The sequence below is a fragment of the Ruegeria sp. YTSC106 genome, assembly GCF_059609765.1.
In genome coordinates, this window is sequence record NZ_JBXWMI010000015.1 from 56,055 (window position 1) to 113,501 (window position 57,447).

Consider the following 57,447-nt stretch of genomic DNA (forward strand, 5'->3'; position numbering starts at 1 on the left):
GTGGCATTCGCCCTGTTCAGGCCGGACTTCTTCATGGACCGCATCGCGCCTCCATTCCAAACGGTTGATCCGGCCGCGTTCGAAGAGACAATCGGTCAAACTCCGCCCGGAACGGAGGTACGGTTGGTGGTTTCCGGACCTGATTTCGACACGCTCGAGATGGTGGATACCACCGTCGTCGTCACCGTCGGAGAAGAGGAAGGCGGAGCCGCACGGGTCGAGGCTATGGGCCTGCTGTTGATCCCCGAGGACGGGTTGGTCAAGCTTGAAGAGCCGCTGTTCGGCACACCTGTGGCCGACGATCTGGGAATCTTCGATTACTATGGGGATGAGGCCGTGCGCCTGACTTCGGTCAGTCTGCCGTCGAGCCAGCCGCCGAAGCAATTGGTTTATATCCCGGCGATGATCCTTCTCGGCCTTATCGCTTTCCTGCAACGCGGTCGTGCCGCAAGACAAGGAGTGCCCGCATGACACGTTCTGTTCTGTGTGCCGTTGATATCAGCAACGGCGAGATTGATGCGCCGGTCCTGAAAAAAGCAGCTGCGCTGGCCGATATGGAAGGGGCGCAACTTGACGTCGTGACCGTGTTGCCTGATTTTGGGGAAAGCTGGGTGTCGGGTTTTTTTGAATCCGGTTTTCACGACAAGGCATTGGAGGAAGCGCAAGCCAAGCTGACTGCGCTGTGCGTATCGACCCTGGGTGCTGAGCGAAACAAAAAAATCCGCCATGTCGTAGCGACGGGAACAGCCTATCAGGAGATCCTGAAAACGGCCGAAAGCGCCGGTTCCGACCTGATCGTGATCGGTGCTCACAAACCGGACTTCAAGGATTACCTGCTTGGTCCGAACGCCGCGCGCGTGGTGCGGCATTCCAACGTTTCCGTTTACGTGGTGCGCTGACCGCGAAATCATATCCAGTACGCAACTGTGTTGAAACGCCGACGGCAGCCCGCTGCCGTCGGATAGTTCAGGAAGCATCTGTGCAGCAGCTGTTTCAGTAGCCTGTCATTTCCAGATAACCAACGCCTTCGTGGCTGCCTGTGACTGTAACCGGGCCTTCCCAGTATTCGAAACGCGTACCCATCCACGCGTCTGGCGTCAGGGCAGTTACCGCGACGTCTATGCCTCGACTTGAAAGCAGGACGCGCCACTGCGTCGGGACTTCGCGCCCGGCGACCTGATCGGTCGCAAGCGGCTCAAGCCTGACGGATCCGTTGGGGATCGCCTCGGTACTGCCGTCTGAATTGATCCATGTGGCCGAAGTAAAATCGCCACGACTGCCGCGCAGGCGAAAGGCCATCAGTTTGTCTCCGTCCTCAAAGCTGAGAGAAAACCAATCCCAGCCGGTTTGATCCTCGGCCAGGGGTTGCGAAGACCATTCCCGGTCCAGCCAGCCCTGACCAGTGACGCCCATATCACCGTCCGGCAGATGCAGAACGCCCTCAACTGAGTAGAAGGGCTGCGAATAATAATAGCTGGCCTGCCCGTTGGCTGATTTGACCGAATGGCCAGCGTTGCCGTGAAACACCAACGGGCCTTGTGCCGTCAGCGCAAGATCATACCCGAACTCTGTGCCGTTTGCTGTCAGGGTCAGGGTGTCAAGATCAGGTCCGGCCATGCGCCATTCGTCGATCCAGGCCTCGAACGGTTGCGCCGTAACCCCTGCCTGCCCGATCCCCCCACGCGACAGGCGTTCAGCAAAGTAATGGGCTTTGGGCGTGGTGGCCGCTGCATGGCCCATCCAGATTTGCGGGCTTTGCCAGCCATAAGCTTCAAACGGTTTCAGGGCGGACCGAAAAAGGGTCCATTGAATGCCATAGTCGCGCCCGTCTTCGCCTTTGAGGTTGGCCGTTAGATACCACCACTCGATCCTATAGGCGGGATGAGGTCCATGGTCTTTGGGAAAGTCGAATTCGAACCCCGCCTGTGGTATCTCGAATCCTTCGGCCAATCCTCCAAGACCAGCATAGCCCTGTGCCCAAAGCGGCGATGGGCACAGAAGCGCAAGAACGACCAAAAGGGCTTTAACGTTCATTGGCGAACACTCTCAGCAGATCGGCAGGGGGCAGACGCAACATACGCAGCGCGGGCAGGGTGGCGGCAATCAGGGCGGCCAGCAGGGTCAGCAGGAACAGCCAGAGCCAATCCCACGGGAAGACGAACATCGGTAGCCGCCAGCCAAAGGCCTGTACATTGATCACTGCCAAAAGAACCCAGGCAAGGATCAGACCCAGCGGCAGTGCCAGACAAGCGGTCAGAGCGGCAAGCAACACGCTGCGTAGCAGCTCCAGCTGTGCCAATTGGGTCCGGTTCAGCCCCAGTGCCCAAACCGGGGCGATTTGCGGCAAACGTTGTGTCCACAAGGTCAGCAAGCTTGTAAGTATGGCAAAACCTGCAACGCCCAAGGTCAGGATATTCAACGCGGAAGTGACGACAAAGGTTTTCTCGAAGATTGCCAGCGATTGAGCCTTCATGGCGGCCTGCTGAACCACGCCCTGACGCGGCAGGGCGAAACGGTACCGCAAGGTTTGCGCCATTTCACTCGCCTGCTCGGGGTTCAAACGGATGCCAAACCGTCGGGTCTCTGCCCCCGGCGCGATGCGGTCAAGCTGGGCCATCGAAACAATGGCTTGCCCGGTCGGGTTTCCATAATCCGAATACACCCCGGCTATGGTCAACGCGTGATCCGGGGATAGCGTCAGCGTATCTCCGGGCCAGAGGTTCGCGCGCCGTGCCAGTTGTTCGTTGATCAGAACCGCGTCTCCGGCCATGACGTCTTCCCAAACGGTCGCGGTTGCCGAAATCAAGGGCCAGTGCTGCCGATAGGTCGGATCATCTACGACCCCGTACAAGAACAATGGTCCTGTCTCGAGCGACAGTTCCACGTTGCGAATTGGCAGGATGGCGTCGACCTGTGGTCGCAGCCACTCGGTGATCTCGCGCCCTTGTTTTTCGTCACGGACGGTCAGGTAGAGCTCCGAAGTCAGGCGTTGGTCGAGCCAGCCGACAAAGGTCAGCCGGAAACTTGAAACCATTGTGCCCACACCGATATTTGCTGCAAGCGCAAGCAACAGGGCCATCAGAGCAAGAGACAGCCCGGGCAATTGTGCACGCATGTCGGCCCAGACCCACTGCGCCACGGCACCGCGTGCCCTGTGGGAAAAGACAGAAAGCGCGAAGGTCAGAAGCGATGGTAACAAAAGGGCAGCACCGGTCAGCAACCCGGCCAACAGAATGAAGCCGGCCACCAATCCACCGATGCCGAGATAGGCGATAGTACCTCCGGCGATCAGTGCCACGCCAAGTAAACCTGCCAGATGGCGTGCGCCCGCGTTGTCCTGCCAGGCTTGGACACCAGGCCCTGCCAGCAGAGGCATACGAGATAATCGCCACAGCGCATGGCCACTGGCGATCAGGGTGCCGAAGAATGCCATGGCGATCCCGGCAAATACCCAATGCGGATGCATCGTCAATTCTCCGGTCACAGGGGCACCGTACAGGCCGCGCAGGGTCGCGGCGACATCGGGCAACAACGCTCCGGCCAGAAAGAAACCAAGCAGCAACCCCATAAATCCACCGATAAGGGCCAGAACCGTCAGCTCAGTCAGGATCAAAAAGACCAGCCGCCGCATGGAAACACCCAGCGCGCGCAATGTGCGGATCATGCCGCGGCGTTGGGTAAAGGCCAGCCCGACAGTACCGTTCACGATGAACAGGCCGACGGCAAAGGATAACAGACCAAAGGCAGACAGGTTCAGGTGAAAACTGTCCGTCAATCGTGCGGTATCGACTTGCGAGGAGGGGCCGGAGCGCTCCAGTTCAGGTGCGATCTCGGTCAGGGGGGGGCGATCACGCGGTTGATTGGGCAGGACAATGAGGCGCGAAATCAAACCGGGTTGGTTCAGCAAGGTTTCCGCTACGCCGATATCTGTCAGAATAACATCAGGGGGCAGCGCCGTGGTGAATGAAACTGGAGGAAGGTTGCTTTGGTCGCGGAACAGAGGCGCGAGTTCTTCCGCGATCAGGAGGCGCCCCGGAGCGGTCAGCATGTCAGCGGGCTCGGGCGGCGCGACGCTTTGCTCTGCCTCGGTCATAGCTGGCAAGGCGGGGTAGGCGACCATGTCCACGCCCATCAGACGCAAAGTGCGGCCTGCGATCCGATAGGGGCCTTCCAGAACGGCCGCTACCTGCCAGCCTGAGCGACGCAGATCAACGTAACGAGTGACCGGGATCAAACCAGATGGATCGTGCAGTTCGTCGAACTGTCCAAGGGCGAGTTGCGCGTTGGCCCGGGCATAGCTTACACGTGCTTCGGCATTGATGGCCTGAACCGCGGACCAAAGACCCGTGGCCAACGCGATGCCTGTCAAAAGCGTCGCAAGTTGCAACCAGTGCACCCGCCAATGTGACATCAAAGCCTGAATGATGGCAGTTGTCATTGGATGCGACCACCGCATAGCTGGACGTTTCGATCCAAGCGGGCCGCTATCTGTTGGGAATGGGTGACCAACAGAAGTGCTGCGCCGGTATCGGCCACCAGTGCCAACATCAGATCCAGTACTTTTGCGCTGGCGGTTTCATCCAGATTACCCGTGGGCTCATCCGCCAGTAGCAGTTTCGGGCGCGCAGCCATCGCACGACCAATCGCCACCCGTTGCTGTTGCCCGCCGGACAGGTTTTCGGGATATCGGTCCAAAAGATCCGACAGGCCCAGACGTTCGATCAGCTGTGCGGTCCACCCAGCATCTTCGGCACCGGCAAGGCGGGCATGAAACGAGAGGTTTTGCGCAACGGTCAGGGATGGGATCAGGTTGAACTGCTGAAACACCAGCGAGACCTGCCTGCGCCTCAACTCGGCCCGACCGGCATCGTCCAAAGGGGACAGAGGCGTACCGTTCAGAGTGATTTCACCGCTGTCGAAACAGTCGAGTGCAGCGGCAAGGTTTAACAGAGTGCTTTTGCCACTGCCGCTTTCTCCGGTCAGGGCCAGAGTTTGCCCGTGATCTAGGGTCAGCGACACGTCACGCAGAACCGGACGCCCGCCGGGATAGGTTTTCTGAACACGGTCGATGGTCAACAGCATGATCTGGCCTTTTTCTTCCAAGGATGTGCAACGGAATTCCAAACTGTCCAGTGCGGACCCGCACCCGGTTCCATTCGCCGCAGGTTGTCATCACGAGCGCCGGGGTTGTGCCCTGCACCTCAAAGGGTCATTCTGCCCGGACGGTCCACTATCGTAAATCAGGATGAAAAACATGACGTTGCTGCATCAGATCGTTTTGGGCAGTACTTTTCTGGCGCTCTGCTTCGTGGTCGAGATTCTTTTGTTAACCTGGTGTACTGTCACGATCATTAAACGAGATGAGAAATGGTCCGCCAAAGGAGTGTTTTTCGCAACGGCAGCACCGATCGCAGTGTCTTTGGCGTTTATCGTTGCCACGCATACGATTCAGGTCTGGATCTGGGCCATCGTATGGGTGTTGCTTGAGGTTCTGCCGGATTGGAACTCGGCCATCTATTTCTCGTTGGTGACGTTTACCACTCTGGGATACGGCGATATCGTTTTGGGCGAAGGTTTGCGTATCTTCGGATCTTTTGCCTCGGTTGCAGGTCTTTTGGCTTTTGGTCTGTCGACCGCTTATCTGGTGGCGATGATGACGCGCGTCTTTCAGGAGAAATTCTTTTCCTAAAGGATTGGCGCAAACAACCGCGCCAAGGGGGCGCCAAACCGGATATACGGTGGTTGCTGGGTCGAACTGCGCGTCAATTCATAGCTTGCCTCGAAATCCGCACGCAGCATGTGATCAACAGCCAGCGCTGCGCGAGAATCGAAAAACAGGGCCATCGCCTCAAAGTTCAGCCGGAAGGACCGGTTGTCCAGATTTGTCGTGCCGACCGCGGCCAGCGTGTCGTCAACCACCAACACCTTCTGATGCATGAAGCCGTCCGTATAACGGAACACACGCACGCCGCAGTCGCGGATTTCGTCGAAATAGGCAAAAGCAGCCAGCCAGGGTAGCCGATGGTCAATCACATCCGGGACAAGGATACGAACGTCCACCCCGCGCATCGCTGCATGTTGCAGGGCGGTCATGACGTCGATGTCTGGCACAAAATAGGGCGATGCGATCCACAATCTTTCTTTCGCCTCTGCGATTGCCGAAAAGAACATCATCGCGCCGGTTTCGGTTTCGTCTCCGGGTCCGGTGGCCACCAATAGGGCATTCATGTCTTGCTCGGCCACGCTACCTGCCCAGTCGAGGTCATCAATCAGGTCTTCATCACGGGCCCAATGCCAGTCTTCGGTGAAGATGAGCTGCAATTGCCGGACGATGTGGCCGGTCATTTTGATATGCGTGTCGCGCCAATGGCCGAAATGCGGGTCTTCTCCCAGGTATTCAACGCCCACGTTGTGACCGCCGATAAAACCTGTTTCACCGTCGATAACGACGGTTTTGCGGTGATTTCGGTAATTCAGCTGAAACCGGAAATTCGGGCCGCGTTGACGGCGAGGGTCGGCCACGTCAATTCCCGCATCGCGCATCGTGTCCAGGTAGGTGCTTGGCAACCCATAGCTGCCGACAGCATCGATCATGAAACGGACATGCACCCCACGTTTCGCGGCCTCGATCAGCTTGGTCTGAAGCTTGCGGCCCAGCGCGTCGTCTCGGACGATGTAGAACTGGATCAGGATATAGTTCTTGGCCTCGTCTATCGCCTCGAAAATGGCGTCAAACGTTGCCTGACCATCGATCAGGAGCTGTGCTCCATTGCCACTGGATACCGGAAGGTGGGCCAGAAACTCGAATGGTCGTGGATTGATCGGCATCGTGGACGGATCAGGTCGGGAATAGTCGGCAAAGGTCTTGATCCCTTCGACCACCCGTTCGCTTTGCTGGCGCGAGATGCGATAGCCGCGAAACCTGTGGTGCCCCAGAAACAGGTACATCGGCACCGCAAAGACTGGCGCCGATACCAAAAAGACCACCCAGCCAACGGCTCCTTGTGGGGTGCGCGCGGTTTGTGCAGCGCGCACCGAAAACACAAATGCAGTTGCATATAGCGAAAAAACAAAGATGGATACAAGCAATGTCCACATGGGCGGTAAGTCTTTCGGGCCGTTCAGTTTCCTCCAGTGTAGACCCGCGACCAGTCTTTCGCCATATCGACAATGACCCAGCCTTTGTCTGGCCCCTGATCCAGACCGTCAACCAACCGCCCAATCGGGCTTTCCCGATCATAGGCCCATTCCCGCTCGGCATCCGTATGGTGGATCAGAACCCCCAGACGTGGTCCGTCGCCTGAGGTTGTCCAGTCCAGCATTGCGAAATCTCCATCTGAATTTCCGCCGGCCAGAATGGGGCGTTTGCCGATTGTGCGTTCGATGTTGATGGGTTTGCCTTCCTTGTCGTCGATGAAGGCAATCCCGGGGGCCTTGACGACAGTCGGGACGCCATCGACATCTTCGAAGGTCGAATTTCCATAGGTGCCCAGAATCTGTTCCGGCGGGATGCCATAGGCCTGTTCCGCAAAGACCCGCATGAAGTGAATGCCGCCGCCCGAGACAATATAGGTCTTGAACCCTTCGTCCCGCAGATAGCGCAACAGCTCGACCATGGGCTGATAGGTCATCTGGTCATAAGGCAATCCGGTGTCCGGGTGACTGGCTTCGGCCAGCCATTGCGCGACTGCTGCCTGAAACGCCTCGACAGTGGTTCCGGAATGCGATGCGTTGACGACTTCGATCAAAGCATCGTGACCGCCTTGAAGAACGGTCGCAAGATCACCTTCGGCAGCGGCTTTCAAAGCAGGTGTGGACAGGATCGAAGGATCCTGTTCCGCCAGCTCAGAAAGCCTGTCCATGGCGAAAATGAACTGGAAATACACCGGCTGTTCAGCCCAGAGTGTTCCGTCATTGTCGAATACTGCGATCCGGGCTGCCGGGGTTACATAGCTTGCGTTTTCAGGGTCCGTCACCGCCTCGACAAATTCAACGATACGGTCCCGCGTTTCCGAGTCCGCCCATGAGGGCAGCGGATCTGCGGATGCCGTGACGCTTGCAAATCCATTCAGTACGACTGCAACAGCCAATGCTAGGGGCGCTCTTGTCATGGCTTGTTTCCTTCGACGCATGTTTTGGTAAAAATACCGTTGTCAAAACAAGAAACCCGCAGCGCCGTTCAGGTGCTGCGGGTTCAGGTGTCGCGAATTTACTTGGAGCCGACCTGACTGAAGATCTTGTCCTTGGCGTCGCCAATCGTAAAGCTGCCCGGCTTCTGACGCGGAGGGAACTCTTCGAATGTTTCCAGGAACTTGCCCACATATTCTGCCGCAGGCAGCAGCAAATAAACACGGTCTATATACCAATCCCAATAGGTGTTGGAAGTGATATTGGCCCGCTCGTACGGATCGCGGCGAAGGTTGAAGAGCAACGGAATACGCAGTTCGGTCCAGGGCTCAGCCCAGGCTTGCAAAGTCTGCGGATAGCGGTGCTCAAGAAACACTGCTTTCCAGTCATCATACCGCAACGCAGTCAGGTCACCATCGTCAGAGAAGTAGAAAATCTCGTGACGCGGGCCTTCATCTGTTTCACCGGTCAAGTAAGGCAGGAAGTTGTATCCATCCAAATGCACTTTGTAGTCTCGTCCGCCGCCAACTTCGGCTACGGTGATCCCTTCAAGCAGCTGTTCCTTGATGTCTGGATTTCCCGCAACCGCCAAATAGGTCGGCAACCAGTCCATGTGATGCATGATCTCGTTGCTGACCGAGCCGGCGTCGATTTTGCCGGGCCAGCGTACCATTGACGGAACACGCCAACCGCCTTCGTAGTTGGTGTTCTTTTCACCACGGAACGGTGTCATTGCCGCATCCGGCCAGGTGTTCATGTGCGGGCCGTTGTCGGTGGAATAATGTACGATCGTGTTATCCGCGATCCCAAGTTCATCCAGCAGGGCAAGGAACTGGCCGATATGCATGTCATGCTCGATCATACCTGCTTGGTATTCATCCATATGCTTGCCGGCGATTTCGTCGGCTTTCGTGCGCATTTCGTCTTTGACATGAGTACGGAAGTGCATTCTGGTGCCCGACCACCAAACAAACCACGGAACACCTTCTTCCGTTTTGCGCGTAATGAAGTCGAGCGCGGCCGCAACCGTTTCGTCATCCACCGTTTCCATGCGCTTTTTGGTCAACGGGCCGGTGTCTTCGATCATCCCGTCAGCACTGGATTTTATGACCCCGCGCGGACCGAACCGTTCGCGGAATTCCGGGTTTTGGGGGTAGTCTTCGTTTTCAGGCTCTTCCTCGGCGTTCAGGTGGTAGAGATTTCCGAAAAATTCATCAAACCCATGATTGGTCGGCAACATCTCGTCCCGATCGCCCAAGTGGTTCTTACCAAACTGACCGGTTGCATAGCCTTGAGCTTTTAGTAGGCCGGCAATCGTTGGATCTTCAACCTGCATGCCCTCTTTTGCGCCTGGCAAACCAACTTTGGACAATCCGGTACGGAACACAGACTGGCCCATGATGAACGAGGACCGACCAGCCGTGCAGGATTGTTCACCGTAATAATCGGTAAAGATCATGCCTTCTTTAGCAACCCTGTCGATATTGGGTGTCTGATATCCCATCAGACCCATGGTATAAGCCGAGATGTTGGATTGACCGATATCGTCGCCCCATATCACAAGAATATTGGGCTTTTGATCCTGCGCCCAGGCGGGCACGGCAAGGGCAACAGTTACGGTCGCCACTGCGAACCGGCGCAGTGTTCTGCGCCAATTATCTGCAATCATTCGTGGAGATGACATGAAGTGCTCCTGATTAATCGAGTCTTAACGACCCTGAAACGTGAAGTTTACTTGAAGCCGCTAGCTTATACTTTGAAGCTGCAAGCAAGTTGTTGATTGCCCGAATAAAAAACAGATACTTGTTCGAGCAGCGAACACAGCTATTTTATGCGATGAAACGTATCGAAAACTTATCATATGATCATTTTGAAAGATACAAATGTTTGATTCTGATGAGGATATGCGGATTCTGACCCAAACCGACTGGTTTGGCGCGCGCGATTCAAAGTTTCAGAATGATCTTATGACCGTCGCAATTCACAGAGCCTTCGATTCCGGAGAAACCCTTTACCACCACGGCGACCGGGCCAATGGTATTTTCGCGGTGCTTTCAGGCGCGCTTCAGATCACCGCACCTGCCGATGACGGACAGGAATTTGTCTTGCATCAGGATGGATCGGGTTTCTGGATCGGGGATCTTGCGCTTTTCGCCGAGGCGAAACGACTGGTGAGCGTCGTGACAACGCAAAAGACCCGCACGTTGTTTTTTCCCAGTTTCCGCGTGGAAAGATTGGTTCAGAAAAATCCGGAATACATTCGTGATTTTTATGCGTTGACCCATGAAAACATGAAGACGGCACTGCGCATCATGGCCAACCTTGCGGTTACGGGGTCTGAAAAGCGTCTGGTGCTGCGTCTGTTGCATCTTGACGAAGGCACTTTGAAATCAGATGGGTGGATTGTCGTGTCTCAGGAAGAACTTGCTGAAATGGTTGCGGTATCTCAGCCGACGTTGCACCGACATCTGCATCACCTGGCGGATCTGGGCCTCGTGGAATTGGGCTATGGCCGACTGAGGTTGATCAACAGGCGCAAACTGATCAGCAGCTGTCAAAGTTGAAACCTAGGGGTTGAGTGGCGGCAAGGATTCGCTCTTTCGTTCTTTTGAGCTGTTCAACGCACTTAGGTTTTGCATGGCAGCGTCCCAGTCTTCCGGGTCGTTTGTGGTGGTCGATGAATACCGCACTGCACCGATCTGCATCAGATTGCGTTCAAGATCCAGGGAACGCTCAGGGTGAGCGCTACGTGACTTCCAGAGATCCAATGCCTGATAAACCGCTGGCAAGTTTCGCGATTGCAAAGCTGCTCGCAGTGAATCGACGGCATATTTTTCCGAGGCAAGGTACTTGCGCTGCCGTTCAATTTTCCAGGTTTCATAGCGAGGGCGCAGAAATCGCCCAAAAGCCCAAAGCGCACATACAACAACGGAAAGAAAAAGAGCGGACTTGAGGATGGTTCGCGCGTCAGGCGGCTGTCGTTTGGGGGGAGCCAGTGTAAGCTGGTTCGGGGTAAGTGATGCCGTTTCGATCTGACCGGTGTCCAGATTGAACCAGTCGATCGAAACCGCCGACAATTGTATGTCGCCGCCATCTTGGGCGATGTACACGGTTTCTTCGACACGTTGCCCGGACAGGACGCCTCGGTCTTCTGTTTCTGAAAACCGGGGCTCTTTGGGATAGGCACGAAGCAGTGGGCTTTGATCTTGCGGCGTCAACGCTGGGATTGTCAGAGCTGTGGTGCCAGAGATCTGCGCGCTTATCTCACGCGTGATGGAATCGCCTGCCTGCATATCGGTCGGGCCGTCCAGCTTCTGATCAAGAGAGAAACCGGTTGCGATGATCAGCGGGTCAAGCCCTTGAGCACCATCTGGGATTTCTGCATTGAGCTGTATGGGAGGAAGCGTCACCGAAACCTGGACCGGTTCATTGGACTGCGGATCGGCAAATGTCACGACAACCTCTTGCGCTTCGAACGCGACCGGTCCTGGTGCCAACGGATACAGGCGATAACTGCGCTGCACCCCCGACCACGTCTCTCCGTCCACCGTTTCGCTTACCGGACCCGAAGCCCTTTCAGGCAGGCGAACCAGGATGTTTTGCTGCTCCAGTGATGGAAAGGTGGGCGGTTGCGGCATGAAGGTCGGAACCAGAACCTTGATGCGAACAATTGCGGGTTGGCCTACGATGACGGCTTCGTTCGGGACGTCTACTGACACCCGAGGTTGATAAGCTGAGCTGTCCTGAGCAGACACGGTAAGCGGCAGAAACAGAATCAAGACAGCAAGGTATCTCATTCTGTTTGCTCCTGATTATCCAATAGGAAACGGTTTTTCAGAAAATCCTGCATATCGGTGTCGATCATACTGATCCACTGGTCGGCGGACAGTGACTGCGGCCCGTCTTTGGCGGCTTGAACCGTGGTGTCACTGCCGCGTGCTGCGTCGTTGTCAAACACCGTATCATCTGCACCGATGCCAGCCTCTTCCCCTGTATCGGACTGTTCGCGCGTCGTTTCGACATAGTCCAGGATGGCTTTGGATACATCGAGATTATGCTGGGCTTCAGGCCAGTTGGGACGACGTTCCAAAGCTGCCTCGAACGCCGATATGGCTGGGCGATATTCGCGGTTTCTTATTCGGGCCATACCTTCGGCAAACGCAGCTTCCGGCGTGTCCAGCTTGGAAAAAACGGACGATGCCTCGGCGTATTGACCATCCCTGAGATAGGCATACCCCCTGTGATATGGGTCTTCGAACACCTCAGCCGCTTCACCAAACCGTTTTTGGTTCATCGCAATCTGGCCTTGTTGGTCGGGGGTGAAAAACCAGTCTCTCCATCCTTCTGCGCGTGCTCCGGATGTGGGCAACACAATCAAAGCCAGAATTGCCCATCGGACCACCCAGCCTTTTCGGAACCACAGCAGAGACAGCAGTGCAGCAGGCCAGGCCAGAATCCAGCCCTTATCCTGCCAGTCCAGGCGATCATCGTCATCCAGGGCGGCAGTATAGGCTGATTGAATACGGCGCGTCAGCTGAGTGACGTCCCGGTCGTCGTTCGAAAACGCCACCACCGATGCATTTTGGATGTTGTCCAACTGAGCAATTCGACCACCGACAGGCAGCATAGTGAGAAAGAAAATTTCAGTATTCGAGGAGCTTAACCCAGATACCTGAGATGGATCGAGGTCGTCGAGCACGAACAACACAGCGCCCGGGCTATCGCTGTCATTCAGAATGGACTGAGCCAACTCAAGCGCATCGGCTGCGGCATCGCCATCCTTCGGCATTACCGCGGGTGTCAACCCCTCAAGCAACGGACGGAGTATATTCGCGTCTTCTGTCAACGGGGCAACTCGGTGCGGCGTTCCTGCATATGCGATCAGGGCGGTTCGAGCACCGGCGCGTTCGTTGATCAGATCGGAAATCTTGAACCGTGCCCGATCCAGCCGGGATGGCGCAAGGTCCGAGCTTTCCATACTATCGGTGACTTTGAGAGCGATCACCAACGGGGCAGTGTCCGCGATCAGCGGGTTGGGTGCGCGTGACCACGTTGGACCTGAGGCCGCAAATATGACAAGCGTTGCAATGATCATCGCAACATCAATGGGCTGCGTGCGCCGGGTGTCTTCTTTGCCCAGCAACAAGGCTTCTGCAAGATGCGGGGCGATCCCTGTCGGCAGTTTGGTTTTTGCCAGCGGTTTGGATCTGATCCTCCACCACAGCGCAAGGATGGGGATGAGAAGCAGCAGGTAATAGCCTCGGATAAAATGGAAATCAGCCAGATCCATTGTCAGACGACCCCGCGGTGCCGCTGGGTGAAATGGAACCCGGCCATACTGACCATAATGACGATCGACGCAAATAGTAACGGAATATGGGCAAGGCTATGTTTGGGCCGATAGCTTTGTGTTTCCACAATTCTGGGGTTTAGTTCATCAATGCGTTCATAGGTCTGTTCGAGGGCCGAGGCGTCGTCGGCAAAGAAATACTCTCCGCCCGTACGCGCGGCTATGTCCTTCAAAGCCTCCAAATCCACACGATCTTCACCCGTTGCATTCGGGTCTCCGACACCAATCGTATAGACAACCACGTTCTTTTCCGCAGCAATTGCCGAGGCATTGACCGGTGTCATGCGACTGGATGTATCGGCGCCATCGCTGAGTACGATCATCAGGCGTTGCTCAACCTCGCTGGACTCAAAGGTTCGAATGCCAAGTCCGATAGCATCGCCCAAAGCTGTGTTCGGACCCGCCATGCCAACTTGAGTTTGGTCCAGGAACCCATTCAAACTGTTCAGATCTTCCGTGAAGGGCGCTTGAATGAACGCGCGTGTTCCGAAGATGATCAACGCCATCCTGTCGCCATCTCTTTCAGAGATGAACTGTTTCAGAACTTCTTTGACCGCCTCCAGCCTTTGCATCGGTGTACCGGACCCGGACTCGAAGTCCCGCTGATCCATCGAGCCAGAGATATCCAGCGCCAAAACCACATCTCGGGCAGATTTCTCTATAACGATGGGGTCGCCCAATCGTTCCGGACGGGCCAGCGCCAGAACCAGCAGAAGCCAAATCAATACCACGTTGGCGGTTTGAAGCCAGGCACGGCTGCGGATCATTGACCCGGATTTCGGCTCGGCGCCTGCTGCTTGCGCAACGCGGCGGAAAAACGGAATGCGAATAGACGCGGTTGTTTCCCGCCGGGGTGGAGCAATGGCGTAGACCAGCACCGGCAGCGGCAGCAGCAAAAACACCCACGGTGCAGAAAAGGAAACCATCACGTTCCCCGATGCAGTTTATGGGACTTGACCCAATGCCGAGCAAGTTGTGTCAAGGCGCGGTTTGGCGGAAGGTCCTTGTACGGCGCTTCGATCAGTGATTGCCCAATGTCAGATAAAAAGATTGTATCATCAGATGTTTGCGAAAGGAAATTCAGCCAATCATTCCCATGAATTCCTGCGACTTGCCTGCGCGGATATGCGACCAACGCGGTGCGGCGAAGGATTTCGGCAACTTTTGCCGACGTGATATCCGGGTTTGCCAGCTCTGCCAGCGCATGGTGTCGATACGCGTTTGCCTGTCTTCGTCGGACGAAAACAACACTGACTAGTACAACAAAGCCAACCAGAATAACAGCCAGCGCCAACCACCCCCATGTCTGCGGGAGCATCGAAACAGTCGCAGGTTCTGGTGTCGGCTCGAGCATATTCAGCAGATCAACCAGAGATTTCCCTGTCGTGTCGATGCTCATTTCTGCCCCCCGCGATGCCCGAACAGATACAGCAACTGATCCAGAGCAGGTTCCGCCGTTGTCAAAGGAACAACCGGAAAACCGTATCGCCGGGACCAAGTATGCAGTTGGTTCAACCTGTCTTCCATGGATTTGCGAATTTTCCCGGACAATTCGGGGTCGGCGCTGTCGATTTCGATCTGGTCTTTCCCGTCCGAGACCGTGAGTTTCAGATTGGGCGCCAGTACCTTGGCTGTTCTGTCAGAAATATTGAACACGATCAGATCGTTTGAGAACGCAATACGGCGCAGCAAGGACTCCGATCTTTCGTCAAGCCCGTCACAGTCGGAAAACAGGCAAACCAGCCCGTTGGTTTGGGACATACGCGCGGCTTCGGACAACATGTTATTCAAAGCCACGGTTGGTTGCGGGTTCAAGGCAGCGTGCAAGGCCGAATTGGCAGCCCCGATTGATGACAAAAACCGCATAAGCGCCGCAGCGCGGCGCTGTGGCCTGTGTTCTGCAACGCTCGTGTCGCTGAAGACCAGGCCTCCAACACGATCGCCCTGATCGAGAACGCGATGCGCAGTGATTGCGGCAGCTTCGGCAGCGATGACCGACTTCATGTACACTTCTGTTCCAAAAAACATCGAAACGCGCTGGTCGACCAGCAGCAGGGCAGGGCGGTCTCGTTCCTCGGTATAGACCCTAACATGGGGCTCCCCGGTTCGCGCCGTGACTTTCCAGTCAATTGTGCGGATATCGTCGCCCGGTTGGTAGTTTCGCAATTCTTCGAAGTTCAGGCCGCGTCCGCGCAGGCGTGATGCGTGTGTTCCATTCAGGATCGACCGGGCGGGCTGACGTGGCAAAAAGCTCAGAGCACGAGAATGCGGTTCCAGACGCAAGAGGTGATCCGCACTGACGTGAATGCGGGGATCATCGGGATATGTTGAGGATTGATGCACCCGGCCAACCCGAACCGTCAGGGCAGCGCGACGAGACGCAGGATTTCCGCGATCACGTCATCTGCCGTTTTGGCGTTCCCCTGCGCCTCAAAACTCAGCGTGATGCGGTGACGGAACACGCCATGTGCTATGGCTCGAATATCCGCAGGGTCCACATAATCGCGCTGGTTCATCCACGCATGCGCTCGACCGCATTTGTCCAATGCCAATGAGGCACGCGGGCTGGCGCCGATTTCGATCCAGCTGGCCAGTTCTTCGCTGAGCGCCGCAGGCGTCCGGGTCGCCTGAACCAGATCGGCCATATAGCGGTCCATTGCATCCGAAACATGGATCTGCCCAATTTCCGAACGCGCTGCAAAAACGGCGTCCTGCGGGATCGTCGGTGGTGGCTCGCTTGACGCGCCTTTCCCGGCCGCGATCTCCTCGCCCCGTACCATTCGGATCACTTCAACCTCATCCTCGACCGGCGGATAGGTGATCTGAACATGCATCAGGAACCGGTCCATCTGCGCTTCGGGCAGGGGATAGGTGCCTTCTTGTTCAATGGGGTTCTGGGTTGCCATCACGATGAACAATGGTTCCATTTTGTGGGTGGTTCCAGATACCGTGACCTGCCGTTCTTCCATCGCTTCCAGCAAAGCGGCCTGCACCTTTGCCGGTGCCCTGTTGATCTCGTCAGCGAGGACGATGTTGGCAAAGATCGGACCGGGTTCAAAGCGAAAGGTGCCGCCCTCATCACTCTGTTGAAACACCTCGGTTCCCGTCACGTCTGAAGGCAGCAGATCAGGCGTGAACTGGATCCTGCTGAAATCCGCATCCAGATTGCGTGCCATCGCCTTGACTGCACGTGTTTTGGCCAATCCGGGCAGACCTTCGATCAGAAGGTTTCCGTTGGCCAGCATCCCAATCAGCAGTCGGTCGATGACCTCGGTTTGCCCGATGATGGACTGGCCCATGCGGGCCTTGAGATCAAGTATCTGATTAAGTGCATTCATGGGTGGTGGTCCAATCGGTGCCAAACTGGAAGAATTGAAGTGATAACGGAACAGGGGTTAAGCCGGTCAGGAATATCCCGAAATGTCGGAATGTTAGCAGGCTTTGACGGACCGATCTACTGTGAATGCCTGGCGGTGAGGTGGCGCAAATCGTTCCTCAGTTCCTGTCGTATGGGCCCGATGTTTGGCGCGTCTCGCAAACTGTCCAGCCAGTGGGGTTGAGGCGCCTGTCCTGCGGCCCTGCTCCAGGTCAGATCCCGCAGGATTTTCTGTGCACCGACGTCAAGTGTGTCAGGAACTTCGAAATCATTCAGGGTGGCCCAAACGCCGCTCCACAAGCGTCCCACGGACCAGGGATTGTATCCACCGCCACCCAGAACCAGAAAACGAGGCGAAAGAGACTTCAGCGCGGCGACCGTTCGCCAATGCGCGTTGTTGGACAGGGTCAAACGCGAAAGCGGGTCTTCGGCCACGGCGTCGGCTCCGCATTGCAGGACAATCGCTTGCGGTTTGAACGCTTCGGTCGCTGGCAGGATCAATTGATCCAGAATGGCGGCAAATTCGTCGTCGTTCAGATGTCTTGGAACGGGCAGGTTGAAGGCCGCGCCACCGGCGTCTTCCTCAAGTTGGCCCGTGAACGGCCATCGCCGCGCCTCATGGACCGAGATCATCCGGACTCTGTCCGACCCGTGAAACGCAAGTTCAACCCCGTCGCAATGATGGGCGTCGATGTCGACATAGACCACGCGCTCTATGCCAGTGTTCAAAAGGGACTGTATCGCCAGAACCGGATCATTCAGATAGCAAAACCCGTTCGCCCGGTCCGCAAGGCCGTGGTGTGTACCGCCCGCAGGGTTGAAAACGATCCCGCCGTCCCGGATCAGTTCGGCGGCCAACATGGAACCACCGGCAGCGGTTGCAGGTCGGCGGTACATCTCGGCGAAGACCGGGTTCGACAGAGTCCCCAAACCGTATCTTTTCCGTGTTTCGTCCGTGACATGCTGGTCCGCTTCCGCCTTTTGCAGGGCGGCGATATAGTCCGGCGTATGAAACGTTTCCAATACACCGGGTTTTGCGCAGGGGCTGACGCGGTAGTTCTCGGACGTCAACCAACCCAGTTCGCGACACAGATCGATGACGGTTGAAACCCGCGGGATGGCCAGCGGGTGCTTTGAACCGTAGGTCGAGTTGCGGTAGATATCCGATCCGATGAAAAGGGGGCGCTTCATGACCTAGCTTGTTGTGGCCTGACTGTTATCCTCGCCCAACCTGCCATCCAGAGACATCAGTATGGCGACCGGCCGAAGTGCCGGGATGTGGCTGAAAACGATCAGGATGCATACTGTCAGAGGCACACTCAGAAACGCACCGATCAGGCCCCAGACCGTTGTCCAGAAGGTCAGGGCCAGAATGACAAGAAAGGTCGACATGTTCAGGGATCGACCAAGCATGGCCGGATCAAGGAAATTGCCGATCAGGAATTGGATCGTTCCACATCCCAGCACGATGACCAGGAAGGGGATGATCGTTTCGAATTGAACAAGTGCGATCATGGCCGGAAAAAACACGGCTATGATCGAACCGATCGAGGGGATGAAGTTCAGGGCAAAGGTCAGTACGGCCCAGGTTTCCGCGTATTCCAGACCAAGCGAGCGGAAAACCGTGTAACTGATGGTTGCCGTTATCAGGCTGATCAGGGTTTTGACGCCGACATAACGCTGCAAGCTGACCGAAATCGCATCGAGCATGGTGGAAAACTCGGCTGCGGCGACGGGATCTCCGGCCGCCAGCTGGATCTTTTTCCGAAACGCCAGTCGTTCGGCCATCAGAAAGGCGACATACAGGCTGATCAGGAAAAACTGGTTCAACAATGAGGTGGCGCTGCCCAGCAATACGCGTGCGACATAGGACATGTCGATACTGACCAGATTGTCACGAATGAAGGTGGTCACGTCGTTGCCGACCAGTCCTGTTACACGCTCGACTGCACCATCGAACTGGTTTTCATAGGTGCTGACGGAGCGTGCAAATTGCGTCGCCTGACTGCCCAGCACGTACATGATCATGAACAAACCCGCCAGAACGACGGTCACACCGGCGACATTGGCCAGCCAGACCGGAGCGCGGGTCACGGCTACGACGCGATCGCTCAGCGCTATGATCAGAACATTGACCAGTAGCGCCATGGCAAGCGGGATCAGGAAGTTCGCACCGGCATAGAGGCCCAGCACGATCAGTGTCGCGATGATGCATGTATCCCGGACAACGGACAGTCGAAGCCTGGGTCTAACCGTGATGTCTTTTTGATCCGGGGTCATTCGGTATCCTGTGTCTGGCAAAAGCAGTGCCCATTTCCCATCCTGCGTGACCCAATCCTGCACGCGAGGTCTTGTTTATGCAATGCGTTCAGGCGTTTGTTGGCCCTCATTCTCCAAATAGATATTCATGACGGGTTCTGTGTTCTATTTCGGCAGGTTAGGGTTGCCGCATGACCACTGCCGCGAATCCCCTGTTTGGCCGACCAGTTCAGGCGCTTTGGCTGTCGATCCGCCGGTTCAGCAGAAAGAACGGCTTTGTCATGAGCAGCCATGTCGCCATGTCGCTGATGATGGCGCTGTTTCCTTTTGTGCTGTTCACCGTGGCGCTGGCAGGGGCGTTGTCGCAAGGCTATGTCACGGATGAGTTGATTGACCTGATTTTCGGAGCGTGGCCCAAGGATGTCGCCGATCCCATCGTGGCCGAACTGCGGGCCGTTCTGGCCGGATCCGGCTCGGGTGTTATCACCTTGGGTGGTCTGCTAGCGATTTATTTTGCCTCCAACGGCGTGGCCGCCGTGCGTGCAGCCATGAACCAGGCCTACCACGACGAGGACAGTTGGCCATTCTGGAAAACCCGGCTGCTCTGCCTGGTGCTGGTCATTCTGGGCGGGGCGGCCATTTTGATCATCGCCGCGGTCGAGGTGGTTTTGCCAGTCTATACGAAACTGGTGGCCGAACACACAGAAGGTGCCGTGGCCAACTGGTTTTCAGTGGATCGCCTGCGCTGGACGTTTACCGTGGCGGTTCCAGCGGGCACGGTCCTTCTGGCACATCTTGTGCTGCCAACCCGCAGGCACAGCCTGATGCAAATTCTGCCCGGCGTCCTGTTGACTTTGGCCTTGTGGGCGGCCGGTGGATGGGCTTTTTCAATTTATATCAGCCAGTTCGCCACCTACAGCGCCACCTATGCTGGATTGGCGGGGGCTATGGCGGCATTGATTTTCCTGTATCTCTATTCAGCGATCCTGATTTTGGGGGCAGAATACAATGGTGCGTTGATTGATCTGCAAAAAGCCTCTGAAGGAGATATGGCATGAGATTTGCCCTGATACTGGCCTACCTTGCAATCGCTGGCGAAATTCAGGCGCAGACGCCAGAGTATGTAGGTTCAGATCAGTGTACCGACTGTCATCAGCAAGAAGCCGAAGCCTGGGCTGGGTCACACCATGCGCTGGCGTGGACAGATACCACTGACGACACTCTTGCGGCCGATTTTGACGGAACCCGGTTCGATCATGACGGTATGGCCGTCCAGTTCAAACGTGAGGCAGGCAGGTTCTCGGCCAGTGTAACGGAAAAGGACGGTGTAACGACGGAGTATGACGTTCATTCCGTCGTTGGAATCGAACCCTTGCAGCAATACCTTTTTGAGACTGAACCGGGCCGGTTGCAAAGTTTTGACGTGGTTTGGGATACCGAGCAAAAGCGCTGGTATCACCTGTATCCTGATCAGGACCTGCCGCCTGATGACGGGTTGCATTGGACGGGCCCCTACAAGAGCTGGAACGCGCGCTGCGCCGAGTGTCACGCCACGGGATTTGAAAAAAACTACGATCCTCAAACCAGAACCTACACCTCTCAACAGGTCGAGATCGGGGTCGGGTGCGAGGCCTGCCATGGGCCGGGGTCTGCACATATCGATTGGGTCCAAGAACAGGGGTCTTCAGATGGCCTGGGCGATGCCGGCTTTCTGATGAGTTGGGGCAAAGGGCGGACCGAAGAAGAAATACAGCAATGCGCCGGATGCCATTCCCGGCGCGAGGCGCATGGCAATGGAAACCCGGTTCCGGGAACCCCGTATCATGATGCGTATAATCTGGCTGTGCTGCGCCCCGGTTCGTATCATCCTGACGGGCAGATACTGGATGAGGTTTACGTCTATGGATCTTTCCTGCAATCCAAGATGTACGCGCAGGGCGTGGGATGCATGAACTGTCACGAACCGCACAGCGCAGAGTTGAAGGCCGAAGGAAATGGAGTTTGCACGCAATGCCATTCACCCGCCGGAAATCCGGAGTTCCCGACCCTTGACCCCAAAGAGTACGACACCCCCGAGCATCACAAACATCCGGCAGACAGCGAAGGGGCGCAGTGCAAAAGCTGCCATATGATCGAGCGGACCTACATGCGTGTCGACGGTCGACGCGATCACAGCTTTCGCATACCACGACCGGATCTGGGGCTGGGCGTTGATGCCTGCACAGACTGCCATCAGGGCGAAGATCAAGCTTGGGCTGCCGACCAGATAAAGGATTGGTTCCCAGGCTCGCCAAATCGGAGCGCGCATTACGGGACGGTTTTCAAGGCTGCGACCGAAGGGCAGCTCAACACGCCCGAGGGTTTGCTTTCCGTTGCAATGGATGCGTCGCAGCCGGGGATTGTGAGAGCGACCGCCGCATATCTTATGCAGCCGTTTGGCTCGCCTGAGATGGCCGCTGTCACGGCGCCGCTTTTGCAAGAAGATGACCCGCTGATACGAGCGAATGCAGTGGCGCTACAGCGTCAGGCCAGCGCGACAGATCAGGTGCAAAGACTTGAGCCCTTATTGTCTGACCCTCTGCGAAACGTGCGCATCGCTGCCGCCAAAGAGTTCCTGAGTATTCCTCCGCAGGCTTTGACACCTCAGCAACGGACTTTGACCGGGAAGGGCATGTCAGAATGGCAGGAGTCGATCTCGAATAGGCTGGATGCCCCGGAAACCCACCTTGTACTGGGGGGCATGGCGTTGACGCTTCGCAACGCTCCTGCGGCGGAACAGGCCTTTCGCGAAGTTGTGACGCTGGACCCGCAGCGGGCCGAGGCGTGGCCTATGCTCGTGCAATTGGTGCAGATCAATCGCGGTCCGGAAGCTGCGCGTGCCGCCTTGCAAGAGGCATTGGACAAGTTGCCCGATGATCCGGCACTGCGGCAATTGTCGCAACAACTCAGCCCCTGAACCGGCATATACGTGCCCGATTTGCTCCATCTTCACGGCAAGATTCCTCGCTAACAACATTTCAGGTGTGCTGTTCAGAGGTGATGGATGTCTATTGAAGTGTTAAAGCAGAGAAAAACGGATGTACGATCTATTTCGTTGGCGCAACGTATTGAAGAGTTGCGCAGCCGCGAACCTGTATACCTGACCCATGGTGACACATTGATGTTGCAGGGCATGGCGGCCACGTCGTTGCGCGAACAACGCCTGAGCGGAAATCGCATTCGGTTGGATGATTAAGAATCGCCGCGAAACCCTGTTGCAACAACGAATTTTTCCGAACTGTCCGAGCGTGACGCAGGCGGTTTGACGTTGGCAACTTTCTGAAACTTCTGCTTCAGCAGTTTTTGCAGATCGCCTTCGGCACCACCGGCGAGAACCTTGGCTACGAAGGTTCCGCCTTCTTCCAGAACGTCAAACGCGAAATAAGCTGCCGCTTCACACAGCGCCATGATTCGCAGGTGATCGGTCTGTTTGTGACCAGATGATGCCGCAGCCATGTCCGACATCACTACGTCTGCCTTGCCGTCCAGCCAGTCTTTGACCTTCTGGTCGGCGTCATCTTCCATGAAGTCCAGAACATGGATTTCGGCGCCGGCGACCGGTTCGACCTCTTGCAGGTCAATGCCCAGCACCGATCCGACCCGTTTGCCTGATTTCTCGCCCAGCGCGTTCACCCGCTTGACGGCAACCTGACACCAGCCACCAGGCGCGCAACCCAAATCCACCACGCGCGCGCCGGGCACCAGAAAGCGGAATTTGTCGTCCAGTTCCAGAATTTTATATGCCGCTCGCCCACGATATCCATCGGCCTGAGCGCGTTTTACATAAGGATCGTTCAACTGCCGTTCGAGCCAACGGGTCGAGCTGAGCTTTCGCCCACGTGCAGTTTTGACCTTCACCTTCAGGTCGCGCTGCCCGCGGCCCGAGTTGTTTTTTCCACTTGGTGTCTTCGCCATCAGAACGGTCCGTCTTCCAATACACCGTCCGCGCTCATCTGCGCATACAGCAAACCCTCGCGCAGCCCCCGGTCCGCCACCGAAAGGCGGTCAGTGGGCCAGCAACGGAGCAAAGCCTGCAATATGGCCGAACCGGACATGATCAGGGCTTGCCGGTCTTCACCAATTCGAGGGTCCCGGCGCCGCCCATGAGGGCCGAGTTCTAAATACCCGCGTATGACTTTGTCAATCTGATCGCTGGTCATGCGCAGCCCGTCCACTTTGGTCCGGTCATATCGCTTGAGGCCCAGATGAGAGGCCGCAACAGTAGTGACCGTGCCGCTGGTGCCGACGATCTGAAACCCTACGCGCGCCTGTTCGTCCTTATAGGGTGCAAAATCGGCAAGGTTTTCCTCGAAAAACCAACTCATCAACGCAAAACGGGCGGCGTCATTCTCGACATCATTGAACTGGTCCCGCAGCGTGGCAACTCCCAGCGGCACACTGATCCAATCAACGACCTTTGCTGCCGGAAAGGGGCTGTCGGCAGGGTGAAACCCGTGGTGCAGCCGCATGATTGCTGCTGGCCGGTCGCGACGCGGAACGGACGAGATGTCTATCCAGACCAATTCGGTCGAGCCACCTCCTATATCGACGACCAGCAACTGCTCGGTCTTGGTTGAAACCAGCGGGGCACAGGAAATCACTGCCAGACGGGCTTCTTCCTCGGGCTGAATTATCTCAAGCGTAAGGCCGGTTTCGCGCTTCACCTGCCGGATGAATTCGCGCGAGTTCTTGGCGCGGCGGCACGCCTCGGTCGCGATCAGACGCATCCGTCTGACTTTGTTGCGTTTCAGCTTTTGCTGGCAGATTCGCAAAGCCTGAACGGTACGCGACATAGACGCCCGCGACAGCCGTCCGGTGCGTTCCAGACCCGCGCCCAATTGCACGGATTTGGAGAAGCTGTCTACCACATGGAACCCACTGCCCTTGGGCTGGGCGATCAACATGCGGCAACTATTTGTACCCAAATCCAGTGCCGCATAAAGAGCATCCGGATCGGGTCTTGCCGGCGCGGGGCTTTCGACCGCTTTCGGGAACGCGCCCGCACCTTTGGGACGCTTGGGCGCCATCGTTACGCCCTCCGATTTTCGAGTTACCCCGACCCTAGGCGGGGGATTGCCGACGTGCAAGTGATTTCAATTTTGAAATTAACGTGCGTGTCACATGCCGTTCATACTCAGGTGCGATGGGCATTCATGGAACCCTCAGCAGGATTCTTTTCGAGCTTACAGCCAGATATGGAGATTAACATGAAAGACGATCACACCCTTTCCTTTGATGAATACGATGAAATCATAAGCCCGCGACCTGAAGAATGTGACTTTGACCGCGTTGTCGAGCGCGCGTTGTCGCGTCGCGGATTCATGGGTGGCGTCCTGGCGATGGGCAGTTTCGCTGCTGTTGGCGGCTCGATTCTGCCGACTACTGCGCGCGCTGCGGCAGATCGTTTCTCGTTCGAGGCGATTCCGGTTTCGACGGCCGACGAAGTGATTGTGCCTTCGGGTTACAAAGCCGAGGTCATAGTGCGCTGGGGTGATCCGCTGTGGTCGGATGTGCCTGAATTCAATCATGCCACCCGAGGCACGGCAGCCAGTCAGGAACGCGCATTTGGTGACAACACGGATGGCCAGGATGTGTTTTACCACGACGGTCATGTTCTGCTGGTGGTGAACAACGAGTATACCAACCGCGACATTCTTTGGGGCAACAATCCGGACGCCAAGGCAGCATCCGATGACGACGTTGCCAAAGGCATGATGGCCCATGGCGTTACCATTGTGGAAATTGCCAACAGAGATGGAAAATGGGGTATCGTAAAGGACAGCCCGTATAACCGCCGTGTTACACCGCAGACCGAGATGACCATCACCGGTCCGGCCGCGGGTCACGACCTTATGAAGACCGCCGCCGATCCGTCCGGCATGACGTGCAAGGGAACATGGAACAATTGCGGAAATGGCATGACACCGTGGGGCACGTATATGGCCTGTGAAGAGAACTTCAATGGTTACTTCTCGGCTGAGGATGAAAACCACGAAACCAGCCCTGAACTGAAACGCTATGGAGTATCGGCAAGCGATTGGGGCTACGGCTGGGCCAAGATCGACGACCGTTTCGACGTGTCCAAAAACCCCAATGAACCAAACCGTGCCGGATATGTCGTCGAGATTGACCCGACCGACCCGACATCGACACCGCGCAAGCTGACAGCGCTTGGGCGCTTCAAGCACGAGAACGCGGAAACCGTGGTCAACAACGATGGTCGCGTCGTGGTCTACATGGGCGATGATGAACGCGGAGAATTCCTGTACCGCTTCGTTTCCGATGGCGTTTACGCAGCCGGGGTGGACACGAATGCGCTGCTTGAGAATGGAACGCTTTCGGTCGCCAAGTTCAACGATGACGGCACCGGTGAGTGGATCGATCTGACACCTGAAACCAGCGGGCTTGCATCGCAGGCCGAGGTTTGCATCCACACGCGTCAAGCCGCTTCGGCCGTTGGTGGCACGACAATGGACCGCCCGGAATGGGTGGCATCAAACCCGAATGCACCCGAAGTCTTTTGCTGTCTGACCAACAACAAGAACCGTGGTGTCAAACCGAATGCAGGGGGCGACGATACCTCGGCCAACGGCCCGAACCCGCGGGACAAGAACAATTACGGTCAGATCGTGCGTTGGCGACCGGACGGTGGTGATCATACCGCTGCCGGCTTCGGCTGGGATCTGTACGTGCTGGCAGGCAATCCCACCGTGCATGAAAATGCCTATGCCGGATCCGAGAACGTGAACGCCGACAACATGTTCAATTCACCCGACGGATTGAAATTCGACACCAATGGTTTGCTCTGGATTCAAACCGACGGAAACTATGGAAACGAAGGGGATTTCGCCGGTCAGGGCAATAACCAGATGCTGGCAGGTGACCCTGTCACGGGCGAAATTCGCCGCTTTCTGGTTGGCCCGAATGAGTGCGAGGTCACCGGTCTCAGCTGGTCTCCAGATCGCCGCACAATGTTTGTCGGCATTCAGCACCCGGGCGAAGACGGCAACAGCCACTGGCCTGAAGGCGCTGACTCGGTGCCGCGTTCGGCCATTATCGCCATTACTCGCGAGGATGGCGGTCTAGTCGGTTAAAGCCATTTGGCCCATCAATTCATGCCTCGGACGGTTTCTTCCGTCCGGGGTTTTTCTTTTTCATGCAGCACTTTCATAGTGACGATGAGAATTATGATATGCGCGTTTTCCGGAAAACTGGGTAAAAGCCACGTACCCTACAGTAGGCGCAAAACGTCGTTTGGAAAGCGCCGTGTGTCGAAAATCGACCGACCCAAGCCTACATTGAAGTTTAGAACCGGCCCATCGGGTTAGGAGGAATCACAGCAATGCCTGACGTCACCATCGTGTATTGGCGCGACATTCCCGCTCAGGTCATCGTCGGCAAAGGCCGTCGTGGCGCAAAGCGGCAGTTGGAAGAACGGTTTGAACAAGCCATCGACCGTGCCGCGATGAAGGTGAACGCCAAGGACAGTGATGCCTATCTGGCCGAATGGCGCAAAGCCGAACCTTTCGCGGTCGAAGGCGATCCTGCCGAGATTGCCGAAGCCGAAGCTGTGCGTCTGGAAACGGAATACGATCAGGACCGCGTCAAAGCGTTGATCGCCAATGACGGTTGGGCATGAGCCCCAGACTTTATGGGAGGCCGAAATGGCTTTGCTGAACTTCAAGAAACGTGATGTGGTCGAAAACGGCCCAGTAAATCCGACCGTAGAAGCCTTTTTGCAGGGCTATTCGATCGAGGTGATGCCGCGCACCGCCGAAAAGGTCGAGGATTTCCGCCCGCTGCTGCCCGAGGGAACACGCGTGTACATCGCCCATATCGAGGGCACTCCGATCGAGGATATGGTCAAGACCGCCAAGCGGATCGCGGCCGAGGGGTATCCGGTGATGCCGCACTTTCCGGCGCGGATAATCAAAGACGCGGCCACCCTGGAAAACTGGATCGCCATGTACCAGGGCGAAGCAGGTGTCGAACAGGCGTTGTTGCTGGCCGGTGGTGTTGCCAATCCGCACGGCGATTTCGACAGTTCGATGCAGTTGCTGGAAACCGGTCTGTTCGACAAGGCGGGATTCAAGCGCCTGCACGTGGCCGGTCACCCCGAAGGTAACAAGGACATTGACCCGGACGGCTCGACCAGAAACGTCGATGACGCGTTGCGCTGGAAACAGAAGTTCAACGAGACCACGGACGCCGAAATGGCGCTGGCCACCCAGTTCGCATTTGACGCCAAGCCGATCATCGCCTGGGCCGACAGCCTGAAAGAATCCGGAATTGATCTGCCGATCCATATCGGTATCGCCGGTCCGGCCAAGCTGCAGACTCTGATCAAGTTCGCCATCGCGTGCGGTGTTGGCCCATCTTTGAAGGTTCTGCAAAAGCGCGCCATGGACGTGTCGAAGCTGCTGCTGCCTTATGAGCCGACCGATGTTGTGACCGAACTTGCCAACCACAAAGCGGCCAACCCGGATTTCAACATCACCAACGTACACTTCTTCCCACTTGGCGGCATCAAGACCAACGCCAACTGGGCCATAAATAACGGCGGTGCCTCTGCACAGCCTGTAAACTCCTAAGGAACGGACATGACGCGTACAGTCGTAGAATCAAAAACAAAAACAGCCGTCCTGGGCTTTGACGAACCGTTCTGCGTGATCGGTGAGCGGATCAACCCGACTGGCCGCAAGAAACTGGCCGCCGAGCTGGAAGCGGGCGATTTCTCGACCGTCGAGAAAGACGCGCTGGCGCAGGTAGCTGCGGGAGCAACCGTTCTGGATATCAATGCGGGCGTTGTCTATAACTCGAACCCCAATCCGAACGAGACCGAGCCGCCGCTGATGCGCAAGATTGTCGAACTGGTTCAGGGGCTGGTCGAAGTACCGCTGTGCATCGACTCGTCGGTTCCAGGTGCGCTGGAAGCGGGTCTGGCGGCGGCCGAGGGCCGTCCGCTGCTGAACTCGGTCACCGGCGAAGAAGAGCGTCTGGAGCTGGTTCTGCCGCTGGTCAAGAAATACAACGTCCCGGTTGTTGCGATCTCGAACGATGACACCGGTATCTCGGAAGATCCCGATGTGCGTTTCGAAGTGGCCAAGAAGATTGTCGAGCGCGCGGCTGATTTCGGCATTCCCGCGCATGACATCGTGGTCGACCCGCTGGTCATGCCCATCGGTGCGATGGCAACTGCTGGTCTGCAGGTGTTCGCGCTGGTCCGTCGCTTGCGCGAAGAGCTGGGCGTAAACACTACCTGTGGTGCGTCCAACGTGTCGTTCGGCCTGCCGAACCGCCACGGCATCAATAACGCTTTCCTTCCAATGGCGATGGGCGCTGGTATGACCTCGGCAATCATGAACCCTGTTGCCTTGCCTGTAGGGCCCAAGAAGATCGCTGAGAAAAAGGCCGAGATTGAAGCCAAGGGTGTCATTCTGCCTGCGGACATGGATGATGAAACCTTCTGTCAGTTGTTCGGCCTGGGTTCGACCAAGCCGCGCGCGGGTAAGGAAATGGAGGCCATTCGCGCCGCCAACCTGCTGACCAATAATGACCCCCATGGCGGTGAGTGGATCAAGTTCAACAAAGCGCCGGACGAGGCGGGTGCCGCAGGCCCCGCAGGTGGTCGTCGCGGCGGTGGCCGCCGCCGCCGCGCCTGATTGAGGCGGAACAGACTGCAAAGGCCGGGCCCTGTGCCCGGCCTTTTGCATTTGACCCTGATCAATGCCGATTTGCCCCAAGGTTTCAGAATACCCTGATCCAGGATGCAACGATCAGGTGCCAGCATGAGGAAACATCATCCCCCAAAGCTCTCAGATGCAGATCTGAACAAAAGGCTGAATAAAAGGAACTATTTCGATCAGCGGATCGAATTGCAGACAAGGTTGGCCAGAATTCAGCAAGCCTATCTGTTTCACGGGATCAAGGGCGTGTTGGTGTTCGAAGGCTGGGACGCTGCCGGAAAAGGGGGAACCATTCGCCGGATCAGTCAGGCTTTGGACCCGCGCAGCTTCAAGGTTTGGCCCATCGGCGCGCCCCGAAACTACTACCTCAACCGGCATTATCTGCTGCGGTTCTGGGAACGCCTGCCGCCGTCCGGTGCGATTTCCGCTTTCGACCGCAGCTGGTATGGTCGGGTTCTGGTGGAGCGAATTGAAAAACTGACCCCGGAAACGCGCTGGCGGGCCGCGTATCAGGAAATCAATGATTTCGAACGAATGCTGGTTGATGACGGGACCAGGATTGTAAAACTGTTCTTCCACATTTCACAAGAAGAGCAGATGCGCCGTTTTACCGAACGTCTGACAAACCCGATGAAACGTTGGAAGCTGACTTACGAAGATTTCAGAAACCGTGAAAAATGGGATGTCGCGGAAGTGGCCGTTGACGAAATGCTGGCACGGACGTCGACAGAAATAGCCCCTTGGCACGTGATCCCATCCAACAACAAGAAATATGCGCGGATCACAGCCATGAAGGCCATTGTTGAAGCGTTTTCACAAGGGGTTGATCTGAACCCCCAGCATCTCGATCGCCGAACTTTGGAGGCGGCGGGCGCCGCCTTGGATGTAGACCAGTCCCTGATCGACAGCCTGCGGGCGCGAACCGAGTAAAACCCTTGATGAAGGTGGACGACGATCTGACTTGATCGTTCGGATGCTCCGATGTTATTCCAGTTGGCGCGGCGGGTATGATGTAATGGTAGCCTGTCAGCTTCCCAAGCTGAACGCGCGGGTTCGATTCCCGCTACCCGCTCCAGCAACAATCTGTAAGACGTTGTTAATTAGTCAAAAAGCAGACGCTTTGCGTCCTCATCGCCGCCTTCGCGGATCTCAGTATCTTTAAGATAGCGCGTATTTCGATGGTCCTGTTCAACGGAATGACAAAGCCGGCGTTACCTGTTGAGGCCAAGCAGAGACTCTCTGCCTACGATGTGGGTTGGCAGTTCGACGGATGTGCCGGGTGAGTTGGATTCGATCATCTGTATCAACGCCAAAGCAGCCTTGCGTCCCATTTCACGATGAGGGACATGAACAGTTGTCAGTGCAGGGGCGACGATGCGCGCAAGCTCGATATCATCAAATCCGGTGATGGAGACATCTTCGGGCACCCGAAGTCCCATCTGCTGAGCTTGCCGTACCGCGCCGACTGCCAGAACGTCGTTGCCGCACAAAACCGCGGATGGCGGGCGGTCGCTCGACATGAGGTGCTTGAATGCCTCGGCACCATTTTCAATCTCGTAGGAGGTTTCGGTCACGACCAGATCGTCTTGCGACAGGCCATGTTGGGACATCGCGTCTTTTATACCTTGGATCCGCAAGCGCGCACGATCATTTCCCTTGCTGATGCCGGAAATCGTCGCCAGACGCGTGTGGCCCAATTCGATGATCCTGCTCGCCAAAGCCTCCATTGCCCGTCTGTTGTCAAATCCAATCGAAGGTATGGGTTTGTCCGGCAGGAAGGACCACGCAACCAGGGCCGGCACTTTCTGCCGTTCGAGATAGTCGTAGATTTGCTGGTCACGGTCGTGCCCGATCAGCAGAAGCCCGTCAGCACCCCGGGCAACCAGTGTTCGGATCTGATCTTCTTCTGCGGCCGGCTGGTAGGCTGAGCTGGAGACCAGCAAGGTGTAGCCCTGTTTGTGGATTTCCTCTTGAAACGCCTGCAAACCCCTTGCAAAGATTGCGTTTTCCATTGTCGGGATGATAGCGCCAATAGTGAAAGAACGCCGAGCGGCCATCACACGCGCTGCAAAGTTCGGCGTGTAGCCCAGGGAATCTACGGCAGATAAAACACGTTTTCGCGTTGCCTCGACAACCTGTTGCGGGGTGTTCAGGCACCGCGACACGGTGGCAGTTGAAACGCCTGCTGCCTTGGCAACGTCATCCAGCGTCGGTGCGGACCGATGTTTTGACATTCTCGAACTCTCAATTTCGGTTCGCCTAAGTTAGTCGCATTTCTCCAAGGATGAAAGCGCTTATGTAAGCGCTTGCATTTTTGATGTAAGCGCTTACAAAGACAATTGAGCCGATTCTGAAGGGGGTCCCGGAAATGTATCTCGCTGCATCAGTCATTGTTTTTGCGATCTATTTCGCAAATGTCGCTTTGGGTGCTTTTGCGAACAGTGCGTTTCTTGGTGACGTTGGAGAGATGTTGGTTCTGTTCGCGGCCTCGATCTTGTTCGTTGTCGCAATTCTGAAAAAGGAAGCTGACCGGAACGCAAAAGACGGCAGCTGAACTTTTGCTTGGGAGGGCAATTGATGAAAACCGACAAGACCGAACTTGCATCGGCCGAGCGCCGCAATTTTCTAAAACTGAGCGCCAGTGGCGCATTCACGGCCGCATTAGTCGCCGGGGCAGGGGGCGTTTTGTGGTCTTCTGAGGCTGCCGCGCAGACCGCGAAGGAAGAGAGCGAGCGAGAGAAGGCCGCAGACCACGTGATGACGGTGGCCACGGCCTATGTGCTTGGCGCGTCGCGCAGCTATCCGATCATGCAGCTGGATCTGAAGGAGAACATTCAGAACGCCACAAACGGAAAGGTCTATGTCAAACTGGCCCCCGGCGGTCAGCTTGGTGCGGGTGGCGCACTGGTCCAGAAGGTGCAGGGCGGCACCATTCAAGCAGCGCAGCATTCGCTGTCAAACTTTGCGCCATTCGCGTCGACAGTCGACCTGATCAACATGCCGTACCTGTGCGGCTCGAACCAGCGTTTTACCAACCTTGTTCATTCTGACACGTGGAAAAAAGAGGTTCACCCCAAGGTCGAGGCCGCAGGATTCAAGGCTCTGTTCTATGTAAACATCGACCCGCGCGTCGTTGCGGTTCGTCAGGGCGGCAATGCAGTGCTCACTCCCGGTGATATGAGCGGGATCAAGTTCCGCGTGCCGGGATCGAAGATGCTGCAACAGTACTATCGCATGGTCGGTGCCAACCCGACGCCCGTAGCCTGGGGCGAGACCCCGTCGGCCATCAAGCAGGGCGTTGCGGACGCGCTCGATCCATCGGTTGGCGCGCTCTATGTCTTTGGTTTCAAGGATATCCTCAGCCATGTCACCTTCACTCAGGCGGTCCCGGATAGCCAAGTTTATTCCTGTAACCTGGAATGGTTCAACTCGATGCCCGCCGATGTACAGGAAGGCATCATGTGGGGGTCGGAAATGACCAGCCATCAGAACCTGTCCAAGGTTCCGTCGGCTCGGGCTTATGCGATGGCCGAGCTGAACAAGGCAGGGGTGCAGTTCCACTCGCTGAGTGACGATCAACTGGCGGAATGGCAGGATGCAGGCGGGTATCAGAACGCCGACTGGGATCCGTTCAAGACGGAACTGGCCGGATCGATGGACAACTTCGAGAAACTTGTCGAAGCGGCCGGCACTCAGGGCAAATACTACGTCCACGACGCCTAAAGCCAAACCGGTGGACGCCTGACGGGCGTCCACGACCTTTTCTTGCAGTCAGCCCGACAACAACCCGCCACGACAGGCGCGGGCGTGGCTGTCCTTTCGCCGGAGGATCAGATGACCATTCTTCAAAACATAGACCGGAACGCAGAGCGCTGGTTGCTGCTGGTGTTCTACGTGATGCTGGTTATCACCATGGCCATCGAGGTGTTGCGGCGCGAGATTTTTGCCTATTCGTCGATCTGGGGCGAGGAAATCGTTCGGTATTCCTTCATCTACCTCGCCTGGATTGGTGCCGCGGCTGCGGTGAAAGAACGGGCCCATATCCGGATCGATGTAATCATGCACTACATCGGGCCGCGCCCCAAAGCGCTGCTCTATATATTCGGCGATCTCGTGATGTTCGGCGTGGCCATCATCGCGCTGTACTGGTCGTATGAGGCGGTTCATGTTTCGGCCAAATTCGGTTCGGTCACGGATGGGCTTCGGGTATCGAAAGTCTGGTTCCTTATGGCCGTGCCCACTGGGTTTGCCCTGATGATATGGCGGCTGATCCAATCCTTCCTGCGTGACCTGAAATCTCTTCGTGACGGCACCCCCGTCTTCGAAGGCGACAAGCTGTTTGACTGAGGAGAACACGGATGCTTTGGAACTCCCTCAATCAAACCGTTGAACTGGGCTGGGATTTTTACCTGCCAGTCATCCTGTTCGTTGGTCTGATCGCCTTGGCCGTGCCGGTTTGGGCCGCCATTGGAACAGCCGCGATCGTGATGCTGGTCATGTCCGGGGACCTGCCGCTCAGCCTGGTCGGAGAAAGCCTGTTCACAGGTATCGACGCATTTGCCCTTACGGCTGTGCCATTGTTCATCCTGACCGGGGACGTTTTGGTGCGGACCGGTCTGTCGCGCAAATTCCTTGATGTTGCCGAGGCGCTGACGTGCTTCGCCAAAGGCGGGTTCGGTTCGGCAACGGTTCTGGTCTGTGGTATGTTTGCCGCGATTTCAGGGTCGGATGCTGCCGGGGCGGCGGCGGTTGGTCGGATGACAATCAATCGATTGGTGGAAAGCGGGTATCCGCGCCCCTACGCCTGTGCTCTGGTCGCGGCGGGGGCCTGTACCGGCATCCTGATCCCACCATCGATCGCCTATATCATCATCGGGCTTGTGCTGGGTATATCTGCCTCGACCCTCTTTCTGGCGGCATTGATCCCGGGTCTGGCCATCTTGGTGTCTATCTTGATCACCAACATCATCATGAACCGCCTTTATGCCTACGAGGGCGGCGGCGTGATGACGATGGGTGAATGGCTGTCCAATCTGGGCAAGGCGCTAAAGTCGGGCTGGTACGCATTCATCGTGCCGGGGATCATCTTCTACGGCATTTTTTCGGGTCGCCTGACGCCGACCGAGGCGGGCGCAACGGCCGTTGTTGTCACCATAGTCATGGGCTTCATCCTGCGCACTCTGTCACTGGCAGACTTTCCTTCGATGCTGGTCAGTTCGGCCAAGGTGAACGGGGTAATCCTGCCCATCATCGCCTTTTCGGCCCCACTGGCCGAGGCTCTGGCGATTATGGGTGTTCCTCAAGGGTTCGTGGCATCTGTGACATCAATGACTGACGATCCGTATCTTCTGATCCTGTTGATGATCGGTATCCTGATCGCAGCGGGCTGTGTGATGGAGACAACGCCGAACATCGTGATCCTGGCACCGATCCTGAAACCGCTGGCCGACAATATCGGCATGAATGAAATCCAGTTCTGCATCATGATGATCACCGCGCTGGGAGTGGGCTTTATCACGCCGCCATTGGGTCTGAACCTGTTCGTCGTATCTGGCATTACCGGTGAGTCCATTCTGAAGATTGCCGCGCGGGCCGTTCCTTTCGTATTGACCATGCTCATCGTGGTGATCCTGATCGCCTACGTGCCTGCTGTGTCGACTACCTTGCTTCCTGAAATCTACCAATAGGACCTGCTGAACATGCCTCGTGAATATTTGAAAAAGGCGACTTTAACCGCTCAATCACATGCCTCGGAGGTGCATGATACGGTCAAGACCATCCTTGCCGATATCGAGGCCGGTGGCGATGCCAAGGCGCTGGAATATGCCGTCAAGTTCGACAAGTTCGAAGGAAATGTCCTGATGACGCAGGACGAGATTGATGCAGCCATCGCGCTGGTGCCCGAAAAGCTGAAGGCCGATATCCGGTTTGCCCATGACAACGTTCGGCGCTTTGCGGAAACGCAGAAAGCAACCGTGTCGGACGTACAGATGGAGATCGTTCCCGGTTTCGTTGCGGGGCAAAAGGCGATCCCGGTGGATGCGGCAGGATGCTACGTTCCCGGTGGGCGATACAGCCATATCGCCAGCGCTATTATGACAGTGACAACGGCCAAGGTCGCTGGGTGCCGTCATATCACCGCCTGTTCTCCTCCGCGACCGGGCGAGGGTGTTGCGCCTGCTATTGTCTATGCCGCGCATATTTGCGGAGCCGACAGCATTCTGGCCATGGGCGGTGTACAGGGCGTGGCCGCCATGACCTATGGCCTTTTCGGACTGCCGCGCGCCAATATCCTCGTGGGGCCGGGCAACCAGTTCGTGGCCGAGGCCAAACGCATTCTCTACGGCAAGGTTGGTATCGACATGATCGCGGGTCCGACCGACAGTCTGATCCTAGCCGACAGTTCCGCGGACGCCCATGTGGTGGCAACCGATTTGGTCAGTCAGGCCGAACACGGGTACAACTCGCCCGTCTGGCTGGTGACGGACGATCGCGACCTTGCACAGAAAGTGATGGAGTTGGTTCCGGTTTTGATCAACGATCTGCCAGAACTGAACCGGGAAAATGCCTCGGCCGCGTGGCGCGACTATGCCGAAGTCATTGTCTGTTCCGACCGTGAAGAGATGGCCGCCTGTTCCGATGAATATGCGCCAGAGCACCTGACGGTTCAGGCCGAGGATCTGGATTGGTGGCTGGATCGCTTGACGTGTTATGGCTCGCTGTTTTTGGGCGAAGAGACAACAGTTTCATACGGAGACAAGGCAACCGGGACGAACCATGTTCTGCCAACGTCAGGTGCGGCCAGCTATACCGGTGGTTTGAGCGTTCACAAATACATGAAGATCGTCACCTGGCAGCGGGCCACGCGTGAAGGATCGAAATCCATCGCTGAAGCCACCGCACGGATTTCCCGACTGGAAGGTATGGAAGGTCATGCCCGTGCGGCGGATGTGCGTCTGGCCAAGTATTTCCCGGATGAAACGTTCGACCTGACCGCCGATGGATGACCCGCGCGCATTGTTTGACCTGACGGGCCGGGTGGCTTGTATTACCGGCGCCAGTTCGGGGCTGGGGCGGCAGGTGGCGCGGACGCTTGCCGCAGCCGGCGCGAATGTTGTCGGCGTGGCCCGGCGCGGCGACGCCCTGGCGCAGATGCAGGCCGAGATCGGCGACAGCGCAGAAGCGGTGATCGCCGATGTTTCGGATCGTGACGGAATGGGCGAGCTGGTGCAGACGATCAACTCGAAGTTTGGAGCACCGGACATCATTGTACATGCGGCTGGGGTCAACACACGCGAGGCTGCCGACGATGTTACTCCTGAAGGATGGGATACCACGCTTTCCCTGAACCTCAGTGCGCCGTTTTTCCTCAGTCAGGCCATGGTGCCCGAGATGAAAAAGAAGGGGTGGGGGCGTATCGTCAATTTTGCCTCGCTGCAAACAACGCGCGCGTTTCCGGGCGGAATTGCATATGGGGCCACCAAGGCCGGGATCGGGCAACTGACCCGGGCGATGGCCGAGGCATGGTCGCCCTTCGGCATTACCGCCAATGCGATTGGTCCGGGGTTCTTTCCCACCGAACTGACGCAGGCCGTATTCGACGACCCCGAACGCGCAGAGCGGAACGCCGCACAAACCTGCATTGGGCGCAATGGACAGATGCAGGACATCAATGGGCCGATTCTGTTTGTGTGCTCAAAAGCGTCCGACTACGTCACTGGGCAGGTTCTTATGGTTGATGGAGGGTTCACGGCCAAATGAAGGCGCTGGTTTATCAAGGTGTGGAACAGATGGTGTTCGGTGATGTGCCGGATGCCCAACCGGGGGCTTCGGAACACCTTATCCGGGTCGAGGCGGTCGGCATCTGCGGGTCGGACATGCACGCCTATCTGGGCCATGATGCGCGTCGTCCGGCGCCCCTGATCCTTGGGCACGAGGCAGCTGGTGTGATTGTTGACGGGAAACGCGCCGGTGATCGTGTGACAATCAACCCGCTGGTCAGCTGCGGTCAATGCGCGGCCTGCCTTGCTGGTCGTGAAAACCTGTGCCCGGATCGCCAGATCATCTCGATGCCGCCGCGTGAAGGGGCGTTTGCTCAATATGTCACCATGCCTGCCAGCAATCTTGTCAAAGTACCGCAAGGTATTTCGTTTGCCAAAGCTGCGCTGGCTGAACCTTTGGCGGTAAGCTGGCATACTGCCCGGCTAGGGATCGCGGCTCTGCATCCAGCGATGGACCGTCGCGCATTGGTGATCGGCGGTGGGGCCATCGGCCTTGCGGCGGCCTTGGCCTTGCGAGCAATGGGCGTCGATGATGTTACCATCGCGGAACCAAATGAGCTGCGTCGGAACTACTTGGCGAAAATCGAAAGTTTTGCGCTGGAGGGTTCAGCCAAAGGGACTTACCCGTTGGTCATAGACGCTGTGGGATATGCCGTGACGCGGTCAGTTGCCTCGGCCCTGGCCGTGCCGGGGGGCGTGATCGCGCATGTTGGTTTGGGTGAAGATACCGGTGGTCTGGACATTCGTCGGATGACCTTGCAGGAAATCACATTCATCGGGACTTACACATACACCGCCAAAGACTTTCGCCAGACGGCTCAGGCTATCTTTGACGGGCGGCTGGGGGCTCTGGATTGGATTGAAGAACGCGCTCTGGCCGACGGCGCGCAAGCGTTTTGCGATATCCGATCTGGCGCTGTGGCCGCACCCAAGATTATCCTGAGGCCCTGGGTATAGAACTGACAGAACTGGAGACCTTCATGTACACAAAAATACTGGTCCCGTTAGCTTTGGATCACGGCATATCGCATCACACGCTGGAAATCGCGCGGGCCTTGTCAGGTAAGGGCGCGGAAATAATTGCGCTGCACGTCTACGAGATGCCTCAGGGATCGGTCAGCGCCTATCTGGACAAATCCGTTGTCGCTGAAGGCTTCGAACGGGCCCGTTTGCAATTGCTGCAAAAAGTCGAAGGGCTTGATGGGGTGACGTCCGAGATTGTCAAAGGCCATACCGCGCGCTCTATCATCGACTACGCCAGAAGCAACAATGTCGACTGTATCGTAATCGGCTCGCACAAGCCGGACCTGAGCGACTACTTCCTGGGATCGACCGCCTCGCGCGTCGTCCGCCACGCCCCCTGTGCCGTGCACGTGCACCGAAGGGCCTGAATTCATCAATCGCGCGTCTAGCGCCCCAAACAGGACCAAAAGCTGGATCATGAACATAGACAAAAAGATCACCGACGATCTGGTGGCGAACGATATCTCGTTTGTCACCACTGTCCCGTGCAAGCAATTGGCAGGTGTCATCGCGGAAATCGATGAGCGTGATGGCATCTATCACATCCCGTCCAACAAGGAAGACGAAGGGATGGGCCTGTGCGCCGGGGCGTGGATGGGCGGCAAGCGACCCGCGATCATCATGCAGAACACCGCGATCGGGGTCACGATCAACACGCTGGCGACGCTGATCCAGTATTACCGGATGCCGCTGCCGATGCTGATCTCGTACCGGGGCGAGCTGCGCGAACCCATTGCCTGCCAGGTCGAGATGGCCGTTCACACCAAGGCGCTGTTGGCTCAGTTGAACATCCCGACCTACCACTTCCACCATCAGGCAGATGTCGAGGAGCTCGACGCGATCCTGAAATACACATTCATGTGCAACAAGCCGGTCGCCATCCTGACCGACGCCAATTTCTGGGGAGGCTATGGCGACCAATGATCCGTTCTGAAATTCTGAAGGAAATCGCTCCGATCCTGCGGTCTCAACTGGTGGTCTGCAATATCGGCATCCCCAGCCAGGAACTGCATGCCATCGACGACCAGCCAACCAACTTCTACATGCTTGGCACCATGGGGCTGGCGTCCTCGATCGGTCTTGGGCTGGCGCTGTCGCAGCCGAAACCGGTGATCGTGATCGACGGGGATGGCTCGATTCTGACCAATTTGGGCACCCTGCCGACCATCGCAAACAACGTGGCTGACAACTATATCCTGCTGATTGTTGACAATGGCTCTTACGGCTCCACCGGGGATCAACCGACCTATGCGGGGCAGAAGACCTCGCTGGCCAAGATGACCGAGGCCGCCGGGTGTGAGCGCGTGATCGAATGCGCCGCCGAAGACACCGGACGTGTGCTGCAAGAGGCGCTGGATGCCAAACAGATGACCATCATCGTCAGCAAGTGCGAAAGCGGCAATGCCAAGATGCCGCCGATCACGATGGATCCGGTCGTCATCCGCGACCGATTCATGAAGGCCGTTCAGGCCTGATGGGCGCAAGCGCCATCCACAGCGCCGAGGACGCCCGCCGCCTGGCGCGGCGGCGTCTTCCGTGGATGGTGTTCGACTATATTGATGGTGCGGCCGGGGTCGAGGTGGGTGCCGGTCGCAATCGGTCCGCTTTGGATGCAATGACCTTGCACCCGCGTATCTTGCGAGACGTTAGCGAAAGATCTCTTGCAAGTTCCTTGTTCGACCGGCCCGCGAGACGCCCGTTCGGTATCGCTCCGATGGGCATGTGCAATTTGTCCGCGCCGGGTGCCGACTTGATGCTGGCCCGCATCGCCGCACGCCATGAAGTGCCGCTCGGGGTTTCGACTGTCGCCTCGACCGCGATGGAGGATCTGATCGTCGAAGCTGAAGGCCATGCCTGGTTCCAGCTGTACTTCAGCGGCGATGGCAGCGGCACGTTCAAGCTTGTCGATCGCGCCAAGGCAGCGGGGTACGAGACACTGGTTTTGACCGTGGATGTGCCCGAGGTTGGCCGACGCCCGCGCGAACTGCGCCATGGGTTCAAGATGCCCTTCAAAATGGGTCCCAAGCAGGTGATGGATTTTGCCTTGCACCCTCGGTGGTCCTTGCCGGTCCTGCTGAAAGGCAAGCCGGAAATGGCGAATTTCCTCATGGATGGCTACGATTTCGACCGGACCGAAAGTCGCGCCAAGGCCACGTGGGAGACATTGGCCCGCCTGCGCGATCAATGGGCCGGGAAGCTGGTGGTCAAAGGCGTATTGGATGCAGGCGACGCGCAAAGGCTCAAGTCATCAGGCGTGGACGCCATTCAGGTCTCAAGCCATGGTGCACGCCAGTTGGAAAGTGCGCCCGCGCCGATCACGGCTCTGCCCGAGATCCGCAAGGCCGTCGGTCCGGATTTTCCGCTTTTCTACGACAGTGGGCTACGTTCTGGTGAAGACGTTCTCAAGGCACTTTCGAATGGGGCGGACTTCACCTTTTTCGGCCGCATCCTTCAGTTTGCAATTGCGGCCGAAGGCGAAGAGGGCCTCGAGCAGCTATGGTCGGTACTCAGCGAAGAAATGAGCATCGCCATGGCCCAACTAGGCGTCACGTCGCTGGACGAGGTCCGACGCAACGCCTGATATGGGTGAGGACAATGACCCGAGGTTTCCCACGGGTCACTGAACTGTCGGTTTAACTGCGGCGCCTGCGACGACGTCCGCCACCTGCTTCGGTCTCGCCGCCGGCGTTGAAGCTTGGATTGGGCAGTGTGACAACCTGGGCCAGTTCCGGGAACGGGTCGGTCTTGTGCGGGATCGCATTGGCGGCCACGAAATGATCCTGAAACTTCGGCTCGATGGCGGTTTCGATCTTGGTGATCTCGCGCACGACGCGTTCGATCTCGGCGCGCGATCCGATATTGCACAGCGCGATACGCGCGCCGGTACCTGCGGCGTTGCCCGCGCTCGAGACTTTCTCCAGCGGCGCATCGGGTATCATCCCCAGCACCATGGCGTGTTTGGTCGAGATATGCGCGCCGAACGCACCGGCCAGAACCACGCGATCCACCTTTTCGACGCCCATTTCGTCCATCAGCAGGCGTGCACCTGCGTACAAGGCAGATTTCGCAAGCTGGATAGCACGGATGTCACCCTGCGTGACCGTGATGCGGGGGCCGCCTTCGGCGCTGGCATCGTGGATCAGGTAGGCGTGTGTGCGACCTTCAGGCACGCAACGGGCAGTGCCGGTCTGTTCCGCCGATCCGATCAGACCACTTTCGTCCAGCAGGCCAGCGATACGCATCTCGGCCACTGCCTCGATGATTCCGGATCCGCAGATGCCCGAGATCCCGGTTGTGGCGATCTCCTGATCAAAGCCATCTTCGTCAGACCACTTCTCGGACCCGATGACGCGGAACCGGGGTTCCTTGGTGACAGGGTCGATCTCGATTCTCTCGATTGCGCCGGGCGCAGCGCGCTGGCCAGAACTGATCTGAGCGCCTTCGAAGGCAGGCCCGGTGGGCGAAGAACAGGCGAGTACGCGGCTGGTATTGCCCAGCAGGATTTCGGCGTTGGTGCCCACGTCGACGATCAGAACCAGATCTTCGGACTTGCCGGGTTCTTCGGACAGGGCAACGGCCGCGCAATCTGCGCCCACATGGCCCGCGATACAGGGCAGGATGTAGACCTGCGCGCGTGGATTCATGGTTGTCAGATCCATCTCGCGCGCGGGCAGCGACATGCTTTCCGACGTTGCCAGCGCAAACGGCGCCTGACCCAGTTCCACCGGGTCCAGCCCCAGCAGCAAGTGATGCATGACCGGGTTGCAGACGAACACCGTTTCCACGATCAGAGAGGTGTCAATGCCTGCCTCTTCGGCAATCGATGTGGCCAGGTCGTTGATCGCCTCGCGCACTGCCTTGGTCATTTCCCGATCGCCACCGGGGTTCATCATGGAATACGAAACGCGGCTCATCAGGTCTTCACCAAAGCGGATCTGTGGATTCATGAGGCCAGAGGAAGCCTTGACCTCGCCGGTTTCCAGATCGGTCAGATGCGCGGCGATTGTGGTCGAGCCAAGGTCGATGGCCAGACCATACAGCCCGCCTTCATGCAGGGCGGGCCAGATTTCGACGATACGCGCCACGCTGTCCTTGTGACCTTTGTGAACCGCCACGGTGACTTCCCATTTACCCTTGCGCAGAACCGGTTGAAGTTTGGACATCAACGTCAGGTCCGCCGTGACGGCTTCGATGTCCCACTGCTCGCGTAACGCCCGCTCCAGCCGTTCCAGATCGCCGGTGGGCGAGTGCATGTCAGGCTCTTCCACCACAACGAAATAAAGGCGTGTAGCCGGGTCCATCGTGATGGCGCGTGCGGCGGCCGCCTTGCGAACGACCTGACGATGCACCTGGCTTTCCGGCGGTACGTCGATCACCACGTCGCCCTGAACAGAGGCCTGACAGCCCAGACGGCGGCCCGGTTTCAAACCGCGCTTGTCGTCATAACGCTGTTCAACCGTGTTCCATGCGCTCAGCGCGCCTTCGGACACCGTGACGCCGTGCTTGGGAAATTCGCCATAGCTGGGTGTGATCTGGCACTTTGAACAGATGCCGCGGCCCCCACAGACCGAATCCAGATCCACCCCCAATTGACGGGCTGCCGTCAGAATAGGGGTGCCGACGGGGAAGTGCCCACGTTTGCCGGACGGGGTAAAGACGACAAGAGGGTCGGTGGTCATCAGTGACATACCTTTTTCATATTCGCGCGTGTTCCGGGCAAGATATGGGTTTGAGCGCAAAGGGAAAGGGCTATCAGCGGCACGATCTGCACAACGAGCGTCGTTTTCTTCGACTGCTTCGGCAACCAGAGCCACAGAGTTGCCCCCAAGGGCTTTCCCTTTGGTTCAATCCATGTAATAGGGTCACCGCCAAACGGGCTTTTGCATGGGGTATTCAAATGCAGATTCGTGAGGCACTCACCTTTGACGACGTTCTCCTGGTTCCGGGCGCATCTTCTGTGCTTCCGGCAACGGCAGATACCACTACGCGTGTGACGCGCGAGATCACCATGAACATCCCATTGCTGAGTTCGGCCATGGACACCGTGACCGAGGCGCGCATGGCCATTGCCATGGCACAGGCGGGGGGTATCGGTGTCGTTCACAAGAACCTTTCGGTGGATGAACAGGCGCGCGAAGTCCGCCGGGTCAAACGGTTTGAATCCGGTATTGTCTATAATCCCGTGACGTTGCGGGTGGACCAGACATTGGCCGACGCCAACGCGCTGGTGCAGCGCTATAACTTCACCGGTTTTCCGGTCGTGGACGAGCAGGGCCGCGTGGTGGGTATTCTGACCAACCGCGACATGCGCTTTGCAAATTCGGACGATACGCCGGTGCACGCGATGATGACTTCGGAAAATCTGGCGATGCTGCAGGAACCTGCCGATCTGGAAGAAGCCAAAAGCCTGATGCGGGCTCGTCGGATCGAAAAGCTGCTGGTTGTGGATGGTGGCGGTAAGCTGACTGGTCTTCTGACGCTGAAGGATACAGAGCAGGCCGTTTTGAACCCAACCGCGTGCAAGGACCGTCTGGGTCGCTTGCGGGTTGCTGCCGCGACGTCGGTCGGCGATGCCGGTTTCGAACGGTCCGAGCAATTGGTGGATTCGGGTGTCGACATAATCGTCGTTGATACCGCTCATGGTCATTCTCAGGGCGTGCTGGACGCTGTGAGGCGGGTTAAAGCCCTGTCGAACGAGGTTCAGATCATTGCCGGAAACGTGGCGACCGGCGAGGCAACCAAAGCGTTGATCGATGCGGGCGCCGACGCGATCAAGGTGGGTATTGGTCCGGGCTCGATCTGTACCACTCGGATGGTGGCAGGCGTTGGTGTTCCTCAGCTGACGGCGATTGGCGATTGTGCAGCAGCGGCGGGTGACGTTCCGGTCATTGCTGATGGTGGCATCAAGTTCTCGGGTGACTTTGCAAAGGCGATTGCAGCCGGTGCATCCTGTGCCATGGTCGGGTCGATGATTGCAGGCACCGACGAAAGCCCGGGTGAGGTGATCCTGTATCAGGGTCGTTCGTTCAAATCCTATCGCGGGATGGGCAGTCTGGGCGCAATGGCGCGCGGATCCGCGGATCGCTATTTCCAGAAGGACGCGGCCAATGACAAACTGGTGCCCGAAGGCATCGAAGGGCAGGTGCCCTACAAAGGCTCTGCCAGTGCCGTGATCCACCAGCTTGTTGGCGGCTTGCGTGCTGCGATGGGTTACACGGGCTGCGCAACTGTTGAAGAGATGCGCAAGAACTGCAACTTCGTGAAGATCACGGGCGCGGGTCTGAAAGAAAGCCACGTTCATGACGTACAGATTACACGTGAGAGCCCGAACTACCGGGTAATGTAAATCATTGAACAAGATACACGGCACCCACGACCGGGTGCTGTGCTGCCAATTGGATCGGCCCATCTAGGCCTGTTTCTGCCGAGGTATTTCGCGATGACGCCCGCTGCCCGAGTTCAGGCCTCGATTGAAATTCTGGATGACATCCTGTCTGGCGCACCGGTGGAAAAAGCTCTGACAGGCTGGGCGCGGCGCAGTCGCTTTGCCGGATCCAAGGATCGAGCGGCCATTCGCGATCACGTATTCGACGCGTTGCGACGCCAGCGCTCGTACGCAGCGTTGGGAGGGTCCAATACCGGACGCGGTTTGATGATCGGTGCGACGCGTGCGTCAGGCGGTGATCTGGCCGAGTTGTTCACCGGCAATCGTCACGCTCCGATGCCGGTTCAGGAAACGGAAACGGCGCGGGATTTCGCGTCCGAAGCCGAGAAATATGACATTCCGGAGTGGCTTTGGCCTCGGTTTGCTGCCTCTCTGAACGACGCTTTGGTTCCTTGTGCAATGTCTTTGCAGAACCGGGCACCCGTCCATTTGCGGGTCAACTTCCATAAAACCGATCTGAACGATGCCATCGAAGCCTTGAAGTCCGAGGGTATTGTCGCCCATCCGGTTCAGATTTGCCGCACTGCCCTTGAAGTGACAGAAGGGGCCCGGCGCATTGCCCAAAGCCAGGCTTATGCCCGGGGCCTGATCGAGCTTCAAGACGCCGCAAGCCAGGCTGTTGTGGCCTCGCTGGATCTGCGGCCGGGAATGCGTGTTCTAGATTATTGCGCGGGTGGCGGTGGCAAGGCGCTGGCTCTGGCAGCATACGAGGGCGTTGAGGTGTTCGCGCATGATGTGAATCCTGGCCGAATGAAAGACATCCCGACCCGGGCAGAGCGAGCAGGAGCAAAGATAACCACCCTGAACACCGCTGCACTTTCGGGTCTTGATCCGTTTGATGTGGTTTTGGTGGATGCTCCGTGCTCTGGCAGCGGATCCTGGCGACGGGCACCAGCCGGGAAATGGGCGTTGACCGAGGAACGGCTGCGGGAACTCACGATCATTCAGGCTCGTGTTTTATCTGACATAGCGCCTTTGGTGCGACCGGGCGGCCTGTTGGCTTACGCAACTTGTTCGGTTCTGATGGACGAAAACGGTTCCATCATAGCCGATTTTCTGGAACGCCACTCCGGGTGGAGAGAAACCTACCGGAAGGCGTGGCACGTAACACACGAATCTGACGGGTTCTTTACGTCGCACTTGACGCGCTAAGCTAGCGAGAAATAACAACCTTGGGTAGATAGCCGCATTTCGAACACCGTTAAGAGGGTATTAACTAATTTTGGCCGTTATAGCCGATAACTTTGCGCCCGAGCCGTTTATGTCTGACACAGCAGAATTTTTCAGTGACCCTTCCCTTGTCCAAACGCCCTCTGCCTCTCGTCTTTGGTCGTTGGTGGGGTTGGCATTATTGATCAGTTTCGCACCTGTGGTCGGGCTGCTGCCACCGGATTGGACCATGGGCATGATGGTCGCGGGAATGTCCGTTCTGTTCGTAACGTTGTGCGTCGTGATCAAGGGTCAGGTTGCTGCCAGGCAAGCGCAACAAGCCACTGCCGTAATGGCCGCCTTTGCGGAACAGGAAGAATCACCTTTCCTGATCGCCAATGCCTATGGCGACATTCTGGCGTCCAACACACCAGCACGAAACCAGTTTGGGGCGGCAAAAGGAGCCAGCCTTGCATGCTGCCTCGGATCAACTTTCCCAAACCCTCAGGTGGTTTTGTTGAGGTTGCAATCTCAGGCCCGATCACTCGGGCGGGCTAAGGAAGACTACTCGATCAGGGGAAACACGAACAGTGTAACTGTGCTTCAATTGGCCCCCGACATTTTTTGCTGGCGGTTTCACCAGTCAGACCATGGAAGCTGGCAGTCGATCAATTTGCCGGTTCTGACAATAGGATGCGCGAATGATGTGGTGTGTCCAAATCCGGCGGCAAAAAGGTTGCTTGGGTCCCGTCCCGGTGGTGTTCGCGACATCTTCTGTGATGCTGACCCACAGATCGGAGCTTCGAGCATAATCAAGTCACTGGACGGGATGATTCAGGTTGCTGTGACTGAACTTTCCCGTACCAGCAAAGAGCGAAGCCTTGGTTTGGTGCCGCTCATCCAGACTCCGGCACCCGGAGCCAGTACGTCTTTTGCAGACCTTCCGGTTCCGGTCCTTACTCTTTCTCCCGAGGGGGCCATTCTGAATGCCAACAGGTTGGCGAATAAGCTGCTGGGAAACGAAAACCTCGAAGACACCAATATCACTTATATCATGCGGGGCCTGGGGCGCCCCATTCTGGACTGGCTTGCGCGCACAGCCTCGGAAGAAGAAGCCCAACGTTCTGAGTTTCTTCAGTTGACCAGAAAAGACAAAGAGATCTTTGTGCAGGTCACGTTGAGCCGTGTTGTTGTTGATGGCAAGATTTCTCTGATTGCGGTTCTGAATGATGCGACCGAGTTGAAAACTCTGGAAGCTCAATTCGTTCAAGGGCAGAAAATGCAAGCTGTGGGCCAGCTGGCTGGCGGGGTTGCACATGATTTCAACAACCTGCTGACGGCCATTTCCGGGCACTGCGATCTGCTATTGTTGCGCCACGATCAGAATGACCCGGACTACGGGGATCTGGTGCAGATCAATCAGAACGCCAACCGGGCCGCTGCGTTGGTCAGCCAGCTTCTCGCATTCTCGCGCAAACAGACCCTCAGGCCCGAAGTTCTGGATTTGCGGGACACGATCTCGGACCTCATTCACTTGTTGAACCGGTTGGTTGGCGAGAAAGTTCAACTGACTCTCAGCCATGATCCAGTATTAAAGCCGGTTCGGGCGGACAAACGGCAGTTGGAACAGGTGCTGATGAACCTGGTCGTCAACGCGCGCGACGCCATGCCGGACGGGGGCGAAATACGTATCGAGACCGAGGTGTTGAACCTGACGCAACCGCTCAGTCGCGACAGGGCAACCGTAAAGCCTGGGGAGTACGTTACGGTCAGGGTCGTGGACAGCGGTGTAGGGATACCTTGCGACAAACTGCAAAAGGTTTTCGAACCCTTCTACACGACAAAGCGCACGGGTGAGGGCACGGGACTCGGGCTTTCGACGGCCTACGGCATCGTCAAGCAGACAGGCGGTTTCATCTTTGTAGACAGCGCGGTGGATCGAGGCACCGAATTCACGGTATTCCTGCCGGTTTGTGCCACGGTGGCAGAAGCCGAGCAGGACTCTCCGGCTCAACCCGAAGCACAAAGTGCGCGCCAAGGAGAAGGCGTGGTACTTCTGGTTGAAGACGAAGCTCCGGTCCGCGCCTTCGCGACCCGGGCCTTGCGGCTTAAAGGCTATACCGTGCTGGAGGCGGATTCGGCCGAGGAAGCATTGCGCCTTCTGGAGGATTCGACTTTGAACGTTGATGTATTTGTAACGGATGTGGTCATGCCCGGCATGGATGGGCCGACCTGGGTGCGCAAAGCTCGGGAAACACGCCCGGATGCCCGTGTGGTCTTCGTATCGGGTTATACCGAAGGCGCGTTTGGGGATTCAGGGCCCGAAATCGCCAATTCGACCTTCCTGCCCAAGCCGTTTTCACTCAACCAGTTGACCGAGGCGGTTTTTCAGCAGCTGAATTGATCTTCTTACAAGGCTGCGTCGTGGAGCGCGAATTCCTCTGCGTGCCTTCTTCGAAATCTCTGCAGAGTCTCAGGCGTCAGTGTCAGGTCACCCGATGGTGATACATTCTCATGTGGCAGGTCGATTTGTACATTCAGACGCGCTTGCAAGAAGTCGAGAATTTTGCCCTGATGCTCGTATTTGAAGATATGAGTGGCGCCTCGACCATTTCTGCGGGTACGGAAAAACTGGCTTTGGCTGCCAACATCGGCAAAATCTGGGCTCGGATTTGTCATATAGGCCTGCACGAACGCGTCAAAATTCATGTCTGCGGTTGAATGGGCGTGGCCGGTCAGGTCTGCGCGACTGCGAAATCGATACCAGCTACCCAACCAGTCTACGGGTTCGCGAACTACAGCCATGATTTCCATCTCGGTATCGTACATCTTCAGAAAAATATTCTGGAAGAACCGATCATATCTGCGCACCGGAGCGTGCTTTAGCTCTGGCGGGTGCGTGACGACGAGGTCAGCGCGATCCCGCAACGCCTTGTGATACGCCGTGCTGCCGGTTTTAGGAACAGCAAGGAAGGCGAGGCGTTCCTCAAAGAAAACAAGCATTTAATTGCTCCAACTGTCACACGGCCATGCGCGCAGATTGTCGTAAACGACTCCTTAACACAATTGCAGAAGACTAAATCTTGTAAGTTTTTATTGAAATGTTCTCTTTTTGGTCCCATAAGGAACAAGAGGCGAACAAAGCAGCGATTGCCGCCCGATCAAGGGTGTGACAAAAGGGAAGGCGACAGGATAATGGCGGATCTTCTGACAATGAGCGACAAGAAAAACGCAGACAAGCAAAAGGCGCTCGACAGTGCGCTGGCCCAGATCGAACGGCAGTTCGGCAAAGGCTCGATCATGAAGCTGGGCGAAGGTGCCACGCAGGATATCGAAGCGAGCTCGACCGGCTCGCTCGGGTTGGATATTGCGTTGGGAATCGGCGGCCTGCCGATGGGGCGGATTGTCGAGATTTACGGCCCGGAGAGCTCGGGCAAGACGACTCTGACGCTGCATTGTATCGCGGAACAACAAAAACGCGGCGGCGTCTGTGCCTTTGTTGATGCCGAACACGCGCTGGATCCGCAATATGCCCGCAAGCTGGGCGTTGATCTGGACGAACTTCTGATCTCGCAGCCCGATACCGGTGAGCAAGCGCTGGAAATCACCGATACGCTTGTGCGTTCTGGTGCGGTCAACATGGTCGTGGTCGATTCGGTTGCGGCGCTGACACCGAAATCCGAACTGGAAGGCGACATGGGGGACAGCAGTGTTGGCGTACAGGCCCGTCTGATGAGCCAGGCGATGCGGAAGCTGACGGGTTCGATCAGCCGCTCAAACTGCATGGTCATTTTCATCAACCAGATCAGGATGAAAATCGGCGTGATGTTTGGCAGCCCCGAGACAACGACTGGCGGTAATGCACTGAAATTCTACAGTTCGGTCCGTCTAGACATCCGCCGCATCGGCGCGATCAAGGACCGGGATGAAGTCGTCGGCAACCAGACCCGCGTCAAGGTTGTGAAGAACAAGGTTGCGCCACCCTTCAAGCAGGTGGAATTCGACATCATGTATGGTGAAGGCATCAGCAAGATGGGCGAACTTCTGGATCTGGGTGTCAAAGCCGGTGTGGTCGAAAAATCTGGATCGTGGTTCAGTTACGGTGACGAGAGGATCGGGCAGGGTCGTGAGAACGCTAAACAATACCTGCGTGACAACAGCCGCATAGCGTTGGACATCGAAGACAAGATTCGTGCGGCTCATGGGCTGGACTTTGACATGCCGCCGAGTGCCGCCGAGGATGATGACATCCTCGAAGCCTAACAGCCGCTGACCGGAGGCTGGGTTGTTTCCGGTTTTGCATTGAGAAGACGATAAAAGAGGCGGCCCGTCGGGCCAAGGCCCTATAGGTAAATCTTGAAAGAGGCTGAGAGTTCAGCCTCTTTTTCTTTTTTGCTCCGATTGAGGCGATGAAAAATTGACACCAACTGACAGGCATTGGATTTTGGTGCAGCGAAAGACCTCACAACGCGAGAGCGGCCGACATGGAGGTAGTTGGAAAAAGGCATTACCTTCAAAATTGAGTATTGAAGCCAGCAAAGATCTGCCATTTTGCCTGCCCTGGCCCTTTGCTCGCAACTGAGTACTGCGGTTCGACAAAGACGTTGTAGGTGATGTCCTTCTTTTTGAACACTTGCCCTATACCCAAGCCGATTGGCACATTATAGCTGTCCGATTCAAAATCGTAGGTCATTATTGGCGCTGACCTTAGGTATGTCCCTCCACCGAGTTGGTAGAACAGAAAAGGTTGAAAAGCTCCGATATTTACATCCTTTGCATCACTGTCTCCGGCAAAACTGGCTTGCCAAGTCAGAAGGTAACCGTATTGGAATATCGGTGACGACGCGTTGAACAATACGTTCGCGATACCGGCTGACCATTTTTTAGATCCAGACCCATCCGTCGAACCTGTTGGCGCGGTTAATTGAGGACCAACACCAAAGCTAACAGCCGGATTTCCAATATCTATAAGGTAAGCGGCAAAAACGTTGAGGTCACCAACGCCCGTCGTTTTCCCACTTTGTGCCGGGAATGAATTTAAAGGCAAAGAGGCCCTTAGAACCCAATTTGTGTTCCCCAAGCTCAAAGGTTGCGCATACCTGAGCCAAAACTGATTGCCAGTTTGGTCCGTTCCGGAAATATCGCCAATATAATAGTTCTGAACGTTGACCGCTTTGAAATTTGCCAGCGGATTATTCGCCTGAGCTGCTGCTGAGGCCGCGTCGTTCTCCTGTGCAACTACAGGATTGCCTGTTGCCGTAGATACTCCCAGAAAGACGAAAAGGCTAAAGAAGAACCTGGCAAGGAATTTCCAGGTCGAAGTTACATTTGTACCTGAAGCCTTCAGATTGGTCTGCACCTTGCTACTCCCTGACCCACTCGACTGTGTCATCAAAGTGTCGAGGCGCCGCATAACGACGCCTCAACCATTTGCATCAATTCCCGGTTGGAAGGCTTAGCGAGAACCCGTCTTTTTCCAGTTGGTCTCGCACAGTCTTGAACCGGTGATACTCGGTAAGAGTAATCGGACCAGAATATGACTCGCTCTGAACTGGACGCGGCGGATACTCGATGTAGGTTTTTACCACACGTTCAAGTTCGCCCATCAGCGTCGGAACTGTCCAAGTGTTCTCACGCCCGGATGTCATGAAGATGTCATACCGCTCCATGGGATCTTCCCACAGGTTGAACACCTGCGGAACGGTGGCAACGTACTTTTCAGCACCGCGCCAACCCAATTCGGCTGCCGGGGCTTCAGACCCGGCCCGTGCACCGTTGTCGCCACGCATGTTGAAGACAGCTTTCCATTCGTTAACGCGCACTGCGCCCGGCGAAAGTTCATTTTCTGTGAAATATGCCCAGGAGTTGCGCTGCGGATCAGCCTCTCCAAACAGGACTGGAGCCATGTCGATGCTGTCAAAGATCGTCGGTTGACCTTCCCGGTCTTCGGTCGGCAACGGCACTCCTGCAAGGCTCGCAAAGGTGGCCATCAAGTCAGTACCACCGGTAATGTCGCTCGACTTCGAATCCGGCGCAATTTTACCTGTCCATTTGGCGAAGAACGGAACGCGGTACGCTCCCTCCCGGTCGGTTCCCTTAGTTCCGCGAAACGGTGTCATGCCGGCATCAGGATGAACATCCTGCCACGCGCCATTATCAACAGTGTAAATGATCAGGGTATTTTCCCCAATTCCAAGATCTTCCACCTTGTCGAGGATTTGACCAGTGTGGAAATCAAGCTCGACCACCTTGTCGCCGTACTTGTTCTTTACCGCCGACTTACCCACGAAATCAGGCGACGGCAGGTTAGGCTGGTGGTTTGCAGCCCAGTTGATCGACATGAAGAACGGCTTGTCCAGACCAGCAAGACGCTCCAGTTCCGCCACTGCCTTTTCTGCACCAACCTTGTCCAGCGCAGCCAGGTCAGCGGTTGTCATGTCTTCAATGGTCAGCACTTCTTTGGCGGGTTCTCCAGCTACACCTTCGAAGACGCCAGTGGTGTTCTCTTTGTAAAATGCCCGCTGATCATCGGACATCTGCACATTCCAGTCGTCCAGAGCATAAGTATACGCGTTCAGGTGATAGAGGAATGTATTCTCCATCTTGTCATAGCCATGGGCAATTGGCATGGCGTAATCCGCTTCACCGAGATGCCACTTACCCATGAAGTAAGTGTTGTAGTCAGCCTGTTTCAAAACAGACGCAATCGTCCATTCTGCCGCCGGCAGTCCACCACCTTGACCCTGAAAGGCGACCGTCGTCATGCCTGAACGGTTCGGGTAACGCCCAGTCTGCATTGCTGCACGCCCCGGCGTGCAAGAGGATTGAGCGTAGAAGTCCGTGAACATCATCCCCTGCTTGGCCATTTGATCAAGGTTGGGGGTGTCCATGCCACGCGCTGCGCCACCATGATAGGCACCAAGGTCCCAATACCCGGTATCATCTGATACGATCAGAATGATGTTCGGCTTGCTGCCGTAGGTCGACAAAGACGTCGGATCGAAATCCTGAGCCGTTGCGGAGATCGCAAAAGTACAAAAGAAAGCAGCCAAAGGCGTGGCAACTTGGTGAGGTTTAATCATGTTTGTCTCCTTCTCGGGAAAAGCATCAAAGTTAAGAAGTTGCGCCCTTTTAACGGTCTATACACCGTGCAGGACACAACGCGCCTTGGGCTATTCCGAATAGCTTCCTATTCTTTTGGGTAGATCAGACTTTCGAAGCGCCGTTTAATCACCCAAAAAAACTAGACGATGCTTCGACTGCCTTTAGATGATCCTGGAGACCGTTATCAGGAACTTCTTGCGTCGTTTTAATGTCCAAACCAACGATCCACTTATTTGATCGATCTAGCCCACGAATAGGGCTTGTTTTTCCCGCAAATGAGTTTGACCGCCTCATTTTTACCGAAGGTTGTCAGTGGAAAGCGGCTAAGAACCAACAACTCAAGTTATGATATTTCGATTCTAGAATTTGTCAAAAAATTCCTCTTGTACGAACCCAGAAATAGACTTCGTCAAACGTGGAGGAGAAAGAACTGGGCCCACTACTACAAAAAGCGGAGAGAGATATTGGTACGAAAATTTTCGACCGCTCAAATGCTAAAGTAAACAGCGGCTTTGCGCTTGCCGAGTTCAGAAACTGAAGAGATCCCGATCATACACAAAGCCCTTTGCAATACCGAGCTTCATAGCGGGGCTCTTGTGTTCTTTTACCATGAGGTCGGTGTAGTTATGTGCAAACCTCAAGATGTCCACCAGCTTCATAACCATGACCGGATTGTAGTACTGCTTGTAGTACCACAGACTTCTGCGGCCCGAGGTTGCCAAGCCACGCTCAAATCCCATGACCTTAGTTCGTGCCCGAGCGTGATACATGTCCACCGGATGCGTTCCCGCCCGAACTGCGAACTGGGCCATCTGGGCAAAGTCTAATCGTGTCAGGTCAGTGCGGAAAATCACCCTCTTATGCGGCTCATTGATGAAGTGGAATGGATAGTGAATGCCGGCCGTTTCAAACTGACCGGTATGATCCATTAGCAGATCCCTGATATCGTAGAGCGCCATATTGCCAAAGGAGGTTTCCAATAGGTACTCCATGGCGCCGTCCTGTGGCCTGGTGACAGCCTGATCACCGTCTCCAGGCAAGAACCCTGCCTGACGCATCAAATGCTCCGCGCGCTCAAACTCCCTGTTACCATCAGTCACAAACCCCAGGCGCCGCGGATGGCTTTCATTCTTTGCTATGGTGACGTCTGCAATCCGCACCAAGCTCTTCTGCACTTCATTTTCAAACACAGCCAAAAAGGCTGAAGAGACACCCGTATCGCGGTCAACTGAAAAGTTCAGCAGTCGATACTTCTTACCGATCTTCTTCTTGAGCAGCATGATATGCGCAAACTCGGCCGCGTCTTGTCGAACCCTCGCGGCCTTCTCAAGGAGCCTGATATCGTCATCAAGCTCTTTAGGCTTTTTGTTACGGTGCCACCTACTTGATTTTGGGTTGGTCGCCTCGTGTCGTTTGCAAATGAACTCGATGTACTCACTGGCAAACCAAATCCGAGCTTTCTCTCGCATAGAACGAGGCTTGTCTTTGTCACCGACAATGTCCATCGCCTTTTCGACGGCAAGCGGGTGAATGTCGGGATCAACATCTGTTGTAGACGCGATGACATACTTGCTATCATTGTGGACGGTGCACATGTGGCGCACTTCTACAAGTTTACGAATACCTTTGTCGGGCCAGTTCACCTGAAGGATTTGTGAGTTCGTGGCGAAGTGAGGACTATTTCCTTCAAATACTTCGGGAAGTCGCTTCTCCCGCTCTGCTGCAAAGGCTTGGCATTGCTCGTGGATGAAGTCGATCTTCGAATAGACTTCCGGAAGTGATGTATCGAGGTATCGTGAGATAGCTGAAAGCGTCACGCCATTAACCAGCGATCTAAAGACTTTTCCATTTAGATCTCTACGCTTTTGTCGCCTCGTCGAGCGACCAATCGAAAAGGTCTTCTTGCACGCTCTGCACTGATATCTTGGATCTCCTTTGGCCGTTTTGCCGAACTTTCGATACCGGCTGAGCATCAGCTCAACGGTCGCTCCGTGATTGACACATGCAACACTCGGACAACTTTAATGCTTTGTTCTTCTATTCAGGCGGGAGAGCCTTGCGTATTCTTCCGCCAAAGCTTTGTTGGATTTGAGGGTGCTAGACCGTCCGCAACTTGGCCAAACATAGGTGCGCTCATCTCCAGACCCGCAGACCTTGCCCCGCGCCAAGTTTGAACCCAGAGTAGCTGGTCGGTCGCGCCCCTCTCTTGGGTCAGGAAATACGCCGTAAAGGTCACAAAGTGGGTTGCGGCAAAAATTGACTGAGAAACCTCCAGGCAGGCGAGGAAGCCGAGTACTTTTTTTGTTCGCAGATTTTGCGAAGCCTTCTTGGGTTCCGGCACGTCACAAGCTCATATTTCTAAACGAAAACGACCAGCAGCCTAGCTGCTGGTCGAAAGCTCGTCAGTATTTACATATAGTGGCTTGACGTCAGGCCGCCTTGTTTCGTTCGGGCACACCTCTGCTGTGGACACTCCTCTGACGGGGGGATAAACCTGCGGAGACCAAGATTTACGTGCGCCGAGAGAGCCCTATGCCAACCCTGAACGACATCCGATCGACCTTTCTGAACTACTTTGAAAAACAGGGGCATGAGGTCGTGGCGTCCAGCCCGCTGGTGCCGCGCAACGACCCTACGCTTATGTTCGTCAATTCGGGCATGGTGCAGTTCAAGAACCTGTTCACCGGCCTGGAAACACGTGACTACAAGCGCGCCACCACAGCGCAGAAATGTGTGCGTGCTGGCGGCAAGCATAACGACCTCGACAATGTGGGCTACACTGCGCGCCACCATACATTCTTCGAGATGTTGGGGAACTTTTCGTTCGGTGATTACTTCAAACACGAAGCGATCCCGTTCGCGTGGGAACTGATCACCAAGGAATTCGGAATCGACAAGAACCGCCTGCTTGCTACGGTTTATCATACTGATGACGAGGCGTTTGAAATTTGGAAAAAGGTCGGTGTTCCCGAAGACCGGATCATCCGCATCGCCACCAGTGACAATTTCTGGCAGATGGGTCCGACCGGCCCCTGCGGCCCGTGTACCGAAATCTTCTACGATCATGGCGACCACATCTGGGGTGGCCCTCCGGGATCGGCCGAAGAGGATGGCGATCGATTCATTGAAATCTGGAACGTCGTTTTCATGCAGAACGAGCAGTTTGAAGACGGCTCGATGGTCGAACTCGACATGCAATCGATCGATACGGGCATGGGGCTCGAGCGCATCGGTGCATTGTTGCAGGGCAGCCATGACAATTATGACACCGATCTGTTCAAGGCACTGATTGAAGCGTCGGCCGATGCGACTGGCGTGGATCCTTACGGGGATCAGAACGTGCACCACCGTGTGATTGCAGACCACTTGCGTTCGACCTCGTTCCTGATTGCGGATGGCGTGATGCCGAGCAATGACGGCCGCGGTTATGTTCTGCGTCGCATCATGCGTCGTGCCATGCGCCATGCTCACCTGTTGGGTGCCAAGGATCCGGTCATGCACCGACTCGTACCGTCACTCGTACAACAAATGGGTGGGCATTATTCAGAGTTGACCCAGGCTCAGCCATTGATTGAAGAGACTTTGTTGCTTGAAGAAACCCGCTTCAAGCAGACGCTGGATCGGGGGCTGAAGCTGCTTGACGACGAAGTATCTGGCCTTTCCGAGAGTGCGCCATTATCCGGTGAAGCGGCCTTTAAGCTGTACGACACTTATGGCTTCCCGCTGGACCTGACGCAGGATGCGCTGCGTGAGAAGGGCCGGACGGTTGATACAGACGGTTTTGACGCGGCGATGGCGAAACAGAAGGCCAAGGCACGAGCTGCCTGGGCGGGGTCGGGTGAAGCTGCTGATCAGGCAGTCTGGTTCGATGTTCTGGATACCGCCGGGGCGACCGACTTCCTTGGCTATGACACCGAGAAGGCTGAAGCTCAGGTTGCTGCTTTGGTTGTTGACGGCGCTTTGGTTGAAAAGATTGACGCGGGTGACAGCGGCTGGGTCGTGGTGAACCAGACCCCATTCTACGGCGAGGCAGGTGGCCAGGTCGGTGACACTGGCGAGTTGCGGCGCCTAGAAGATCGCGATCACCTCAGCCGGGTGGAGGACACCAGGAAATTCGCCGATGGGAAGGTCTATGCACATAAGGTGACGGTCGTCAGCGGTGCTGTGTCAAAAGGTGATGCTGTCGAGCTGGAAGTCGATCATGCGCGCCGCACTGCAATCCGGGCCAACCACTCGGCCACGCACCTGCTGCATGAAGCACTACGGGAAACGCTGGGCGACCACGTGGCGCAGCGCGGCTCGCTGAATGCGGCCGATCGTTTGCGGTTCGACTTCAGCCATTCCAAAGCGCTGAGTCTTGAGGAAATCCAGAAAGTCGAACGTGAGGTGAACGACTTCATCCGCCAGAACTCGGCTGTCGAGACACGGGTCATGACACCAGATGATGCGCGCAAACTGGGCGCGCAGGCATTGTTCGGTGAAAAATACAGTGACGAGGTTCGTGTTGTTTCGATGGGCAAGGCGTCTACGGGCAAGGGCCATGATGGCGAGACATGGTCGATTGAACTGTGTGGCGGTACCCATGTGCGCCAGACGGGTGACATTGGCACGTTTGTCGTGATGGGGGACAGTGCAAGCAGTGCCGGCGTGCGTCGCATCGAAGCGCTGACCGGGGATGAAGCTTTTCGGTACCTTTCGGCGCAGGATCAACGTCTTGCAAAGGTGGCGTTGGAACTGAAGGCGCAGCCGGACGATGTTGTGGCACGCGTGAAGAGCCTGTTGGAGGAACGCAAGTCACTGCAGAATGAAGTGGCTCAGTTGCGTCGTGATCTTGCGATGTCCGGCGGGGCCGGGAAGGGTGGTGGCGCCGAGGCACGTGATGTGAACGGAGTGAAGTTCATGGCACAGGCCCTCAGCGGTGTATCCGGGAAAGATCTTCCGGCATTGATCGACGAACACAAGGCTCGACTTGGGTCAGGTGCGGTGCTGCTTATCGCGGATACAGGCGGCAAGGCCGCGGTTGCGGCCGGCGTTACCGAAGACCTGACAGGGACCATTTCGGCGGTCGACCTGGTCAAGGCCGCCGTGGTGGAATTGGGCGGCAAAGG

Annotated in this window: 50 protein-coding genes and 1 tRNA gene (2 of these 51 running past the window's edge); 29 read left to right on the top strand and 22 right to left on the bottom strand. The window is 56.5% G+C overall.

The features are described from left to right. On the top strand, positions 1-471 hold the end of the coding sequence (locus tag AC2FEB_RS18370; RefSeq protein ID WP_496676066.1) for a TRAP transporter permease. Its footprint begins 2,139 nt before the window's first position; only the last 471 of its 2,610 coding nucleotides appear in the window; the start codon falls outside the window, past its left edge; it ends in the stop codon at positions 469-471. After that, complete coding sequence (locus AC2FEB_RS18375) at positions 468-899, top strand: universal stress protein (RefSeq protein WP_496676064.1); 432 nt, start codon at positions 468-470, stop codon at positions 897-899. The genes AC2FEB_RS18370 and AC2FEB_RS18375 overlap by 4 nt, the downstream gene beginning before the upstream one ends. 94 nt (positions 900-993) lie before the next feature. Here the strand turns inward: AC2FEB_RS18375 and AC2FEB_RS18380 are convergent, their stop codons facing one another. The 3 genes from AC2FEB_RS18380 to AC2FEB_RS18390 are packed head-to-tail and all read right to left on the bottom strand — an operon-like array spanning position 994 to position 5,082. Beyond that, positions 994-2,034: a lipocalin-like domain-containing protein gene (locus AC2FEB_RS18380; RefSeq protein ID WP_496884252.1), complete on the bottom strand. Its 1,041-nt coding sequence runs from the start codon at positions 2,032-2,034 to the stop codon at positions 994-996. Then, positions 2,024-4,438, bottom strand: coding sequence for an ABC transporter permease (locus AC2FEB_RS18385; RefSeq protein ID WP_496676058.1), 2,415 nt, complete (start codon positions 4,436-4,438; stop codon positions 2,024-2,026). Before AC2FEB_RS18385 ends, AC2FEB_RS18380 begins: the two co-directional genes overlap by 11 nt. Further along, on the bottom strand, positions 4,435-5,082 hold the full coding sequence (locus AC2FEB_RS18390) for an ABC transporter ATP-binding protein (RefSeq protein WP_496676055.1): 648 nt from the start codon (positions 5,080-5,082) through the stop codon (positions 4,435-4,437). Before AC2FEB_RS18390 ends, AC2FEB_RS18385 begins: the two co-directional genes overlap by 4 nt. Positions 5,083-5,254: 172 nt before the next feature. Between AC2FEB_RS18390 and AC2FEB_RS18395 the strand changes: the two genes are divergently transcribed. Further along, the gene (locus tag AC2FEB_RS18395) at positions 5,255-5,689 is read left to right on the top strand and encodes an ion channel (RefSeq protein ID WP_117868877.1); all 435 of its coding nucleotides are present in this window, start codon (positions 5,255-5,257) and stop codon (positions 5,687-5,689) included. On the opposite strand, the gene cls is transcribed toward AC2FEB_RS18395, so the two are convergent. The 3 genes from cls to AC2FEB_RS18410 form a co-directional block, all read right to left on the bottom strand. Beyond that, positions 5,686-7,098 (bottom strand): cardiolipin synthase, encoded by a 1,413-nt coding sequence (gene cls / locus AC2FEB_RS18400; protein WP_496676051.1) that lies wholly within the window; start codon positions 7,096-7,098, stop codon positions 5,686-5,688. The genes AC2FEB_RS18395 and cls overlap by 4 nt on opposite strands. Positions 7,099-7,121: 23 nt before the next feature. Beyond that, entirely contained in the window at positions 7,122-8,111 is a 990-nt protein-coding gene (locus AC2FEB_RS18405; RefSeq protein WP_299893585.1) for an HAD family hydrolase, read from the bottom strand. A gap of 98 nt (positions 8,112-8,209) precedes the next feature. Next, positions 8,210-9,811: an arylsulfatase gene (locus AC2FEB_RS18410; RefSeq protein WP_117868880.1), complete on the bottom strand. Its 1,602-nt coding sequence runs from the start codon at positions 9,809-9,811 to the stop codon at positions 8,210-8,212. Between the two features lie 199 nt (positions 9,812-10,010). On the opposite strand from AC2FEB_RS18410, the gene AC2FEB_RS18415 reads away from it, so the two are divergent. Next, positions 10,011-10,691, top strand: coding sequence for a Crp/Fnr family transcriptional regulator (locus tag AC2FEB_RS18415; protein WP_496676049.1), 681 nt, complete (start codon positions 10,011-10,013; stop codon positions 10,689-10,691). Between the two features lie 3 nt (positions 10,692-10,694). On the opposite strand, the gene AC2FEB_RS18420 is transcribed toward AC2FEB_RS18415, so the two are convergent. The 8 genes from AC2FEB_RS18420 to AC2FEB_RS18455 all read right to left on the bottom strand — a co-directional run bounded on the left by AC2FEB_RS18420 (position 10,695) and on the right by AC2FEB_RS18455 (position 19,133). Beyond that, positions 10,695-11,924, bottom strand: coding sequence for a hypothetical protein (locus AC2FEB_RS18420; RefSeq protein WP_496676046.1), 1,230 nt, complete (start codon positions 11,922-11,924; stop codon positions 10,695-10,697). Beyond that, a complete protein-coding gene (locus AC2FEB_RS18425) occupies positions 11,921-13,417 on the bottom strand; it encodes a VWA domain-containing protein (RefSeq protein WP_496676044.1) in 1,497 nt (498 codons plus the stop codon). Before AC2FEB_RS18425 ends, AC2FEB_RS18420 begins: the two co-directional genes overlap by 4 nt. 2 nt (positions 13,418-13,419) lie before the next feature. Next, complete coding sequence (locus AC2FEB_RS18430; protein WP_496676042.1) at positions 13,420-14,403, bottom strand: VWA domain-containing protein; 984 nt, start codon at positions 14,401-14,403, stop codon at positions 13,420-13,422. Continuing rightward, on the bottom strand, positions 14,403-14,876 hold the full coding sequence (locus AC2FEB_RS18435) for a DUF4381 domain-containing protein (protein WP_117868885.1): 474 nt from the start codon (positions 14,874-14,876) through the stop codon (positions 14,403-14,405). The genes AC2FEB_RS18430 and AC2FEB_RS18435 overlap by 1 nt, the downstream gene beginning before the upstream one ends. Continuing rightward, a complete protein-coding gene (locus AC2FEB_RS18440; protein WP_496676040.1) occupies positions 14,873-15,820 on the bottom strand; it encodes a DUF58 domain-containing protein in 948 nt (315 codons plus the stop codon). Before AC2FEB_RS18440 ends, AC2FEB_RS18435 begins: the two co-directional genes overlap by 4 nt. Positions 15,821-15,837: 17 nt before the next feature. Next, positions 15,838-16,815, bottom strand: coding sequence for an AAA family ATPase (locus AC2FEB_RS18445; RefSeq protein ID WP_496676037.1), 978 nt, complete (start codon positions 16,813-16,815; stop codon positions 15,838-15,840). Positions 16,816-16,931: 116 nt separating this feature from the next. Then, entirely contained in the window at positions 16,932-18,044 is a 1,113-nt protein-coding gene (locus tag AC2FEB_RS18450; RefSeq protein WP_496676035.1) for an acetoin utilization protein AcuC, read from the bottom strand. A gap of 3 nt (positions 18,045-18,047) precedes the next feature. After that, entirely contained in the window at positions 18,048-19,133 is a 1,086-nt protein-coding gene (locus AC2FEB_RS18455) for an AI-2E family transporter (RefSeq protein WP_117868889.1), read from the bottom strand. A gap of 170 nt (positions 19,134-19,303) precedes the next feature. Here AC2FEB_RS18455 and AC2FEB_RS18460 point away from each other — a divergent pair, with 170 nt between their 5' ends. The 3 genes from AC2FEB_RS18460 to AC2FEB_RS18470 all read left to right on the top strand — a co-directional run bounded on the left by AC2FEB_RS18460 (position 19,304) and on the right by AC2FEB_RS18470 (position 22,347). After that, on the top strand, positions 19,304-20,170 hold the full coding sequence (locus AC2FEB_RS18460) for a YihY/virulence factor BrkB family protein (protein ID WP_117868890.1): 867 nt from the start codon (positions 19,304-19,306) through the stop codon (positions 20,168-20,170). Then, complete coding sequence (locus AC2FEB_RS18465; RefSeq protein ID WP_496676032.1) at positions 20,167-22,068, top strand: cytochrome c3 family protein; 1,902 nt, start codon at positions 20,167-20,169, stop codon at positions 22,066-22,068. Before AC2FEB_RS18460 ends, AC2FEB_RS18465 begins: the two co-directional genes overlap by 4 nt. 87 nt (positions 22,069-22,155) lie before the next feature. Beyond that, complete coding sequence (locus AC2FEB_RS18470; RefSeq protein ID WP_299893573.1) at positions 22,156-22,347, top strand: hypothetical protein; 192 nt, start codon at positions 22,156-22,158, stop codon at positions 22,345-22,347. Here the strand turns inward: AC2FEB_RS18470 and AC2FEB_RS18475 are convergent. Together AC2FEB_RS18475 and AC2FEB_RS18480 are read right to left on the bottom strand one after the other, a co-directional pair. Further along, positions 22,344-23,066, bottom strand: coding sequence for an RlmE family RNA methyltransferase (locus AC2FEB_RS18475; RefSeq protein ID WP_117868892.1), 723 nt, complete (start codon positions 23,064-23,066; stop codon positions 22,344-22,346). The two genes, AC2FEB_RS18470 and AC2FEB_RS18475, sit on opposite strands and share 4 nt — an antisense overlap. Continuing rightward, positions 23,066-24,178 (bottom strand): Ppx/GppA phosphatase family protein, encoded by a 1,113-nt coding sequence (locus tag AC2FEB_RS18480; protein WP_117868893.1) that lies wholly within the window; start codon positions 24,176-24,178, stop codon positions 23,066-23,068. The genes AC2FEB_RS18475 and AC2FEB_RS18480 overlap by 1 nt, the downstream gene beginning before the upstream one ends. A 180-nt stretch (positions 24,179-24,358) precedes the next feature. Between AC2FEB_RS18480 and AC2FEB_RS18485 the strand changes: the two genes are divergently transcribed. The 6 genes from AC2FEB_RS18485 (at position 24,359) to AC2FEB_RS18510 (ending at position 29,912) form a co-directional block, all read left to right on the top strand. Then, positions 24,359-26,245 (top strand): PhoX family protein, encoded by a 1,887-nt coding sequence (locus tag AC2FEB_RS18485; RefSeq protein WP_496676029.1) that lies wholly within the window; start codon positions 24,359-24,361, stop codon positions 26,243-26,245. A 248-nt stretch (positions 26,246-26,493) separates the two neighbouring features. Continuing rightward, on the top strand, positions 26,494-26,790 hold the full coding sequence (locus tag AC2FEB_RS18490; RefSeq protein ID WP_117868895.1) for a virulence factor: 297 nt from the start codon (positions 26,494-26,496) through the stop codon (positions 26,788-26,790). Between the two features lie 25 nt (positions 26,791-26,815). Continuing rightward, a complete protein-coding gene (locus tag AC2FEB_RS18495; RefSeq protein WP_496676027.1) occupies positions 26,816-27,742 on the top strand; it encodes a methylenetetrahydrofolate reductase in 927 nt (308 codons plus the stop codon). Positions 27,743-27,751: 9 nt separating this feature from the next. Further along, positions 27,752-28,813, top strand: coding sequence for a methyltetrahydrofolate cobalamin methyltransferase (locus AC2FEB_RS18500; RefSeq protein WP_299893566.1), 1,062 nt, complete (start codon positions 27,752-27,754; stop codon positions 28,811-28,813). A gap of 126 nt (positions 28,814-28,939) precedes the next feature. Beyond that, positions 28,940-29,767: a polyphosphate kinase 2 family protein gene (locus tag AC2FEB_RS18505; protein ID WP_496676025.1), complete on the top strand. Its 828-nt coding sequence runs from the start codon at positions 28,940-28,942 to the stop codon at positions 29,765-29,767. 71 nt (positions 29,768-29,838) lie between these two features. Beyond that, positions 29,839-29,912 (top strand) — tRNA-Gly (locus AC2FEB_RS18510). Positions 29,913-30,048: 136 nt separating this feature from the next. Here AC2FEB_RS18510 and AC2FEB_RS18515 read toward each other — a convergent pair. Next, entirely contained in the window at positions 30,049-31,071 is a 1,023-nt protein-coding gene (locus tag AC2FEB_RS18515) for a LacI family DNA-binding transcriptional regulator (RefSeq protein ID WP_117868899.1), read from the bottom strand. A 134-nt stretch (positions 31,072-31,205) separates the two neighbouring features. On the opposite strand from AC2FEB_RS18515, the gene AC2FEB_RS18520 reads away from it, so the two are divergent. The 11 genes from AC2FEB_RS18520 to AC2FEB_RS18570 all read left to right on the top strand — a co-directional run bounded on the left by AC2FEB_RS18520 (position 31,206) and on the right by AC2FEB_RS18570 (position 40,222). Further along, the gene (locus AC2FEB_RS18520) at positions 31,206-31,391 is read left to right on the top strand and encodes a hypothetical protein (protein ID WP_117868900.1); all 186 of its coding nucleotides are present in this window, start codon (positions 31,206-31,208) and stop codon (positions 31,389-31,391) included. Between the two features lie 23 nt (positions 31,392-31,414). Then, the gene (locus AC2FEB_RS18525) at positions 31,415-32,560 is read left to right on the top strand and encodes a TRAP transporter substrate-binding protein (RefSeq protein ID WP_117868901.1); all 1,146 of its coding nucleotides are present in this window, start codon (positions 31,415-31,417) and stop codon (positions 32,558-32,560) included. A gap of 111 nt (positions 32,561-32,671) precedes the next feature. After that, on the top strand, positions 32,672-33,184 hold the full coding sequence (locus AC2FEB_RS18530) for a TRAP transporter small permease (RefSeq protein WP_117868902.1): 513 nt from the start codon (positions 32,672-32,674) through the stop codon (positions 33,182-33,184). Between the two features lie 11 nt (positions 33,185-33,195). Continuing rightward, positions 33,196-34,524, top strand: coding sequence for a TRAP transporter large permease (locus AC2FEB_RS18535; protein ID WP_117868903.1), 1,329 nt, complete (start codon positions 33,196-33,198; stop codon positions 34,522-34,524). Positions 34,525-34,536: 12 nt separating this feature from the next. Continuing rightward, complete coding sequence (gene hisD / locus AC2FEB_RS18540) at positions 34,537-35,844, top strand: histidinol dehydrogenase (protein ID WP_117868904.1); 1,308 nt, start codon at positions 34,537-34,539, stop codon at positions 35,842-35,844. Then, a complete protein-coding gene (locus AC2FEB_RS18545; RefSeq protein ID WP_496676021.1) occupies positions 35,837-36,598 on the top strand; it encodes an SDR family NAD(P)-dependent oxidoreductase in 762 nt (253 codons plus the stop codon). The genes hisD and AC2FEB_RS18545 overlap by 8 nt, the downstream gene beginning before the upstream one ends. Beyond that, the gene (locus tag AC2FEB_RS18550) at positions 36,595-37,575 is read left to right on the top strand and encodes a zinc-dependent alcohol dehydrogenase (RefSeq protein WP_496676018.1); all 981 of its coding nucleotides are present in this window, start codon (positions 36,595-36,597) and stop codon (positions 37,573-37,575) included. The genes AC2FEB_RS18545 and AC2FEB_RS18550 overlap by 4 nt, the downstream gene beginning before the upstream one ends. 23 nt (positions 37,576-37,598) lie before the next feature. Then, complete coding sequence (locus AC2FEB_RS18555) at positions 37,599-38,009, top strand: universal stress protein (protein WP_496884253.1); 411 nt, start codon at positions 37,599-37,601, stop codon at positions 38,007-38,009. Between the two features lie 49 nt (positions 38,010-38,058). Then, positions 38,059-38,565: a sulfopyruvate decarboxylase subunit alpha gene (gene comD, locus AC2FEB_RS18560; protein WP_117868908.1), complete on the top strand. Its 507-nt coding sequence runs from the start codon at positions 38,059-38,061 to the stop codon at positions 38,563-38,565. After that, entirely contained in the window at positions 38,562-39,116 is a 555-nt protein-coding gene (gene comE / locus AC2FEB_RS18565) for a sulfopyruvate decarboxylase subunit beta (RefSeq protein WP_496676015.1), read from the top strand. The genes comD and comE overlap by 4 nt, the downstream gene beginning before the upstream one ends. Beyond that, complete coding sequence (locus tag AC2FEB_RS18570; protein ID WP_496884254.1) at positions 39,116-40,222, top strand: alpha-hydroxy acid oxidase; 1,107 nt, start codon at positions 39,116-39,118, stop codon at positions 40,220-40,222. The genes comE and AC2FEB_RS18570 overlap by 1 nt, the downstream gene beginning before the upstream one ends. Positions 40,223-40,274: 52 nt before the next feature. Here the strand turns inward: AC2FEB_RS18570 and AC2FEB_RS18575 are convergent, their stop codons facing one another. Next, positions 40,275-42,320, bottom strand: coding sequence for an ASKHA domain-containing protein (locus tag AC2FEB_RS18575; protein ID WP_496676109.1), 2,046 nt, complete (start codon positions 42,318-42,320; stop codon positions 40,275-40,277). Between the two features lie 218 nt (positions 42,321-42,538). Here AC2FEB_RS18575 and guaB point away from each other — a divergent pair, with 218 nt between their 5' ends. From guaB to AC2FEB_RS18590, 3 genes are all read left to right on the top strand, one after another. Continuing rightward, entirely contained in the window at positions 42,539-43,987 is a 1,449-nt protein-coding gene (gene guaB / locus AC2FEB_RS18580; protein WP_496676010.1) for an IMP dehydrogenase, read from the top strand. A gap of 93 nt (positions 43,988-44,080) precedes the next feature. Then, positions 44,081-45,238 (top strand): RsmB/NOP family class I SAM-dependent RNA methyltransferase, encoded by a 1,158-nt coding sequence (locus AC2FEB_RS18585; RefSeq protein ID WP_496676007.1) that lies wholly within the window; start codon positions 44,081-44,083, stop codon positions 45,236-45,238. Positions 45,239-45,347: 109 nt separating this feature from the next. Then, the gene (locus AC2FEB_RS18590; RefSeq protein WP_496676005.1) at positions 45,348-47,639 is read left to right on the top strand and encodes an ATP-binding protein; all 2,292 of its coding nucleotides are present in this window, start codon (positions 45,348-45,350) and stop codon (positions 47,637-47,639) included. Between the two features lie 5 nt (positions 47,640-47,644). On the opposite strand, the gene AC2FEB_RS18595 is transcribed toward AC2FEB_RS18590, so the two are convergent. Further along, positions 47,645-48,238: a gamma-glutamyl kinase gene (locus AC2FEB_RS18595; RefSeq protein ID WP_496676003.1), complete on the bottom strand. Its 594-nt coding sequence runs from the start codon at positions 48,236-48,238 to the stop codon at positions 47,645-47,647. Positions 48,239-48,430: 192 nt separating this feature from the next. Between AC2FEB_RS18595 and recA the strand changes: the two genes are divergently transcribed. Beyond that, complete coding sequence (recA, locus tag AC2FEB_RS18600; RefSeq protein WP_117868914.1) at positions 48,431-49,498, top strand: recombinase RecA; 1,068 nt, start codon at positions 48,431-48,433, stop codon at positions 49,496-49,498. A 250-nt stretch (positions 49,499-49,748) separates the two neighbouring features. Here the strand turns inward: recA and AC2FEB_RS18605 are convergent, their stop codons facing one another. From AC2FEB_RS18605 to AC2FEB_RS18615, 3 genes are all read right to left on the bottom strand, one after another. Beyond that, a complete protein-coding gene (locus AC2FEB_RS18605) occupies positions 49,749-50,594 on the bottom strand; it encodes a hypothetical protein (RefSeq protein WP_496676001.1) in 846 nt (281 codons plus the stop codon). Between the two features lie 76 nt (positions 50,595-50,670). Further along, positions 50,671-52,317: an arylsulfatase gene (locus AC2FEB_RS18610; RefSeq protein WP_496675998.1), complete on the bottom strand. Its 1,647-nt coding sequence runs from the start codon at positions 52,315-52,317 to the stop codon at positions 50,671-50,673. A 549-nt stretch (positions 52,318-52,866) separates the two neighbouring features. Next, complete coding sequence (locus AC2FEB_RS18615; RefSeq protein WP_496675996.1) at positions 52,867-54,156, bottom strand: hypothetical protein; 1,290 nt, start codon at positions 54,154-54,156, stop codon at positions 52,867-52,869. Positions 54,157-54,871: 715 nt separating this feature from the next. Here AC2FEB_RS18615 and alaS point away from each other — a divergent pair. After that, positions 54,872-57,447 carry the 5' portion of an alanine--tRNA ligase gene (gene alaS / locus AC2FEB_RS18620; RefSeq protein ID WP_496675994.1) on the top strand. 97 nt of this gene lie beyond the right edge of the window, so only the first 2,576 of its 2,673 coding nucleotides appear in the window; its start codon is at positions 54,872-54,874; the stop codon falls past the right edge of the window.

Excerpts from the sequence above, each read along its gene's own strand:
- AC2FEB_RS18375 (WP_496676064.1), top strand. The coding sequence starts at position 468 with ATGACACGTTCTGTTCTGTGTGCCGTTGATATCAGCAACGGCGAGATT.
- AC2FEB_RS18380 (WP_496884252.1), bottom strand. The coding sequence starts at position 2,034 with ATGAACGTTAAAGCCCTTTTGGTCGTTCTTGCGCTTCTGTGCCCATCG.
- AC2FEB_RS18385 (WP_496676058.1), bottom strand. The coding sequence starts at position 4,438 with ATGACAACTGCCATCATTCAGGCTTTGATGTCACATTGGCGGGTGCAC.
- AC2FEB_RS18390 (WP_496676055.1), bottom strand. The coding sequence starts at position 5,082 with ATGCTGTTGACCATCGACCGTGTTCAGAAAACCTATCCCGGCGGGCGT.
- AC2FEB_RS18395 (WP_117868877.1), top strand. The coding sequence starts at position 5,255 with ATGACGTTGCTGCATCAGATCGTTTTGGGCAGTACTTTTCTGGCGCTC.
- cls (WP_496676051.1), bottom strand. The coding sequence starts at position 7,098 with ATGTGGACATTGCTTGTATCCATCTTTGTTTTTTCGCTATATGCAACT.
- AC2FEB_RS18405 (WP_299893585.1), bottom strand. The coding sequence starts at position 8,111 with ATGACAAGAGCGCCCCTAGCATTGGCTGTTGCAGTCGTACTGAATGGA.
- AC2FEB_RS18410 (WP_117868880.1), bottom strand. The coding sequence starts at position 9,811 with ATGTCATCTCCACGAATGATTGCAGATAATTGGCGCAGAACACTGCGC.
- AC2FEB_RS18415 (WP_496676049.1), top strand. The coding sequence starts at position 10,011 with ATGTTTGATTCTGATGAGGATATGCGGATTCTGACCCAAACCGACTGG.
- AC2FEB_RS18420 (WP_496676046.1), bottom strand. The coding sequence starts at position 11,924 with ATGAGATACCTTGCTGTCTTGATTCTGTTTCTGCCGCTTACCGTGTCT.
- AC2FEB_RS18425 (WP_496676044.1), bottom strand. The coding sequence starts at position 13,417 with ATGGATCTGGCTGATTTCCATTTTATCCGAGGCTATTACCTGCTGCTT.
- AC2FEB_RS18430 (WP_496676042.1), bottom strand. The coding sequence starts at position 14,403 with ATGGTTTCCTTTTCTGCACCGTGGGTGTTTTTGCTGCTGCCGCTGCCG.
- AC2FEB_RS18435 (WP_117868885.1), bottom strand. The coding sequence starts at position 14,876 with ATGAGCATCGACACGACAGGGAAATCTCTGGTTGATCTGCTGAATATG.
- AC2FEB_RS18445 (WP_496676037.1), bottom strand. The coding sequence starts at position 16,815 with ATGAATGCACTTAATCAGATACTTGATCTCAAGGCCCGCATGGGCCAG.
- AC2FEB_RS18450 (WP_496676035.1), bottom strand. The coding sequence starts at position 18,044 with ATGAAGCGCCCCCTTTTCATCGGATCGGATATCTACCGCAACTCGACC.
- AC2FEB_RS18455 (WP_117868889.1), bottom strand. The coding sequence starts at position 19,133 with ATGACCCCGGATCAAAAAGACATCACGGTTAGACCCAGGCTTCGACTG.
- AC2FEB_RS18460 (WP_117868890.1), top strand. The coding sequence starts at position 19,304 with ATGACCACTGCCGCGAATCCCCTGTTTGGCCGACCAGTTCAGGCGCTT.
- AC2FEB_RS18465 (WP_496676032.1), top strand. The coding sequence starts at position 20,167 with ATGAGATTTGCCCTGATACTGGCCTACCTTGCAATCGCTGGCGAAATT.
- AC2FEB_RS18470 (WP_299893573.1), top strand. The coding sequence starts at position 22,156 with ATGTCTATTGAAGTGTTAAAGCAGAGAAAAACGGATGTACGATCTATT.
- AC2FEB_RS18475 (WP_117868892.1), bottom strand. The coding sequence starts at position 23,066 with ATGGCGAAGACACCAAGTGGAAAAAACAACTCGGGCCGCGGGCAGCGC.
- AC2FEB_RS18480 (WP_117868893.1), bottom strand. The coding sequence starts at position 24,178 with ATGGCGCCCAAGCGTCCCAAAGGTGCGGGCGCGTTCCCGAAAGCGGTC.
- AC2FEB_RS18485 (WP_496676029.1), top strand. The coding sequence starts at position 24,359 with ATGAAAGACGATCACACCCTTTCCTTTGATGAATACGATGAAATCATA.
- AC2FEB_RS18490 (WP_117868895.1), top strand. The coding sequence starts at position 26,494 with ATGCCTGACGTCACCATCGTGTATTGGCGCGACATTCCCGCTCAGGTC.
- AC2FEB_RS18495 (WP_496676027.1), top strand. The coding sequence starts at position 26,816 with ATGGCTTTGCTGAACTTCAAGAAACGTGATGTGGTCGAAAACGGCCCA.
- AC2FEB_RS18500 (WP_299893566.1), top strand. The coding sequence starts at position 27,752 with ATGACGCGTACAGTCGTAGAATCAAAAACAAAAACAGCCGTCCTGGGC.
- AC2FEB_RS18505 (WP_496676025.1), top strand. The coding sequence starts at position 28,940 with ATGAGGAAACATCATCCCCCAAAGCTCTCAGATGCAGATCTGAACAAA.
- AC2FEB_RS18515 (WP_117868899.1), bottom strand. The coding sequence starts at position 31,071 with ATGTCAAAACATCGGTCCGCACCGACGCTGGATGACGTTGCCAAGGCA.
- AC2FEB_RS18520 (WP_117868900.1), top strand. The coding sequence starts at position 31,206 with ATGTATCTCGCTGCATCAGTCATTGTTTTTGCGATCTATTTCGCAAAT.
- AC2FEB_RS18525 (WP_117868901.1), top strand. The coding sequence starts at position 31,415 with ATGAAAACCGACAAGACCGAACTTGCATCGGCCGAGCGCCGCAATTTT.
- AC2FEB_RS18530 (WP_117868902.1), top strand. The coding sequence starts at position 32,672 with ATGACCATTCTTCAAAACATAGACCGGAACGCAGAGCGCTGGTTGCTG.
- AC2FEB_RS18535 (WP_117868903.1), top strand. The coding sequence starts at position 33,196 with ATGCTTTGGAACTCCCTCAATCAAACCGTTGAACTGGGCTGGGATTTT.
- hisD (WP_117868904.1), top strand. The coding sequence starts at position 34,537 with ATGCCTCGTGAATATTTGAAAAAGGCGACTTTAACCGCTCAATCACAT.
- AC2FEB_RS18545 (WP_496676021.1), top strand. The coding sequence starts at position 35,837 with ATGGATGACCCGCGCGCATTGTTTGACCTGACGGGCCGGGTGGCTTGT.
- AC2FEB_RS18550 (WP_496676018.1), top strand. The coding sequence starts at position 36,595 with ATGAAGGCGCTGGTTTATCAAGGTGTGGAACAGATGGTGTTCGGTGAT.
- AC2FEB_RS18555 (WP_496884253.1), top strand. The coding sequence starts at position 37,599 with ATGTACACAAAAATACTGGTCCCGTTAGCTTTGGATCACGGCATATCG.
- comD (WP_117868908.1), top strand. The coding sequence starts at position 38,059 with ATGAACATAGACAAAAAGATCACCGACGATCTGGTGGCGAACGATATC.
- comE (WP_496676015.1), top strand. The coding sequence starts at position 38,562 with ATGATCCGTTCTGAAATTCTGAAGGAAATCGCTCCGATCCTGCGGTCT.
- AC2FEB_RS18570 (WP_496884254.1), top strand. The coding sequence starts at position 39,116 with ATGGGCGCAAGCGCCATCCACAGCGCCGAGGACGCCCGCCGCCTGGCG.
- AC2FEB_RS18575 (WP_496676109.1), bottom strand. The coding sequence starts at position 42,320 with ATGACCACCGACCCTCTTGTCGTCTTTACCCCGTCCGGCAAACGTGGG.
- guaB (WP_496676010.1), top strand. The coding sequence starts at position 42,539 with ATGCAGATTCGTGAGGCACTCACCTTTGACGACGTTCTCCTGGTTCCG.
- AC2FEB_RS18585 (WP_496676007.1), top strand. The coding sequence starts at position 44,081 with ATGACGCCCGCTGCCCGAGTTCAGGCCTCGATTGAAATTCTGGATGAC.
- AC2FEB_RS18590 (WP_496676005.1), top strand. The coding sequence starts at position 45,348 with ATGTCTGACACAGCAGAATTTTTCAGTGACCCTTCCCTTGTCCAAACG.
- AC2FEB_RS18595 (WP_496676003.1), bottom strand. The coding sequence starts at position 48,238 with ATGCTTGTTTTCTTTGAGGAACGCCTCGCCTTCCTTGCTGTTCCTAAA.
- recA (WP_117868914.1), top strand. The coding sequence starts at position 48,431 with ATGGCGGATCTTCTGACAATGAGCGACAAGAAAAACGCAGACAAGCAA.
- AC2FEB_RS18610 (WP_496675998.1), bottom strand. The coding sequence starts at position 52,317 with ATGATTAAACCTCACCAAGTTGCCACGCCTTTGGCTGCTTTCTTTTGT.